Annotated in this window: 49 protein-coding genes and 1 pseudogene (1 of these 50 running past the window's edge); 21 read left to right on the top strand and 29 right to left on the bottom strand. The window is 63.7% G+C overall.

The features are described 5' to 3' along the window. Together ACEN8I_RS02085 and ACEN8I_RS02080 are read left to right on the top strand one after the other, a co-directional pair. On the top strand, positions 1-1,805 hold the 3' portion of the coding sequence (locus ACEN8I_RS02085; protein ID WP_413325782.1) for a GH36-type glycosyl hydrolase domain-containing protein. Its footprint begins 6,343 nt before the window's first position; only the last 1,805 of its 8,148 coding nucleotides appear in the window; the start codon falls outside the window, past its left edge; its stop codon occupies positions 1,803-1,805. Positions 1,806-1,991: 186 nt separating this feature from the next. Further along, positions 1,992-2,609 (top strand): ATP-binding cassette domain-containing protein, encoded by a 618-nt coding sequence (locus ACEN8I_RS02080; protein WP_413325780.1) that lies wholly within the window; start codon positions 1,992-1,994, stop codon positions 2,607-2,609. Between the two features lie 154 nt (positions 2,610-2,763). Here the strand turns inward: ACEN8I_RS02080 and ACEN8I_RS02075 are convergent, their stop codons facing one another. From ACEN8I_RS02075 to ACEN8I_RS02050, 6 genes are all read right to left on the bottom strand, one after another. After that, positions 2,764-3,363 (bottom strand): tRNA-uridine aminocarboxypropyltransferase, encoded by a 600-nt coding sequence (locus tag ACEN8I_RS02075; RefSeq protein ID WP_413325777.1) that lies wholly within the window; start codon positions 3,361-3,363, stop codon positions 2,764-2,766. Continuing rightward, entirely contained in the window at positions 3,356-4,138 is a 783-nt protein-coding gene (locus tag ACEN8I_RS02070; RefSeq protein ID WP_413325775.1) for a TerC family protein, read from the bottom strand. Before ACEN8I_RS02070 ends, ACEN8I_RS02075 begins: the two co-directional genes overlap by 8 nt. 58 nt (positions 4,139-4,196) lie before the next feature. Then, positions 4,197-5,360: an AI-2E family transporter gene (locus tag ACEN8I_RS02065; protein WP_413325772.1), complete on the bottom strand. Its 1,164-nt coding sequence runs from the start codon at positions 5,358-5,360 to the stop codon at positions 4,197-4,199. A 17-nt stretch (positions 5,361-5,377) separates the two neighbouring features. After that, complete coding sequence (locus ACEN8I_RS02060) at positions 5,378-6,100, bottom strand: FkbM family methyltransferase (RefSeq protein ID WP_413325770.1); 723 nt, start codon at positions 6,098-6,100, stop codon at positions 5,378-5,380. Between the two features lie 74 nt (positions 6,101-6,174). Then, positions 6,175-6,912: a LytR/AlgR family response regulator transcription factor gene (locus ACEN8I_RS02055; protein ID WP_413325768.1), complete on the bottom strand. Its 738-nt coding sequence runs from the start codon at positions 6,910-6,912 to the stop codon at positions 6,175-6,177. Beyond that, positions 6,909-7,973, bottom strand: a complete 1,065-nt coding sequence (locus ACEN8I_RS02050) for a sensor histidine kinase (protein WP_413325765.1) — start codon at positions 7,971-7,973, stop codon at positions 6,909-6,911. Before ACEN8I_RS02050 ends, ACEN8I_RS02055 begins: the two co-directional genes overlap by 4 nt. 250 nt (positions 7,974-8,223) lie before the next feature. Between ACEN8I_RS02050 and argH the strand changes: the two genes are divergently transcribed. From argH to ACEN8I_RS02030, 4 genes are all read left to right on the top strand, one after another. Next, complete coding sequence (gene argH / locus ACEN8I_RS02045) at positions 8,224-9,633, top strand: argininosuccinate lyase (RefSeq protein WP_413325763.1); 1,410 nt, start codon at positions 8,224-8,226, stop codon at positions 9,631-9,633. Between the two features lie 76 nt (positions 9,634-9,709). Then, complete coding sequence (locus tag ACEN8I_RS02040) at positions 9,710-10,369, top strand: response regulator (RefSeq protein WP_413325761.1); 660 nt, start codon at positions 9,710-9,712, stop codon at positions 10,367-10,369. Next, positions 10,366-11,766: an ATP-binding protein gene (locus ACEN8I_RS02035; RefSeq protein ID WP_413325759.1), complete on the top strand. Its 1,401-nt coding sequence runs from the start codon at positions 10,366-10,368 to the stop codon at positions 11,764-11,766. Before ACEN8I_RS02040 ends, ACEN8I_RS02035 begins: the two co-directional genes overlap by 4 nt. Positions 11,767-11,934: 168 nt before the next feature. Beyond that, entirely contained in the window at positions 11,935-13,449 is a 1,515-nt protein-coding gene (locus ACEN8I_RS02030) for a DegQ family serine endoprotease (protein WP_413325757.1), read from the top strand. Between the two features lie 43 nt (positions 13,450-13,492). Here ACEN8I_RS02030 and ACEN8I_RS02025 read toward each other — a convergent pair whose 3' ends face one another. From ACEN8I_RS02025 to ACEN8I_RS02015, 3 genes are all read right to left on the bottom strand, one after another. Then, the gene (locus ACEN8I_RS02025; protein WP_413325755.1) at positions 13,493-14,116 is read right to left on the bottom strand and encodes a class I SAM-dependent methyltransferase; all 624 of its coding nucleotides are present in this window, start codon (positions 14,114-14,116) and stop codon (positions 13,493-13,495) included. Between the two features lie 46 nt (positions 14,117-14,162). Beyond that, positions 14,163-14,582: a hypothetical protein gene (locus ACEN8I_RS02020; protein ID WP_413325753.1), complete on the bottom strand. Its 420-nt coding sequence runs from the start codon at positions 14,580-14,582 to the stop codon at positions 14,163-14,165. A gap of 129 nt (positions 14,583-14,711) precedes the next feature. Continuing rightward, positions 14,712-15,176, bottom strand: a complete 465-nt coding sequence (locus tag ACEN8I_RS02015) for a hypothetical protein (protein WP_413325751.1) — start codon at positions 15,174-15,176, stop codon at positions 14,712-14,714. On the opposite strand from ACEN8I_RS02015, the gene ACEN8I_RS02010 reads away from it, so the two are divergent. Then, a complete protein-coding gene (locus ACEN8I_RS02010) occupies positions 15,170-15,355 on the top strand; it encodes a hypothetical protein (RefSeq protein ID WP_413325749.1) in 186 nt (61 codons plus the stop codon). The genes ACEN8I_RS02015 and ACEN8I_RS02010 overlap by 7 nt on opposite strands. Positions 15,356-16,265: 910 nt before the next feature. Here ACEN8I_RS02010 and ACEN8I_RS02005 read toward each other — a convergent pair. The 4 genes from ACEN8I_RS02005 to ACEN8I_RS01990 form a co-directional block, all read right to left on the bottom strand. After that, positions 16,266-16,508 (bottom strand): ClpX C4-type zinc finger protein, encoded by a 243-nt coding sequence (locus ACEN8I_RS02005; RefSeq protein ID WP_413325747.1) that lies wholly within the window; start codon positions 16,506-16,508, stop codon positions 16,266-16,268. 128 nt (positions 16,509-16,636) lie between these two features. Continuing rightward, positions 16,637-16,948 (bottom strand): DUF5076 domain-containing protein, encoded by a 312-nt coding sequence (locus ACEN8I_RS02000; RefSeq protein ID WP_413325745.1) that lies wholly within the window; start codon positions 16,946-16,948, stop codon positions 16,637-16,639. A gap of 33 nt (positions 16,949-16,981) precedes the next feature. Further along, positions 16,982-17,260, bottom strand: coding sequence for a hypothetical protein (locus tag ACEN8I_RS01995; protein WP_413325743.1), 279 nt, complete (start codon positions 17,258-17,260; stop codon positions 16,982-16,984). A 60-nt stretch (positions 17,261-17,320) separates the two neighbouring features. Then, positions 17,321-17,956: an SGNH/GDSL hydrolase family protein gene (locus ACEN8I_RS01990; protein ID WP_413325741.1), complete on the bottom strand. Its 636-nt coding sequence runs from the start codon at positions 17,954-17,956 to the stop codon at positions 17,321-17,323. 239 nt (positions 17,957-18,195) lie between these two features. Here ACEN8I_RS01990 and ACEN8I_RS01985 point away from each other — a divergent pair, with 239 nt between their 5' ends. After that, a complete protein-coding gene (locus ACEN8I_RS01985; RefSeq protein WP_413325739.1) occupies positions 18,196-19,056 on the top strand; it encodes a YhjD/YihY/BrkB family envelope integrity protein in 861 nt (286 codons plus the stop codon). Here the strand turns inward: ACEN8I_RS01985 and ACEN8I_RS01980 are convergent. From ACEN8I_RS01980 to ACEN8I_RS01950, 7 genes are all read right to left on the bottom strand, one after another. After that, the gene (locus ACEN8I_RS01980; protein ID WP_413325737.1) at positions 18,995-19,903 is read right to left on the bottom strand and encodes a hypothetical protein; all 909 of its coding nucleotides are present in this window, start codon (positions 19,901-19,903) and stop codon (positions 18,995-18,997) included. The two genes, ACEN8I_RS01985 and ACEN8I_RS01980, sit on opposite strands and share 62 nt — an antisense overlap. A gap of 21 nt (positions 19,904-19,924) precedes the next feature. Continuing rightward, positions 19,925-20,713, bottom strand: a complete 789-nt coding sequence (locus ACEN8I_RS01975) for a DUF899 domain-containing protein (RefSeq protein ID WP_413325735.1) — start codon at positions 20,711-20,713, stop codon at positions 19,925-19,927. Between the two features lie 150 nt (positions 20,714-20,863). Then, the gene (locus tag ACEN8I_RS01970) at positions 20,864-21,532 is read right to left on the bottom strand and encodes a hypothetical protein (protein WP_413325733.1); all 669 of its coding nucleotides are present in this window, start codon (positions 21,530-21,532) and stop codon (positions 20,864-20,866) included. Positions 21,533-21,576: 44 nt separating this feature from the next. Beyond that, entirely contained in the window at positions 21,577-22,797 is a 1,221-nt protein-coding gene (locus ACEN8I_RS01965; RefSeq protein WP_413325731.1) for a helix-turn-helix domain-containing protein, read from the bottom strand. Between the two features lie 56 nt (positions 22,798-22,853). Continuing rightward, complete coding sequence (locus tag ACEN8I_RS01960) at positions 22,854-23,570, bottom strand: SIR2 family NAD-dependent protein deacylase (RefSeq protein WP_413325729.1); 717 nt, start codon at positions 23,568-23,570, stop codon at positions 22,854-22,856. Positions 23,571-23,625: 55 nt separating this feature from the next. Further along, on the bottom strand, positions 23,626-24,114 hold the full coding sequence (locus ACEN8I_RS01955) for a YfbM family protein (protein ID WP_413325727.1): 489 nt from the start codon (positions 24,112-24,114) through the stop codon (positions 23,626-23,628). A gap of 81 nt (positions 24,115-24,195) precedes the next feature. Beyond that, complete coding sequence (locus tag ACEN8I_RS01950) at positions 24,196-25,107, bottom strand: AraC family transcriptional regulator (RefSeq protein ID WP_413325725.1); 912 nt, start codon at positions 25,105-25,107, stop codon at positions 24,196-24,198. Positions 25,108-25,210: 103 nt separating this feature from the next. On the opposite strand from ACEN8I_RS01950, the gene ACEN8I_RS01945 reads away from it, so the two are divergent. Next, complete coding sequence (locus ACEN8I_RS01945) at positions 25,211-25,948, top strand: SDR family oxidoreductase (RefSeq protein ID WP_413325723.1); 738 nt, start codon at positions 25,211-25,213, stop codon at positions 25,946-25,948. A 24-nt stretch (positions 25,949-25,972) separates the two neighbouring features. On the opposite strand, the gene ACEN8I_RS01940 is transcribed toward ACEN8I_RS01945, so the two are convergent. Then, a complete protein-coding gene (locus ACEN8I_RS01940; protein WP_413325721.1) occupies positions 25,973-26,701 on the bottom strand; it encodes a hypothetical protein in 729 nt (242 codons plus the stop codon). A 183-nt stretch (positions 26,702-26,884) separates the two neighbouring features. On the opposite strand from ACEN8I_RS01940, the gene ACEN8I_RS01935 reads away from it, so the two are divergent. From ACEN8I_RS01935 to ACEN8I_RS01920, 4 genes are all read left to right on the top strand, one after another. Continuing rightward, positions 26,885-32,866: an alpha-2-macroglobulin family protein gene (locus ACEN8I_RS01935; protein ID WP_413325719.1), complete on the top strand. Its 5,982-nt coding sequence runs from the start codon at positions 26,885-26,887 to the stop codon at positions 32,864-32,866. Next, complete coding sequence (locus tag ACEN8I_RS01930; RefSeq protein WP_413325717.1) at positions 32,863-34,080, top strand: serine hydrolase domain-containing protein; 1,218 nt, start codon at positions 32,863-32,865, stop codon at positions 34,078-34,080. The genes ACEN8I_RS01935 and ACEN8I_RS01930 overlap by 4 nt, the downstream gene beginning before the upstream one ends. Beyond that, positions 34,077-36,332 (top strand): penicillin-binding protein 1C, encoded by a 2,256-nt coding sequence (gene pbpC / locus ACEN8I_RS01925; protein ID WP_413325715.1) that lies wholly within the window; start codon positions 34,077-34,079, stop codon positions 36,330-36,332. Before ACEN8I_RS01930 ends, pbpC begins: the two co-directional genes overlap by 4 nt. 77 nt (positions 36,333-36,409) lie before the next feature. Next, positions 36,410-37,558: an L-lactate dehydrogenase gene (locus tag ACEN8I_RS01920; protein WP_413325713.1), complete on the top strand. Its 1,149-nt coding sequence runs from the start codon at positions 36,410-36,412 to the stop codon at positions 37,556-37,558. Between the two features lie 286 nt (positions 37,559-37,844). Here ACEN8I_RS01920 and ACEN8I_RS01915 read toward each other — a convergent pair whose 3' ends face one another. The 3 genes from ACEN8I_RS01915 to ACEN8I_RS01905 form a co-directional block, all read right to left on the bottom strand. Beyond that, positions 37,845-38,330, bottom strand: coding sequence for a hypothetical protein (locus ACEN8I_RS01915; RefSeq protein ID WP_413325710.1), 486 nt, complete (start codon positions 38,328-38,330; stop codon positions 37,845-37,847). A gap of 14 nt (positions 38,331-38,344) precedes the next feature. After that, entirely contained in the window at positions 38,345-40,459 is a 2,115-nt protein-coding gene (locus ACEN8I_RS01910) for an RHS repeat-associated core domain-containing protein (RefSeq protein WP_413325708.1), read from the bottom strand. Positions 40,460-41,137: 678 nt separating this feature from the next. After that, the gene (locus tag ACEN8I_RS01905; RefSeq protein WP_413325706.1) at positions 41,138-43,507 is read right to left on the bottom strand and encodes an RHS repeat-associated core domain-containing protein; all 2,370 of its coding nucleotides are present in this window, start codon (positions 43,505-43,507) and stop codon (positions 41,138-41,140) included. Positions 43,508-43,514: 7 nt separating this feature from the next. On the opposite strand from ACEN8I_RS01905, the pseudogene ACEN8I_RS01900 reads away from it, so the two are divergent. After that, a pseudogene (locus tag ACEN8I_RS01900) lies at positions 43,515-43,712 on the top strand (alpha-hydroxy-acid oxidizing protein); the annotation flags it as partial. A gap of 162 nt (positions 43,713-43,874) precedes the next feature. Here the strand turns inward: ACEN8I_RS01900 and ACEN8I_RS01895 are convergent. The 5 genes from ACEN8I_RS01895 to ACEN8I_RS01875 form a co-directional block, all read right to left on the bottom strand. Beyond that, the gene (locus tag ACEN8I_RS01895) at positions 43,875-44,291 is read right to left on the bottom strand and encodes a hypothetical protein (protein WP_413325704.1); all 417 of its coding nucleotides are present in this window, start codon (positions 44,289-44,291) and stop codon (positions 43,875-43,877) included. 473 nt (positions 44,292-44,764) lie between these two features. Then, positions 44,765-44,896, bottom strand: coding sequence for a hypothetical protein (locus ACEN8I_RS01890; RefSeq protein WP_413325702.1), 132 nt, complete (start codon positions 44,894-44,896; stop codon positions 44,765-44,767). Between the two features lie 53 nt (positions 44,897-44,949). Next, positions 44,950-45,225, bottom strand: a complete 276-nt coding sequence (locus ACEN8I_RS01885; protein WP_413325700.1) for a hypothetical protein — start codon at positions 45,223-45,225, stop codon at positions 44,950-44,952. An 8-nt stretch (positions 45,226-45,233) separates the two neighbouring features. Continuing rightward, positions 45,234-47,876, bottom strand: a complete 2,643-nt coding sequence (locus ACEN8I_RS01880; protein ID WP_413325698.1) for an Ig-like domain repeat protein — start codon at positions 47,874-47,876, stop codon at positions 45,234-45,236. Further along, positions 47,873-50,668, bottom strand: a complete 2,796-nt coding sequence (locus ACEN8I_RS01875) for an RHS repeat domain-containing protein (protein WP_413325696.1) — start codon at positions 50,666-50,668, stop codon at positions 47,873-47,875. Before ACEN8I_RS01875 ends, ACEN8I_RS01880 begins: the two co-directional genes overlap by 4 nt. A 925-nt stretch (positions 50,669-51,593) precedes the next feature. On the opposite strand from ACEN8I_RS01875, the gene gspG reads away from it, so the two are divergent. The 7 genes from gspG to ACEN8I_RS01840 form a co-directional block, all read left to right on the top strand. Further along, complete coding sequence (gene gspG, locus ACEN8I_RS01870) at positions 51,594-52,046, top strand: type II secretion system major pseudopilin GspG (protein WP_413325694.1); 453 nt, start codon at positions 51,594-51,596, stop codon at positions 52,044-52,046. Positions 52,047-52,075: 29 nt separating this feature from the next. Continuing rightward, the gene (locus ACEN8I_RS01865) at positions 52,076-53,314 is read left to right on the top strand and encodes a type II secretion system F family protein (protein ID WP_413325692.1); all 1,239 of its coding nucleotides are present in this window, start codon (positions 52,076-52,078) and stop codon (positions 53,312-53,314) included. Positions 53,315-53,333: 19 nt separating this feature from the next. Further along, positions 53,334-55,124: a GspE/PulE family protein gene (locus ACEN8I_RS01860; RefSeq protein WP_413325689.1), complete on the top strand. Its 1,791-nt coding sequence runs from the start codon at positions 53,334-53,336 to the stop codon at positions 55,122-55,124. Beyond that, positions 55,121-55,990: a hypothetical protein gene (locus tag ACEN8I_RS01855; protein WP_413325687.1), complete on the top strand. Its 870-nt coding sequence runs from the start codon at positions 55,121-55,123 to the stop codon at positions 55,988-55,990. The genes ACEN8I_RS01860 and ACEN8I_RS01855 overlap by 4 nt, the downstream gene beginning before the upstream one ends. Further along, positions 55,987-56,679 carry a hypothetical protein gene (locus tag ACEN8I_RS01850; protein ID WP_413325685.1) on the top strand — a complete coding sequence of 231 codons (693 nt, stop codon included), beginning with the start codon at positions 55,987-55,989 and terminating at the stop codon, positions 56,677-56,679. Before ACEN8I_RS01855 ends, ACEN8I_RS01850 begins: the two co-directional genes overlap by 4 nt. After that, on the top strand, positions 56,676-57,329 hold the full coding sequence (locus tag ACEN8I_RS01845; RefSeq protein ID WP_413325683.1) for a hypothetical protein: 654 nt from the start codon (positions 56,676-56,678) through the stop codon (positions 57,327-57,329). Before ACEN8I_RS01850 ends, ACEN8I_RS01845 begins: the two co-directional genes overlap by 4 nt. Continuing rightward, on the top strand, positions 57,326-57,671 hold a 346-nt coding region (locus ACEN8I_RS01840; protein ID WP_413325681.1), incomplete at its 3' end, for a hypothetical protein. The genes ACEN8I_RS01845 and ACEN8I_RS01840, both read left to right, overlap by 4 nt.

Below are 57,671 nucleotides of genomic sequence, written 5' to 3'. Positions count from 1 at the left end.
GCGGCAGCACCGCCTTCCTGGCGCTGGCCGGCCTGCCGGGCGCGCCGCAATGGACCTGCGACCGCGGCGAGTTTTTTGACGCGGCCGGTCGGTTCGCGCCGCCCGCCAACCTGGGCCGCAACGCCGCTGGCGGCATAGACCCCTGCGCCGCGCTGGCCGGCGATGTCACCCTGCAGCCCGGCCAAAGCCTCACGCTCAGCTTCGTGCTGGGCCACGCCGGCGATGCGGCACAGGCCGGGGAGCTGGCCCGCGCCTGGCAAGGCCGCGACACAGCCGCGGCGCTGGAGCAGGTCAAGGCTTACTGGACCGGCCTGCTGGGCAAGGTGCGGGTGCGCACGCCCGACCCGTTGTTCGACGCGCTGGTCAACCGCTGGCTGCTGTACCAGACGCTGGCGTCCCGGCTGTGGTCCAAGGCCGGTTTCTACCAGGCCGGCGGCGCCTTCGGTTTCCGCGACCAGTTGCAGGACGCCATGGCCTTTGCCCTGATCGAGCCTGGGCGACTGCGCCGGCAGATTCTGCTCAACGCCTCGCGCCAGTTCCCCGAGGGCGATGTACAGCACTGGTGGCACGCGCCCGGCGGCGAAGGCGTGCGCACGCATTTTTCCGACGACCTGCTGTGGTTGCCTTATGCCTGCGCCTGGTATGTCGCGGTGACAGGCGACACGGCCATCCTCGACGAAGAGCTCGCCTTCATCGACGGCCCGGCGATTCCCGAAGGTGCGGAAGACGCCTACTACGCACCGCAAACCAGCGCGCAAAGCGCCACGCTGTTTGAGCACTGCGCGCGCACGCTGGACCGCAGCCTGCCCACCGGCGCGCACGGCCTGCCCTTGATGGGCACAGGCGACTGGAACGACGGCATGAACCGCGTGGGCCATGAAGGCCGCGGCGAATCGGTATGGCTGGCCTGGTTTTTGTGCCGCGTGGCGCAGGACTTTGAGCCCCTGGCCCGTGCGCGCGGCGACACCCGCCGCGCCGACAGCTGGCTGGCCGCGCGCCAGGGCTGGATCAGCGCGCTGCACAAAGACGGCTGGGACGGCGCCTGGTTCCGCCGCGCGTTTTTCGACAACGGCGCGCCGCTGGGCTCCGCCGCCAACAGCGAATGCCGCATAGACCTGATCGCCCAGGCCTGGGCCGTGCTCTCCGGCGCCTCCCGCGACGAGTTCACCGTGCCCGCCATGCAGGCCATGAACGAGCAGCTCGTCGACCCCGAAGCCGGACTTTTGCGCCTGCTCACGCCGCCGCTGCAGCACTCGGCCAACAACCCCGGCTACATCCAGGCCTACCCGCCCGGCGTGCGCGAGAACGGTGGCCAGTATTCACACGCCGCCGTCTGGGCCATGATGGCCCAGGCCGCCACCGGCGACGCCGAGGCCGCGTGGGAGAGCTTCCAGGCCCTGAGCCCCGCGCACCGCAGCGAACACCCGCTGCGCGGCCCGGCCTACGAGCTCGAGCCCTATGTGATGGCCGGCGACATCTACGGCACAGCGCCCTACGTGGGCCGCGGCGGCTGGAGCTGGTACACCGGCTCGGCCGCCTGGCTGCACCGCGCCGCGCTGGAAAACATCCTGGGCCTGCGCGTGCAGCAGGGCGAACTCTCGCTGTCGCCCTGCGTGCCGGCGCACTGGCCCTCGTTTGAGATCGCCGTGGATGTGCAGGGCCATGCGCTGACGGTTCGCTGGCGGCGCGAAGGCGCGGCGGCTGAAGACGGCTTTCAGGCTGACCGCGTGATCGCGCCCGGACAGGTGGTCCTGCTCGCCGAATTGCCGGAAGCCGCGCGCCTGCTTGTGCAGGCTACAGGCTGACCGCCTCGGTAAACCTCGGTAAGCGTCAGCCGAGATACGGGCCCTTGACCTCGCCCCAGCCCCAGCGCGGCATGGGTGCATCGGGATCCACGGTGGCACCCGACTGCGAATTGATGACGGCCAGCCGCGAATTAACATTAGCGCCTGCATCCACCTCCTCAGGTAACTTCCACCCAACACCCCGCCGTGCTCATCATTAAAAACCTCAGCTTTCACTACCCCAATCCCAAGGTGGAACTCTTTGCCAACCTGTCCGCCGCCCTCCCGCCGGGCGTCACGCTGGTGCAGGGCGGCGACGGGCGCGGCAAGAGCACCCTGCTTCGCTTGATGGCGGGCGCCTTGGCTTCCGATGCGGGGCAGTTGCAGCTGAACGGCGTATCGCTGAAAGAGCAGCCCGAGGCCTATCGCCGGCAGCTGTTCTGGGTGGAGCCGCGCAGCACCGACTTCGACCAGCTCACGCCGCTGCAATATTTCGAAACCGTTGGTCGCCGCTACCCAGGTTTTGATGCGGATTCGATCGACTCGCTGGTCGAAGGACTGGGGCTGGAGCCGCATAAGGGCAAGCAACTCTTCATGCTGTCCACCGGATCAAAACGCAAGGTCTGGCTGGCTGCGGCGTTTGCTTCGGGTGCAGCGCTCTTGCTGCTTGACGAACCTTTCGCCGCGCTCGATGCGCCTTCGATTGCCTTTGTCAAAGAACAGCTTCAGGCTATTTCGACACAAGCCGGCCGCGCGGCGGTGGTCGCGGACTATGCGGCCCCAAGCGGGGTGACGCTGGCCGGTGTAGTGGATCTGGGCGATTAAGCAACCTAGCCTGAAAGCCTGGATCACGTTCCCGATTTAGCTCCTTCTCCCTTTGGGAGAAGGTTGGGATGAGGGCCGGCAGCGCATGATGCTGCTCCTTGCATAGTGGAAAGCCGTCGGCCCTCACCCCACCCTCTCCCAGGGGGAGAGGGAGTCAAGGCAGAAATGCCTGTTGCTGCGCCACAAAGCCGTCAAGGGCCTGGAGCAGCGGCTGGTACCTGCCGGCATCCCCTTCAAGCTGCGCGAGCGCCACGCAAGCCGCCTCCAGCGTGGACAGCTGTCCCGGCTTGTGGGCCTTGCGGATCAGGTAAGCCGACGCGCGCACGTCCTCCAGCGACAGGCGCGGCAGCCGCCGCAGCAACGGGTTGAGGTGCAGCATCTTGCGGCTCTTGCGCCAGGTCGCGTCCAGCACCACCAGGCGCACACGCGACGGGTCTTTGAGTCGCTCAAGGTCCAGGGCGGGCACTTCATCGTCCTGCGATGTGGGCGGGTATAGCAGCACCGTATAGGCAGGCGTTTCGGCCATCGCCGCGCGCAGCTCAGCCTCTTCAAATATTTCACCTGTCAGCATGCGGCTGCGCGGCAGACTCATATGCAGCAGGCGGCCGGTATTTTTGGCGTGGCCCGCTTCCAGGGGATGCTGCAGGATCAACACCTCGGCTTCATGCGCCACCGGCCTGATCCACTGGCAGATGCAGGCGCTTTGCGGCCGCAGGCAGGTGCCGCAGCGCGCGCGCCCGGCCGGCTCAGTCACGGGGACGAGGGCTGTCCGCCGCCTTGTCGCCTTCCGCCGAATAGGCGTTCCTCAGGTGCACGGGCTGGGCCGTCTTGCGCCGCATGCGGATGTTGAGCATTTCCACCGCCACCGAGAAGGCCATGGCGAAGTAGACATAACCCTTGGGCACATGGTGGTCCAGGCCTTCGGCAATCAGCACCACGCCCACCACCACCAGGAAGGACAAAGCCAGCATCTTGATGGTCGGGTGGGTGGAAACAAAGCGGCCTATGGCCGGCGCGAACAGCATCATGAGGCCGACCGAGGCGATGACCGCGGCGATCATGACCGCCAGGCTGTCGACCATGCCAACCGCGGTGATGATGGAGTCCAGCGAAAAGATCATGTCGACAATCATGATCTGCACGATCACGGCCGCGAAGGTGGCTTTGACGGTGCTGGAGGCGTGGCCTTCTTCACCTTCCATGGACTGGTGTATTTCACCTGTGCTCTTCCAGATCAGGAACAGGCCGCCCGCAATCAGGATCAGGTCGCGCCCCGAGATCTCCTGCCTGAACACGGTGAACAGCGGCTCCACCAGCCCGATGATCCACGACAGCACCAGCAGCAGGCCTATGCGCATGAACATGGCCATGAACAGGCCGATCTTGCGCGCCATTTCCTGCTTATCCCTGGGCAGCTTGTCGACCAGGATGGAAATGAAAATGATGTTGTCTATGCCCAGCACCAGCTCCAGCGCGGTCAGGGTGGCAAAGGCAATCCAGGCTTGCGGGTCTGTGAGCAGTTCCATCATGGGCATCTTTCCTGGCACCAGGCCATCAGCGGGTCCATCCCGCGCGCAGTTTATTCGGTCAAGACCCTAAAAATTCACCGATGGGTTTCAGGTCATCCACCCGGTCGCAAATCGCCTTGACAATCATCAGGATGGGAATGCCCAGCAGCAGGCCCCACACACCCCACAGCCAGCCCCAGGCCAGCAGCCCGACAAAGACCGCCACCGGATTCATGCGGCTGGCGCGGCTGGTCAGCCAGGGCGTGAGCAAATTGCCGACCAGGGTATGGATGAGCAGCGAGGCACCGCCCACGGCCAGCGCCATGTTGAGCGAACCGAACTGCAAAAACCCGACCAGCGCCGAGCCGGCCGCCGTGACCAGCGAACCGACATAGGGCACCATGTTCAGCACGGCCGCCGCGACACCCCAGACGGCGGCGTTGTCCAGGCCCAGGGCCAGCAGGGCCAGCCAGGTCAAAAGGCCCACCAGCGCGCTGGTCAGCAACTGCACCTGCAGGTAGCGCTGGATCTGGCCGGTGATTTCATTGAGCGCCTGCAGCGTGATCTTCTTGCTGCTCAGGCTGTCGCCCGCCAGCTTGAGCAGCTTGCGCCTGAAGGTGTCGCCCGAAATCATCAGGAAGTAAGTGAGGAAGACCACCACCGTGGCCTGGCCTATCAGTGCGATCAGCCCGACGGTACCCGACCACAGGTAGTGCCTGATGTCAAAGCGCGCGGGCTCGACCACCACACGCATGGCGCCGCGCGTGCTGCCGGGTGCCGAGCTCTCCTGCGCGGCCTGCTCTATTTGCGATGCGGCTTTCTGCACGGTTTCCAGCGCACTGTCGGATCGGCCGCTGCGCGCCTTCACGGCCTGGCGGAACTTCTGCGCCGCCGCCGGCAGCGCCTCCACCAGCTGCGTGGCCTCGTCGCCGAGCGACCAGGCGCCGCCGCCTATGGTGCCCAGAATCGCCAGCAGCAGCACGGCCGCGCTCAGCCAGCGCGGCACCCGCCTGGCTTCAAGCCAATTGACCACCGGCGAAAAAGCGTAGCTGAACAGCACGCCCAGCATCACCGGGATAAAAACGGCCTTGGCCCAGTGCAGCACGAACAGCAATGCCAGGCCGGCCAACACCACCAGCGACATGTTGCGGATGTCGACCGGCATGTGAAGAAGCACGCGCTGCGTTTCAGCGGCCAGCGCCGCATCGGCCGGCGGCGGCGAGTCGGCTTCTTCTTGTGTCATGTGTCCCCCGTGTCCGTTCAAGTCGCCTGGCGCGAATAGCGAAACTTCCGCGATGGAAGCCCCAGGTAGTACTTACGCAGATATTCAAACCGGGCCGCCCAGGAAAACGTGTAGGACGCTTTCGCCGGAACGTACCAGCTGTTGAGGCCGGTTCGCAGCAGCAGCTGGTAGCCGTTGCGCCGCATCAGCGCATGTTTGTGATGGTGGGTGACATGGTCTTCGATCAGCACCAGCCGGGGTTGCCAGTGCGCGAAGTCGAAGCCCGAAAGGGCAACCAGCTCATGCCCCTCGATGTCGATGGACAGCAAATCAAAACCCACGGGCGCGCCGTGCTCGCGCAGCATGGTGTCCAGGGTTTCGCAGCGCACCGCCACGGTGGAGCGCACCACCGCGCCCAGCGCGATGGGCCGCTCTTCCAGCGTCGAATGTGGGCCCGCGCGGTTCAGCTGCAGCAGTTTGCCGGCGTTTTCCGGGCTGGAGCAGGCCATTTCGATCACCGTGCCCTTGCGGCTTTGGCGCAGCAGCGCGCAGCAATCCGGATCGGGCTCGACCAGCAGGCCCGTCCAGCCCAGCGCCTCCAGGTGCTGGGACTGGGAGTCCAGCACCGGGTCGTTGGCGCCCACATCCACATAAAAGCCGGGTTTGCCGGCAAAAAAATCGCGCACCATCTGCTGCTCGACGGCGGGCTGGTTGCTGAAGCGGTGGATGTGGCGCTGGGTGAAATCGGCGTATGGGGGCATGTGGATTGGGAAAACAGGAAACGGGGAACGGGAGAAATGAGGCGGTGGATGCCGGGGGGCGATTACAGGGCGCGTCAGGTCGTGATGGCCTCGCGCACCGCGCTGAGCTGGCGGCGCGAGACCGCCAGCAGCTCGTCGATGCCGTTGAGCCGCACCGCCCAGCCCTCGCCCTCCTCGGGGTCGAAATGTTTTTCGAGCGCGCGCACCGCATGGCGCGCGATCAGCGCGTTGCGGTGTATGCGCATGAACCGCGCCGCGTGGCGCTCCTCCAGCTCGCTGAGCGAGCCGTCCAGGATGTAGCTGCGGCTGGCCGTGCGCACGGTGACGTACTTGAGCTCGGCCTTGAAATAAATCACCTCAGCCAGCGGCACGCGCTCGGTGCGTCCCCGGTCCTGGATGATGAGCATTTCCTCGACGGGCGGCTGGCCGGGGCGCGCGGCCTGCGCCAGGCGCTCCACCTTCTGCAGCGCCTGCTGCAGGCGTTCCAGGCGCACCGGTTTGGTCAGGTAGTCGATGGCCTCCAGCTCGAAGGCCTGCACCGCATGCTCGGAATGGGCCGTGACAAACACCACGGCGGGCCTGCGCGCCAGCGTGGCAATCATCTGGGCCAGCGCGATGCCGTCGGCGCCCGGCATGCGGATGTCCAGCAGCACCGCGTCAAAGGCTTCGCGCTGCAGGGCCCCCATGGCCTCCGCGGCATCGGCCGCCTCCGCGCCCACGACCGCGCCCGGCGCCGTGCAATCGCCCAGCAGCGTCCGCAGGCGCGACCGGGCCAGCGCTTCGTCGTCCACCACCAGTACCTTGAGTTTCATGCGGGAATCTCCATGCGTACCTGAAACATGCCGTCCTTGAACACGGTCCTGAATTTCGCCTCGACATCATGCAGCAAGGCCAGCCGCTCCCGCACATTGGCCAGCGCCAGGCCGTGGCCGCGCTCGCCGACGCCCGCCGGGGTCGAGTTGGTGACCTTGATCACCACCGTGCCGCCGCGCTTGAGCGTGGAAATCCTGAGCTGCGCGCCGGTGGCGCTGGGCTCCACGCCGTGCTTGACGGCATTCTCCACCAGCGGCTGCAGCAGCAGCGGCGGCAGCTTGGCCTGGTCCGCCTCGGCGTCCAGGCTCCACTGCACCTGCAGGCGCTCGCCGAAGCGCACCTGCTCTATGGCCAGGTAGCGCTGGGCCAGCGCGATTTCCTGGCCCAGGGTGACCGATTCCGCCGGGTCGGCCAGCGCGTGGCGGAACAGCTCGCTCAAGTCCTCCAGCACCGCTTCTGCCTTGGCCGGCTCGGCGCGCACCAGCGCGATGGCGCTATTGAGGGTGTTGAACAGGAAGTGCGGGCGTATGCGTGACTGCAGCTCGGCCAGGCGCGCCGCCGTGGCCGCCGGCGTGCGCGCCTTGGCGCGCCAGTACAGGCCTGCCAGCAGCATGGCCGACAGCAGCGTGCCCGCCGCCGCGCTGGCCCACCAGGGCGCCGGGTTCAGGACTCCCATCAGGGCCAGCGCGCCGCAGCCATAGAGGCCGGCGGCGGTGCCCAGCAGTGCGCCGGCCAGCCACTGAAGCGGCAACCGCAGCCTGCCCAGGCGGTCCTTGAGGGCACAGGCGGCGATCAGCCAGGCCAGCGTGGCCGGCAGGACGCCGCCGGTCAGCAAGGCAAAGCGCAGCAGCCACCCCGTGAAATGGTCGGCGACGAACATGGCGGCCACGGCCGCCACAGCCTCGACGAACAGCACAGCCCGCAGCACCACGCCGACCTGGCAGGCGTCAAACATGCTGCCGCGCGCGCCGCCGCGGCGCACCGGTTCCTCATAGCCGGAGCTCACGCTGCCCAGCAAGGTCGATTCCCCAAAGGTCTGCGGATCAGGCGAAGGCTTCATGGCGTGCATACGTGGATGTCGAGGATTAGAACCTGTTTGCGGCCTAAACGGGGCCGCAAACAGGTTCTTAGGCACATGGATAAAATCACCGTGATGCCGAGTATTGCACCGGTCGCGCCCCCGCGGCGGCGGCCTGGAAGACAATTAAGGCCGTCGCCGGCCCGTGGCTGCCCAGAATAGCGCATCCGGCGCCCTGAATCCACGGCCCGCCGCGGCCGGCACCCTGACCGCCATCCAAAGAAAGCCCGACGTGAACCAATTCGACAAAAAGTCCCAAGCCTGGTCTGCCCTCTTTTCCGAGCCCATGAGCGACCTGGTCAAGCGCTACACGTCCAGCGTGTTCTTCGACAAGCGCCTGTGGCAGGCCGACATCGCCGGCTCGCTGGCCCACGCCGAGATGCTGGCCGCCCAGAAAATCATCCCCGCGGCCGACTATGCCGACATCCAGAAGGGCATGGCGCAGATCACCAGCGAGATCGAATCGGGCGCTTTTGAGTGGAAGCTGGACCTGGAAGACGTGCACTTCAACATCGAGGCGCGCCTGACCCAGCTGGTCGGCGACGCCGGCAAGCGCCTGCACACCGGCCGCAGCCGCAACGACCAGGTCGCCACCGACGTGCGCTTGTGGCTGCGCGGCGAAATCGACCTGATAGGCGGGCTGCTCACCGACCTGCAAAAAGCCCTGGTCGACATCGCCGAGAAAAACGCCGAGGTCATACTGCCCGGCTTCACCCACCTGCAGGTGGCCCAGCCCGTGAGCTTCGGCCACCACATGCTGGCCTACGTCGAGATGTTCAGCCGCGACGCCGAGCGCATGCGCGAGATCAGGAAACGCGTGAACCGCCTGCCGCTGGGCGCCGCCGCGCTGGCCGGCACCAGCTACCCGCTGGACCGCGAACGCGCCGCCAAAACCCTGGGCATGGTCGACGAGGACGGCAAGCCCCAGGTGTGCCAGAACAGCCTGGACGCGGTCAGCGACCGCGACTTCGCCATCGAGTTCACGGCGGCTGCCTCGCTGTCCATGGTGCACATCAGCCGCATGAGCGAGGAACTGATCTTGTGGATGAGCCAGAACTTCGGCTTTATCCACATCCCCGACCGCTTCACCACCGGCTCGTCCATCATGCCGCAGAAGAAAAACCCCGACGTGCCCGAACTCGCGCGCGGCAAGACCGGCCGCGTGGTCGGCCACCTGATGGGCCTGATTACCCTCATGAAGGGCCAGCCCCTGGCCTACAACAAGGACAACCAGGAAGACAAGGAGCCGCTGTTCGACACCGTCGACACGCTGAAAGACACGCTGCGCATCTTCGCCGAAATGGTGGCCGGCATCACCGTCAAGCCCGAGGCCATGGAGCAGGCCGCGCTGCGCGGCTATGCCACCGCCACCGACCTGGCCGACTACCTGGTGAAAAAAGGCATTCCCTTCCGCGACGCCCACGAAACCGTGGCCCATGCCGTGAAGGCCGCCACCACCCATGCGGTGGACCTGTCCGAGCTGCCGCTGGCCGTGCTGCAGGAATTCAACCCAAAAATTGAAAAAGACGTCTACGATTGCCTGAGCCTGCGCGGCTCGCTCAACGCCCGCAACATCCTGGGCGGCACGGCCCCAGCCCAGGTCAAGGCGCAGATCGCGCGCCACCGCGCGCGGCTGGCCTAAGCTGAACGGCAGCCGGCCAGCCTAAGTTCCGGCTAAGGTGTGCTTTGTAGACTGAAACGCTGCGAAGGACACAACAATGCGCCTATTACTGGTCGAAGACGACGCCATGATCGGCGAAACCGTTTTGCAGGTGCTGCGCGCCGAGCATTACGCGGTCGACTGGGTGCGCGACGGCCGCATGGCCGATGAAGTCCTGCGCAGCGAACATTACGACCTGGTGCTGCTGGACCTGGGCCTGCCCCAGCGCGACGGTCTGGAGGTGCTGCGCGCCCTGCGCGCACGCCGCGACACCACGCCGGTGCTGGTGGCCACCGCGCGCGACGCGGTCGGCGACCGCATCGCCGGGCTGGACGCCGGCGCCGACGACTACGTCGTCAAACCCTATGACACCGACGAAATGCTGGCGCGCATACGCGCACTGCTGCGCCGCAGCGCCGGCCGCGCCGAGCCGGCCTTCGAGCACAAGGGCGTGAGCCTGAACCCGGCCACGCGCGAAGCCAGCCTCAACGGCCAGCCCGTGACCCTGTCGGCACGCGAATGGGCAGTGCTGGAACCCCTGCTGGCCCGACCCGGCGTGGTGCTCTCTCGCGCCCAGCTCGAGGAAAAACTCTTCAGCTGGAAGGACGACGTCAGCAGCAATGCCGTCGAGGTCTATATCCACGGCGTGCGCAAAAAGCTGGGCAACGACGTGATTCAAACCGTGCGCGGGCTTGGTTACCTGGTGCCTAAACAATGAGGAAGCCCGTCACTCATTCCCTGAGGAAAAGATTGCTCTGGTTTGTGCTGGCCGCGATCTTCCTCGCCGCCCTGCTGCAGGCGGCCACCGCCTACCGCGGCGCGCTGCAGCAGGCCGATTCGATGTTCGACGAGCACCTGCGGCAGATGGCGCGCTCGCTGCGCAGCGGCGTGCCCTTTAACCTGCCGCTGGACGAGGCCGACGTCGACGACCGCTTCGAGGTCTATGTGCAGATCTGGGGCCAGGACGGCACGCAGATCTTTCGCTCCACGCGCTCGGCCCTGCCGCCGCGCGCGGTGCTGGGGTTTTCCGACGTGGAGGCCCACGGCAACCGCTACCGCGTCTACACCCTGCAGACCGCGCTGCAGACCGTGCAGATCGCCCAGGACCTGGATGCGCGTTCGGCCCGCGCGCGCGCGCTGGCGGTGCGTGCCGTTCTGCCTTTTGTGTTCCTGACGCCGCTGCTGATGCTGGCCGTCTGGTGGGTCATCAGCCGCTCGCTGGCGCCCATAGAACGCGCCCGGCGCCAGGTGGCCGGCCGGCGCGCCGACGATCTGTCGCCGCTGGCCGCCGAAGGCCTGCCCGACGAGGTGCGCCCGCTGGTCGACGAACTCAACCTGCTGTTCGGCCGCGTGCGCGGCGCTTTCGAGGTGCAAAAACATTTTGTGGCCGACGCGGCGCACGAGCTGCGCTCGCCGCTGACCGCGCTCAAGCTGCAGGCCCAGGCCCTGCGCCGCAATGGCGGCACGCCCGCCGAACACGAGGCCGGCATCGCCCGGCTCAACCAGGGCATAGACCGGGCGATACGCCTGGTCGAGCAGTTGCTGGTGCTGGCCCGCGAGGAAGCCGGCGAAACTGTCGGGACAGCCGGCGCGGCCCAGGCCGCAGCCCCCACGCCCGTGGACCTGCAGGAAGTCATCAAGCTCGCCGTGGCCGATGTGCTGCCGCACGCCCTGCACAAGCAGATAGACCTGGGCATGGTGGCGGGCACCTCCTTGCCGCAGCCGCCGCAGGTCACGGGCCAGGCCGAGGCCCTGCGCGTGCTGCTGCGCAACCTGCTGGACAACGCCGTCAAATACACACCGGCCGGCGGCCGGGTCGACGTGTCGCTGGCCCCGCAGGATGATGAAACCGTGCTCACGGTGGAAGACAGCGGCCCCGGCATCGCCGACCAGGACCGCGAGCGCGTGTTCGACCGCTTCTTCCGCGCGGCCCAGGAAGGGGACGGCGCCGATGCGGCCCTGCCGGCCGGCAGCGGCCTGGGTCTGGCCATCGTCAAGGCGATTGCCGGGCGGCACGGCGCCACGCTGGAGCTGGGCCGTTCCGAACGCCTGGGCGGGCTCAGGGTGGACGTGCGCTTTCCGGCAGAACCGCCTGTTTCCGGCTCTGCTGCCTAGAGCCCGCCTAAAGCCGCTCACAAAACCCAGCGAAGCGGTCCTGGCAAGGCGGCGCAACAACGCCAGGAGGGTTTTGTGAGCGGCTCCGCTTAAGCCCCGTCTAAGGCTGCGTCTCCATAGTTAGGTCTATCGGCACCAGGGAGTGCCATTAACCCAAGGAAGCACGCCATGTCATCCACTGCATTGAAGAACACCCGGCTTGTCGCCGCATTGCTGGCCGCGGGCGCCATTGGCGGCGCCGGCGTCGGCGCCATCAACATCCTGCATTCCGCCGCCACGGCCGCCACGCCGCCGGCCATCACGGCGCCCGCCGCGGCAAGCGCCACGGCCTCCGTCCCCATGGCCCTGCCCGACTTCTCGCAGATCACTGAACGTTACGGCCCGGCCGTGGTCAACATCAGCGTGACCGGCACCACCAAGGTCCGCAATGAAGTCGCCCAGGGTGACGATGATGAGGATTCGCCTTTCTCCGGCGACCCCTTCTTCGAGTTCTTCAAGCGCTTCCAGCAGGGCCAGGGCCGCCAGGGCGGGCGCAGCGCACCCCAGCAGGAAATGCCCACACGCGGCCAGGGCTCGGGCTTCATCGTCAGCGCCGACGGCATCATCCTGACCAACGCCCACGTCGTGCGCGATGCGAAAGAAGTCACCGTCAAGCTCACCGACCGCCGCGAATACCGCGCCAAGGTGCTGGGCGCCGACCCCAAGACCGATGTCGCCGTGCTGCGCATAGACGCCAAAAACCTGCCCGTGGTCACCCTGGGCAAGGTCAGCGAGCTCAAGGTCGGTGAGTGGGTGCTGGCCATAGGCTCGCCCTTCGGCTTTGAGAACACCGTCACCGCCGGCGTCGTGAGCGCCAAGGGCCGCTCGCTGCCCGACGACAGCGCCGTGCCCTTTATCCAGACCGACGTGGCCGTCAACCCCGGCAACTCCGGCGGGCCGCTGTTCAACACGCGCGGCGAGGTGGTGGGCATCAACTCGCAGATCTACACCCGCAGCGGCGGCTACCAGGGCGTGTCCTTCGCGATTCCCATCGACGTCGCGGCCAAGATCAAGAACCAGCTCGTGGCCACCGGCAAGGTCGAGCATGCGCGCCTGGGCGTGGCCGTGCAGGAGGTCAACCAGACTTTCGCCGACTCCTTCAAGCTCGACAAGCCCGAAGGCGCGCTGGTCTCCAGCGTTGAAAAAGGCGGCCCCGCCGACAAGGCCGGCCTGCAAAGCGGCGACGTGATCCGCCGCGTCAACGGCCAGCCCATCGTCTCCTCCGGCGACCTGCCCGCCCTCATCAGCCTGGCTGCGCCCGGCGACAGCATCAAGCTCGACGTCTGGCGCCAGGGATCGGCCAAGGAGATCAGCGCCAAACTCGGCAGCGCCGACGACAAAACCGGCCAGGTCGTGGCCAAGAAGGACAGCCCCAACCACGGCAAGCTGGGCCTGGCACTGCGTCCGCTGCAGCCTGATGAAAAGAAGGAAGCCGGTGTCGACAACGGCCTGGTCGTCGAACAGGCTAGCGGCCCCTCGGCCCTGGCCGGCGTGCAGCCCGGCGACGTGCTGCTGTCCATCAACGGCGTGCCCGTGAAAAACATAGACCAGGTACGCGCCACCGTGGCCAAGTCCGAAAAATCCGTGGCCCTGCTGATACAGCGCGGCGACAGCAAGATTTTTGTGCCGGTCAACCTGGGTTAAGCAAACCCTGAAGCGCGCGGCCCCTGGTATGACGCCGGGGCCGCTAGCTTTCCTGCCTGAAGCCGAGCCGGGTCCATGTGACGTCGGCGGCGACATTTCCCGGCTGCAATGACCCGGTTTGTGTGTTCAGCACAGCCTTGAGTCCATGCTGCCGCGCAAGCTCCATCGTCTCCTCACCCGACACCTCAAACATGCGCCGCCCGGCCGGGACGGGCCCGTGCCTGAGCGACAGCAGGATCAGCCCGCCAGGCGCCAGCAGCGACACCAGCCTGGGCATGCCGGCGCGGCGTTCCGCTTCGTCAAGGTGCATCCACACGGCGCTCAGCATGATGACGTCAAAGCGCTGCCCGCGCGACAGCACGCCATCCAGCCCCGGCAAGACATCGTCCAGCCATTCGATCAAAGGCGAGGGGTGAAGGCGCATAGCCGCCGTCCGAAACTCCGCAGTCGGCTCCACGGCCACAACGCTATGCCCCTGCTCCGCAAACCAGGCCGCGTCGACGCCGGTCCCCGCCCCTATGTCCAGGATGCGGCTTGGGGCCTTGGGCAAAAGATGCAGCTCGGCCTCGTGGCGTTTGACAAAGGGAATGGCTTCGTACTGGGGGATTAGCACCTCGGCTTGCTCGGCATAGCCTTGGGTGCTTGGGGGATTGGGTTTGTCTTGCATGGAAGTAGGAGAACTCTTGTCACGAGATGAAGCTCAGCCAGGGGTGCTAGCTCCCAGCAGTTTCATCCTGGATTTCCTGGAAGACTTGCCTCGCAACTGCTTCGAACTTGGGCCACTCCTCCAGCAGCCATTTCTTTCCCTCTAAAGTCAGTTCAACTTCGGGGTCGGGCTTGCCGGCTAAGGCAAGTCCCTGAGTGACTACCGCACCCGGGTCCTCCAGCCCGCCATAAACCATGGCTCGAATTGGCTCCTCGATGAGAAGCTTGGTCAAATGAGGACGCATCGCACAAGCAGGAGAGATGATGGCAAACGCGGCCTCGACAAAGCTCCAGCAGTTCGCCGACCAAAACGTGCTCCGGATCATCTGGACTACCTGCTCGTCCGTAATTGCTCCAGGCGTTTCCCGCAGCTTGGCGTAGAACAGTGACAGCTCACGCAGCTTTGAAGATTCAGACCAGCGCAACATAAATTTGGGGGTTGACGTTGAAACACATCCCGCAAAACGGCGGAACGGAATACAGGCTACCAGATAGGATTTCGCCGTTCCTGTTCTTGCCCCCTTCCCTGCCAAGGGCCAACCAGAAAATCCCAATAGCTAGTCACGGACTTCATATGTCCCGACCAAGGCATAGAGCTTCCCTAAAGCCTCAGGCAACTCAGGCTCGCTCTCCAGAACATCTATCCTGTGCCTCACGAGATGGAACTCGGCCTCGGTCCTGATTTTTCCCCGAGCCACAACCTTCCCGAGACGCGCAGCTTCAAGCAGCAGAAATTCGGGATACTCCGCCGCCACCGCATCGTGCAGCGCCTTTGAAACAGCCCCACGCCACTGGCTATCCACCTCGCCAATCAGGTCGAGCATGTCCCTCAATCCCTGCTCCAGGCCGGAGACGACCTGCGAACTTGTGGGCTTGGCACCCTGTGGACGGGCCTCGGCAACAAAGGTTGGAACCCCGGTGGCGACCAGCGCGAGTTCCCAGGCCTTTTCATCCGGGATGGCGGAAATGGCCTGGGCGAAGCGCGCATAAACGGCCAGGAGTTTTTCTGATTTTGATGCCAAGTATTTCCTTGCACGGCTTCGCCGTTTTAGTAGAAGTTAAACAGGCCCAAAAAGATCGGAAAACAGAGCGTCATCAAGGTCAGCAGCAGCGCCGCAGCGCAAACCGCACCATGGCGATCCTTGCATCTTTCAGTATTGAGCAGAACAGCCTGGACAAGCGGCATCTGAAACATGAATAAACAAGCACCTACGAGCGACAGAAACAAGAAGCCCGGGGCCCCCGCGGCCAAGAACGGCAAAAGCGACCAGGGCGATTGCGAGAAAAGGCCCCCGCCAACCAGTAAAGCCTGCGAGTAGCTATGGGCGCAGCCTGTGACGCTTGTGTATCTTTATCGCTATCTCGCGTTTCCATGGATTCCTGTCTGACTCACGTATTTGAGCCCACTTACGAATGGGCGCGCGCTTGAAGTGGGGCGACAAGTGGGGCGCCGTTCACCGGAGCAAGAAAGGCCTCCCGAGAAGCACTGCTTGTTGCGACAGGGTTGAACCGCAACTCCTCGGCGTTGAATCTACTGCTATAGAGTCGCCGAAGAAGCATGTCCTCGGCGCCGAACCAGGCAGTCACCCTTCCTCCCCGAGGATGCAAGCCAGACACGCACACACATTGAACGCCCTGCATAACACGGCTCTGGCGAAAGCGAATGCGCTTGAGATCCATAAGCGTGAACCCACCAACCTCTTCAAACAGCAGGGCCCCAATCGTGTGAGCCGTACCGCTGGAAATTCCGGTGGCGCCTGCGATTGCCAATTCGAAGGACTCGGGATGGTCAAGCTCCGGCTCACCTGAGTAGTACTTTGAGAAAAAGTAAGGTGCGGCTCCGTCGCTCCCTACGACGCACCTGGAGACCAGGTGCTTTCGCCGCGGACTGGGGTGCGGACTTTCAAAGGCAAAACGAAAAAGATTCGGGCGCTGGAACTGCGTTTCAAAACGGCAGATTCGCGGAAATCGGCGCCCGAGCGACCTGGAAATTCCGGTATCACCATAACCCTGCAGGGATCGGTATCGCGCGTACACGGCCTCTACATAGGATCGGGCATTAACGTAAAGCGGCATATTCTGAGTTTAAGGTTTGACGCAGGCGGCAGCGCTCAGTCTCCTCTTCCCTGGAGCTTGCGAAAGGCCGCATAGGCACACGCCTCACAGATATAAACGCCGATGCCTTCGACCAGCATCCCCGCCTCGGCCTCACTTCTGGCGCAGAAACCGCAACGCATCTGCGCCGGAAGGGACTGCAAGGGAGCTTCGCCACGCATGGCACGCAGCATGTTCTCCATCGCGAGAAGTTCCCGGCGTGCGTTCGCGATATCCTGGTTGGCGCGTTCTTTGTCCATTTTGGGCCTATCGCTGGAAATACCTGGGCCCAAAGCTATGCAGGCCAGACATCACCGCAGAACGTCCATTGACATTTGCATTGATTGAGCAGCTGGCATTCATATAGAGGAGCATTGGAGTGATGCTTTCAATTCGCGCCGGCATGAAAACCCCCTTGCGCATCCGTTGTTGGCTCGCCCAGTTCATCCAGAAAGGAGCGAACGATTGAATCAACAACAGCCACAGCATTGGCTCCTGTTTGCTCCTTCAGTGCAGCTCCAATATGGCGGGCGACATCAGCAAGAAGTTTTCCCCAGGCGGCGGGTTCGTCGATCCCTGTCTCGCGCCACATGCCAACGTTCAGCGTGCAATGCAGGCCATTCTCTGCGATCCAGGCGCTGAGCATCTGGATCGATTCTTCATCGCGCTGCGCAGCTGGGGGGATAACTAGTACACGCATAATTTTGAGGGCTCACGCCGTAGGAGTGATGTCTTATACGTCATGCTGCCTCCGCACATAGAAGCTGTCCTTGAAAACAGCGGGATCCACCGAATAAGTGCCGCCCAGTTCGCTGGGCTTCAAATGCGGGTGCTGGGCATACAGGGTTTCGGCGATCCCATGCAGTGCGCCCATGACTTCGGCGGCCTGCAAGCGGTACGCGGTGAACTCCTCGGGCGTGCCCTTCTCTTTCATGAACCGCACGCTGTCATTCATTCTGGCGTTCAGTTGCAACATCAGGAGGCTGAGAGCTTCCGCATCGGCGCTATTCATTGATCTCCTTTGTACTTTGGCTTAAGCAAACGCGATGGCCAGGCTCGTTTAAAGAAATGGTCAGCCAGCAAGCACATAAGCTCCACGCAGGGAATGGGCTGGCTCCATGACGGCGCGGACAATCGCCTGCGCAATCTTTTCCCCGCCGGAGGCAGATGGTTCAATGGGGTTCGCGTAGTCGTCCGCAGACGTGCAAACGAGCCGGAGATCTATGACTTTGAGACGATTTTCTATGGCAACCCTAATGATCACGTCATTGAACACTGTTAACGCCACTGCGACCCGTTGCTGGTAGTTCGCGTCCGGAAAATTGCCGTGGTAGACGGTGCAAACGACGAGCGGAAGATGGAAGCCAAGGCAGGCAGTCACAGCCTGTCGATACGTCAGCTCAAACTCGCGAACGACTTCGGACAGCAGGAGCAGCGCCTCACCGCTCGACGAAACGGGCGTTTCCAGGACATCGGCGCGAAGCAAGGCATTGTTGCCCCCAACGCTGAGCAAAAGGTGCGTGGCGTCCGGTGCAAGCGCCTTCAGTTGGGAATGGATATCGTCGGTAGTCGAACCATCCACCGCACTCAAGGAAGCACACCAGCCCTCAGGAAGCTGTCGCTGGACATGCGTGATGACAGCCGGGCCGCCGGCGGTGTAAGCACCGTTATCGAGAATGGAGTCGCCGAGCAGGACCAGATGGTTCATTGCATGTTGCCTGAGGTTTGAGATAGCCGGCATGGCCTGGCCTGCGTGCGCCTGTCCGGTGGAGTGAGATTTGCACTATAGCTGCCAAACAAAAAATCCCGTGTGTACGGGGGCCACATTTTTGTCCAGCACCACACCCAACCCAGCTTTGTCGCGCAGACGCCGCGTTTACACGCGCAAACCCCGGTATTTCCCGGCGTACCGACGGAAACCCCCACAGCCCCCGCTATATTCCCCGCATGGCAACGACGAGCACAAGCAGCAGCAGAAACCAGGGCGGCCTGATCAGCCGGCTGCTGCGGCGTGGCCGGGAGGAGCGCTTGCCCCAGGCGGCGGGCGGGCTGACCTTCACCATGGTGATGTCCATGGTGCCGCTGCTGGCGCTGAGTTTTGCGCTGTTCGCGCGCATACCGGCCCTGCATGCGGCCGGGGATGCGATACGTGAGCACTTGCTGCGCGGCTTGCTGCCGGACGGCATCGCGCGTACGGTGCTCAAGCACCTGGCGCAGTTCGCGGGCAATACCGGCGGGCTGACGCAGGTGGGTTTTGCGCTGCTGCTGGTATCGGCGCTGGCACTGCTCATGAGTGTGGAGACGACGCTGAACCGCATATGGCAGGTCAAAAAACCGCGCCCGCTGCTGCGCCGGCTGGGCCTGTACCTCGGCATGCTGCTGACCGGCCCGGTGCTCATAGGCGCCAGCCTGTGGGCCGCGTCTTATCTGGCGACGGCCTCCAGCGGGCTGCCGGTGGCGCGGCCCGGCTGGCTGCCGCATGCGCTGAACATCGGGCCCATGGTGCTGAGCGCCGCGGGCTTTGCCTGTTTGTTCCGTTTTGTGCCGCACACCGTGGTGCGCTGGCGCGATGCGATCGCGGGGGGCATGCTGGCCGGCATCGCGTTTGAGCTCGGCAAGCAGGGCTTCGCGATCTACCTGGCCAATGTGCCGACCTACCGCACGATTTACGGCGCCTTCGCGCCGCTGCTGGCCTTCTTGCTGTGGGTGTACTACTCGTGGCTGGTCACGCTGGCCGCGGCGCTGTTCAGCGCCAGCCTGCCGCGCGGTGGCTCGCAGCCTGCGCGGCGGCTTTCGCGGGCTTATTGAGATTTTCATAAATCAGGACAGACACATGACTACCGTTCGCCCTGAGCTTGTCGAAGGGCTTCGACAAGCTCAGCCCGAACGGCGGGGTGTCATAAGTTACGGACACATCAATAGAACCCGGCAAAGCATTACCATCAAGCCCATGAAAACAACTTACATCCTCGGCGCCATCCTGGCCTGCAGCGTGATCGGAACTTTGGTCGGTGGCCGCGGCGTCAAGACCGGCATGCTGGTGTTGACGGCCCTGCTGTCGCTTTACGGCCTGTTTCGCCTGCTCGGCTAAATCCCTGAGGCGGCCCAGCCAAGGGACGCCGGCCTCCACGCCCCGACACACCCCGCTGGCCACCAGGCCGGTCACAACCAGCATGGCCGAGGTATGAACCACCAAGGCCGCGAACGCCAGTGCCAGCGGGCCCAAGCCGTCCATCCCGGCCAGCGATGCCTCCCCCGCGCACAGCGGAACCAGCGCAGGCACCAGCATCAGGCCCGCGCCCTGCGCGCCGGCCATCATGAAAGACCACAGCGCCAGGCCGACATGGCCCGCGGGCGCGCGTGCCGCCCTGGGCGCGCGGCCCCACAGGTGAAGCACGGCGCAGCCGGCCAGCAGGCCGCCCGCGAAGACTTGCAGCGCGAAGCGGTCCATGGCCACGCCCCACACCACGGCGCCCGCCACCAACGCAATCGAGGCGACATGCCCCACAGCGACAGGCAACAGCGCGCGCAAGGCCTGCGCACGGTTGCCTGAGCGCAAGCCCCAGGCGGCGGCGCAAGCCCAGCCGTTGGCGGGGTTCAGCCCATGCAGGGCGCCTACGCCCGCCACCGCCAGCCAGAGCCAAAGGCTTGCCATGGTCGCGTTACTCCCGTCCGCTCAGGCTTTCGTGCTGCAGCACGCATCGACTTCGGGCGCGGGCGTGAACACAGCCTGCGATTCGTAGCGGTCATGGTGGCGCACCCAGTCCATCTTGTAGAAGCCGTCGGTCTCATCACGGCCCTTGGGCGTGAGGTCCAGCATGTTGTAGGTGCCCATCATTACTTCCACGCCGCGGCCGTAGGTCGAATAGGTGTGAAAGACCCGGCCCTCGCCGTCCTTGTAAAACAGGCTGATGCCGGGCGCCTCTTCGGCCGGAAACTCCACCATGCCGTAGTTGTAGTTGACGGTGCCGTCGACGCGGTCCTGCGGCCTGAAGCTCACATGGAAGTCGTAGTTGAAGTCGCTGCCGTTGGACGACACCCAGGCGAACTGCCAGCCCATGCGCCGGCGAAAGCGCTCAATCTCGGGCAGGGTCGCGCGCGAGACGGCCACAAACGTCACGTCACGATGTTCCAGGTGCACCTGCATGCCGGCCGTGTGGTCGGCCATGTAGGAGCAGCTCGGGCAGCCCTGCTCCCAGCCCGGGCCGAACATAAAGTGCTGCACCATCAGCTGGCGCCGGCCTTCAAACAGCTCGGCCAGCGAGCGTTTGCCTTGAGGCGTGTCGAAGACATAGTTCTTCTCGATCTGGACCCAGGGCAGCGCGCGGCGCTCGCGGGCGACCTGGTCGCGCAGGCGCGTCAGTTCTTTCTCCTGCGCGAGCAGGGTTTTGCGCTCGGCCAGCCATTGGTCTCTGGGCACAATGGCGTGGTTCGCGGTGCTGGTTTGTGTGTTGGGTGTGTTCATGGTGCTCTCCTTGGCTCGATGAGCCGTTCGCGTGGGTCAATGCGCTGCCCGACCCGTGCTGGTTCCGGGTGCGCTCGTTGTGGCCTGAAGGCCGGGGAAACTCTCAGCGCAAGGGCTCTGCCTGCCTTGCGCGCTGCGTTCTATACGGCTTTACGCAGCCTTGGGCCGCCGCACGGCGCGGACCTTGCCGCTCTTGCCGCCGCCCGCGTAAAACAGGTCGGCGCCGTCGGACTCCAGCCCGCTGACGCCCACGCCCTGCGGCATTTCAAGCCGCGTGATCACGGCGCCGCTCTGGGGGTCTATGCGGCGTATCTCGCTATCGTCGCCCTCCCAGGTGCCGTGCCAGAGTTCGCCGTCCACCCAGGTCACGCCGGTGACAAAGCGGTTCGATTCAATCGTGCGCTGGATGGCACCCGTCTTGGGGTCTATCTGGTGGATTTTGCGATCGCGGTACTGGCCCACCCACAGGCTGCCTTCGGCCCAGGTCAGGCCCGAGTCGCCGCCGCCGCCGGGCGCGGGGATGGTGGCCAGCACCTTGCCGCTGGCCGGGTCTATCTTGGCGATGCGCGACTCTGCGATCTGGTACAGGTACTTGCCGTCAAAGGCAGTGCCGGCGTCGCCCGCGCAGTCCAGCGTGCGTATCTGCTCACCGCTGGTCGGGTCAAACGCAATCAGCTGGCTGCCCGCGGCGGCCCAGACGCGCTGGCCGTCATGGGTCACGCCGGCGATGTCGTTGATGCCGGGGAAGCCGTATTCGCGCACGATCTCGGCGGGTCGCGCCTTGGGCTCGGGTGTCTTGCTGAGGGTCTTGCTTGTCATCGTGCTTCCTTGTCGCGCCGTTCATCGACGCCATGGAGACAACTCTATCCAATCGGCAGCGCAGCGGGGAGTAACAAGATCGTCGTGAATCCGGCCAGCGGCGGCGCCAGCCAGCGCTGGGCCCGCGCCCGGCCTATGGAGCGCACCCGCCCCTCGCCTTCCAGCTCGGCCAGGGCGCGCTGCACCGTGCGCTGGCTGGCCCCCAGCGCCAGCGCCAGGGCCGAGGTGGACCAGGCCGCGCCGTCGGACAGCAGCGCCAGCAGCGAGGCCTGCTCGCCGTCCAGCGGCGGCGCCAGCACGGCCACGTCGCGTCCGCCCAGCGGCTTCAGGATAAAACCCCTCTCGGTCGCTTCAATCGCCGCGAGCGGCTTGACCAATGCGCGCAACCGGCCTATCTCGACCCGCAGGCGCGCCCTGTGTGTCTCGTCAGGGTGCCTAGTGCGAAACACCTGCGCAATCAAGGCCTCGCGCTCCACATCACCGGGCCAGGCCTGGGCCAGCGCGCGGGCCAGGGCAAACAGCACGGGCCGGCGCGCCAGCGGCCGCCACTGCCCGCCGGCGCCAACCCCATGCCGGCAGGCATCGACCACCAGCGCGTCGGACGCCAGCAGCGCCGACACCTCGTCCAGGCGCAGCACCTGCTCGCCGACGGGTGTGAGCCGCCGGGCGGCCGGCCTGTCGAGCGCGGCCCGCGCCTCCGCCACCTCGGCCTGCAAGGCAGGCACCTGCGCGCGCTCGGCCGCCGCCTGTGCGCGCGCCAGTGCCAGGCGCGCCTCACCGACCTGCAGCGAGCGCAGCGCCAGCTCGGCCGCGGTCAATTCGGCCACCGCCCTCAGCGAGGGCCGCAGGCCGCGCGCATCAAGCCGCGCCAGCGCAGCCCTGGCCTCCTCGAGCCGGCCCAGCAGCAAAAAACGGCGCGCCGTGACCAGCCAGGCCTGCAGCGCATTGGCATGGTCGGCGTGGGCGTCCAGCGTGGCGGAGGCCGCCGCCAGCGCGCGCGGCGAGCCCGTGAAGTCGCGCATGGCCAGCGCCACCTCGGCCTCGGCCACCACACAGCGGGCACGCGACAAGGCCTCATGCGCGCCGAAGCCGCGCGCCGCGCGCCGCAGCAGCTCGCGCGCACGCGGGTGCTCACCGAGCTGGGCCATGGCAATGCCGCGCAAGGCCAGCGCCGGCGGGTCGTCGCGCAGCGCCACCCGTTTAAGCGCGCCCAGCGCATCACCGGCGGCCAGCGCGCGCGAAGAGGCGGTGATCAGGGAATCCATGGGCGTAGGCTACACCGTATGGCAAGGCGGCACCGCGCTTGCGGCTTTGCACTGCTTCAGCCTGCAGGCTGGGCCGCTTCCTTGAGCCAGGTGGTGGCAAGGGCAGGGACGATCTCGGTCGCCTTGCCCCGCATGAAAGTAAATCCGTAGGGCGGTTTGTTGACCTCGAATGCGACAAGCACTTTTTTCGCCCTGCCCCGCGCCGCTTTCACCAACGAAGCGGCGGGATAGACCGAAAGTGAGGTACCCACCACCAGCACCCTGGCGGCGGTGGCGACGTGCATGCGCGCTTCCTCGAAAAACCGCATCTCCTCTCCGAACCAGACGATATCGGGCCGCAGCTGGGTGCCGTCTTCGCAAAGCTGCCCCATGGAAATCGGGTTTCCATCAATCCGGTAGCGTTTGGGCGTTTCGGAGGTACCCCGCGCATAGGCCAGTTCGCCGTGCACATGGATGACCTTGCTGGAGCCGGCCCGCTCATGCAGCTCATCGACGTTTTGGGTGATGACCACCACCTCATAAGCCGCTTCCAGCGAAGCGATTGCCGTGTGCGCCGCATTGGGCCTGGCCTGCCAGGCCAGCAGCCTGCGCTCGTTGTAGAAGGCCAGCACCGATTCGGGACGCAGCTTCCAGCCTTCAGGGCTTGCCACTTCCTGCCACGAGAAAGTTCTCCACAGGCCGCCCGAGTCCCGGAAGGTCGGCAGGCCGCTCTCCGCACTGACCCCGGAGCCGGACAGGACGACAATTTTGTTGGGCTGGACTTCGGGTTTCATGGCTTGCGTGGTTGGGTTTTCGGCCTGGAACGACCCGCGGCCGCAAGGGCCAGCGTCACGATATGTATAGCAGCATTGCGGCACCCTGCTTCGCGGCTTCTGCAAAGTATTCGCGCAGCGCCTCGTAGTTTTGCCTGATGTACCTTCGTTCCGTCTCATCGCCCACCCAGGCCTCAGGGTAGATTTCGGCGTCCCTTACCTTTTGCCTGTCGAAACCACGCCACAAATCATCGGCCGAGACCTGCGCCAGTGCCAATGACGAATCGCGAACTTCGGAAGCGACCAGGTACCGGAACGGCCCATAACCGGCGTCGGTTTCCGCCAATTCCGTGCCGCCCAGAATGACGTTGCCCAGTGGCGGCTCCCCACCCCACGTCTCGCCGTTCAGCAGGAAGTGAACCAGATGCCACGATTTATCCAGGTCCAGCGCGCGCGGAAGCTGATCGTCCTCCGGGTAAGCGAGGGCTATCGCCTTCTCCGGATCTTCGATGACGGCAGCCAATTGGGCTTCTGACAACATCAGGCAGTTTCCGGTCATTGACATGGTGCTTCCTTGTACTCTTTCAGCCGGTGGTTTTCTAGCATGCCCGAATCTATCAGGCTTGCATTTTCACGCGACGCCGTCCTAAGACAGGACAGTCTCTTGCCGTCGCGCATAGCGACCCGGCGCCTGTCCCACATGGCGGCTGAACGCGGTGCTGAAGGTGCTGGCCGAGCTGTAGCCCACGCGCTCGGCCACCTCGGCCAGCGCGACGTCCCCGCGGCTGAGCAGGTCTTTCGCGATGGCCATGCGCCAGGCCAGCAGGTACTCCATGGGCGGCAGGCCCACGGCGCGCGAGAAGCGCTCAAAGAAAGCCGACCGCGACAGCGCCGCCTTCTTCGCGAGCTCCACCACTGTCCATGCGCGCGCGGGCTCGCCGTGCATGTGCCGCATCGCGGCGGCCAGCCGGGTGTCGGCCAGGGCGCGCAGCAGCCCCGGCGGTGCGCCGTCGGTGGGCGCGCCACGCAGCGCTTCGATGAGCAGCACTTCGATGAGCCGCCCGAGCACCAGCTCACGGCCGGGCCGCTGCGCCGTGGACTCCTCCCTCACAAGCTGCACCAGCAGAGGCAACCGCCCTATGCCGCGCACATGCAGCACGGCCGGCAGCAGCGAGACCATCAGGGCCGCATCGGGTGAATCAAAAGCGAAATAGCCGCCCAACATGCGCACGTCGGGCGGGCCTTCAGGATGGCCATGGCGAATTTCACCCTCGGGTGCGGGTCCTGCCTTGGGATCCATCCACACGGGAGCCGCCGGCGCCACCGCGGACATCGTGAACCCGGGAGTGGCCGGCATCAGCAAAAAATCGCCGGCCACCAGCGTGATGGGCTGCTGCCCGTCCACGGCCAGGACGCATTCGCCCTCCAGCATGGTGCAGAAGCTCGGCTGGCCGAATTCCGCATAGCGCACGGCCCAGGCACCAGCGCCGCTGATCACCTTGGAATACACGGCGCGCGGCCTGAGCAGCGCGATGACTTCGGCGAGAGGGTCGACCATATCCGGACTTTTGCGAATTAATTACGGACTCTGAATTGTAGTAAGTCCTGTCTCTGGGCGATATCGTTACGCCACCTCAAACCCACACCCAAGGAAACACAGCATGAAAACCATTCTGATCACCGGTTGCTCCTCCGGCTACGGCCTGGAAACCGCGCGCCACTTCCACGCCCAGGGCTGGAGAGTCATTGCCACCATGCGGACGCCGCGAACGGAGGTGCTGCCGCCTTCGGAACACTTGCGCGTGCTGCCGCTGGACGTGACCCGGCCCGCGAGCATCGCCGCGGCGATCGAGGCCGCCGGGCCCATCGACGTTCTCGTGAACAACGCCGGCCTGGGCCTCTTCGGTGCCTTTGAGGCGACGCCCATGGCCACGGTGCGCGAGATCTTCGAAACCAACACTTTCGGCATGATGGCCATGGCCCAGGCCGTGTTGCCGCAGTTCCGCGCCCGCCAGGCCGGCCTGGTGGTCAACGTGACATCCACCGTGACGCTGGCGCCTATGCCGCTGGTGGCAGCCTATACCGCGAGCAAGACGGCGATCACCGGTTTTACCGAATCGCTCGCATTGGAGCTGGCGCCCTTCAATATCGGCGTGAAGCTGGTCGAGCCGGGTTACGGGCCGGGCACGCGCTTCACCGCGAACGGGGCCGAACGCATGCAGGGCCTGATTCCCGAGGCTTATGCGCCATTCGCGCAAAGCATTTTTGCCTCGCTGGGAACGATGACGGCCGTGACCACCGCGGCGGACGTGGCCCAAGCGGTGTGGCGTGCCGTGAACGATGCGGACGGCACGCTGCACTACCCGGCGGGTGCCGATGCGGTCGCGCTTGCGCGGTAGCCCTGTAATAAATCTGCGTAAATCCTAGCCGCAGCCGCTTCCCGCCTGGGTCTTGCTGCGATCCACGACCACCACACCCTTGTCCAGCAAGGGCTTGACCTTTGCCATGAAGAGCGCGAGATCCTGCGGCGTGTCACTCCCCGGCATGGAGACTTCCAGAAGCCGGCCCTGGGGAAGCTGCCACTCCTCCACCTTGAACGCGCCGACGGCAACGCGTTTCATGCGGTTCTTGCAGCCCATGGCCTTCGCACGCATGGCTTCGGGAAAATCAAGCACCTTCTTTGCTTCGCGCTCGCAGGAAATCGAATAGGCCCGGCCGGGCTCCAGCGTCTGCAGCACTGATATGTCGGTCTCTTGCTTGACGCTGGTGTTTTTCCCCAGGGCGCAGGCCGCCTCCGTGTCAAAGCCGCTGCCGAAGGGCTGGGGGCTGCGGTACTTCAGCGTCAGCTCGACCTTGCCGTCGGACCGGGTTCGCCTGCGGCCTATCGCCGGCGGCTCGGTGGCCACCGGCGGCGCCGACACCGTGAAGTACTCCACCTCATATTCCGTGACCTTGCGGCTGCCCTCCAGGCCCATCACCGCCACGGCCTCCTCGGCGGACACCGGCCCGCCGCTGCTCCAGCGCAACGCGAATTCCGCACCGCCGGCCCATGAGAGCATGGGCATCAGCAGCCATGCCAGGTGGGCCCAGGCCTTATAGGTGGACAGGGACTTGAGGGATGAAAGGCCTGGTGAGGGGTTTGTGTTTGGCATTTGGATGCTTCCATTCGATGTCGACAGCTTACATATCCGCTTTGGGCCGCACCGACGACAGCGGTTTTGCCACCGGGTACGCCGCGGTGACCCGCAGTGAATGCCCCGGCAATTTTCCCCTCGCCGTACATACCTTGTTACATATAAATCGGCTACGCTTGCCCTTCCGAAAGAGGAGGAAACGTGAGCCCAACCATAAAAAAAGCCGCCCTGGCACTGATCGCGGCGGCCTCGCTGCATGCCCATGCCCTGCAGGTCACCAGTCTCTCACCCCAGGGCGAGGTCGCGCGTGTGCGGCAGATCGTCGCCAAGTTCGATGAAGGGGCCGTCAATTTCGGCGACCCGAAAGCGCCCGCCCCGCTGTCGCTGAGCTGCAGCGACGCCCAGGCCACCAAGGGTTCGGGCCGCTGGATCAACGAGCGCGAATGGGCGTTTGAATTCGAGAACGACCTGCCGCCCGGCGTGAGCTGCACAGTCAACCTGGTCGGCACCTTCAAGTCGCCCAAGGGCCAGCCGGTGGCGGGCCCCTCTTCCTACAAGTTCAACACCGGCGGTCCGTTCATCCAGAACCTGCGCCCCGGCACCTACCAGCGCATCGACGAAGAGCAGTACTTCCTGCTGCAGCTCAACGGCCCTGCCACCTTGCAAAGCGTTCGCGAAAACGTCTGGTGCGCGGTCGAAGGCCTGGGCGAGCGCGTGCCCGTCAAGCTGATCGAGGGCAAGGAGCGCGAGGAGCTGCTCAAGTCCCAGGGCCTGGAAAAGGCCGCGGCAAGCGAGCCGCTGCGCTACGTCACCCTGGCCTGCAACCGGCGCCTGAGCTCGGCCAGCAAGCTGCAGCTGGTCTACGGCAAGGGCGTGAGCACGCCCAGCGGCGTGCCCAATTCGGTCGAAAAACGCTACAACTTCCAGGTGCGCGAGCCCTTCTCCGCCAGCTTCAGCTGCGAGCGCGAAAACGCCCAGTCGGCCTGCCTGCCGATGCGGCCCATGAGCCTGTCTTTCAATGCGCCCGTGCCGCGCAAGCTGGCCGAGGGAATACGCCTCAAAGGCGACAAGGACACGCTCAAGCCCTCTTTTGAAGAAGGCAACAGCGACGGCGACAACGTGGTCACCAACATCACTTTCAAGCCGCTGTTTCCGGAACAGGCCCAGTTCTCGCTGGAGCTGCCGCGGGATTTCAAGGACGCCTCGGGCCGCACGCTGCGCAATGCCGACAGCTTTCCGCTGAAGGTGGCCACCGGCGCAATGCCGCCGCTGGCGAAATTCGCCGCCTCGCCCTTCGGCATCGTCGAGCGTTTTGCCGAACCCAATACCAAGCCCGGCGACCCGGCCCTGCTGCCGGTGACGCTGCGCAACGTGGAAGCGGCCCTGCAGGTCAAAGGTCTCGCCCCGGGCGCCGGCAAGGTCAGCGACCTGCAGCCGCGCACCGACGCCGACATCATTGCCTGGTTCCGCAAGGTGCAGCGCTATGACGAATACGAAGTCTCGCGCAAGGCGGCGGCCGCCGACGTCAAGGGCCCGCTGCCCAAGCCGCTGGAAGCGCGCGACAAGGACCATGTTCAGTCGCGCATGCTGTCTTTGCTGGGCGGCCAGGCCGGCGTGAAGACGCTGGACCTGCCCAAGCCCGTGGGCAACGACCCGCGCCCCTTTGAAGTCGTGGGCATCCCTCTGGCGCCCGGTTTCCATGTGGTCGAGATCGCCTCGCAAAAACTCGGTACCTCGCTGCTGGACGAGCGCCACGGTGCGAGCCGGACCATGTATGTGCGCACCTCGGCCCTGGTGACCAACCTGGGCGTGCATTTCAAGCTGGGCCGCGAAAACTCGCTGGCCTGGGTCACCACACTCGACAAGGGCACACCGGTGGCGGGTGCCACGGTGCGCGTCTCGGGCTGCAACGGCACCGAAGTCGCCAAGGCGGTCACTAACGCGCAGGGTATCGCGAATTTCAGCGAACTGTCGTCCGAGCCGCCGCGCTGCTCGGGCAGCAACAACGACGACTACCGCAATGCCTATTTCGTCAGCGCGCGCAGCAAAGTAGCCGGTGTCGAAGACCTGGCCTTTACCTGGAGCGACTGGCACAAGGGCATAGAGCCCTGGCGCTTCAATGTGCCGACCAGCCGCGACCCTCTGCCCGACGAGCGGGCCCACACGATTTTTGATCGCACCTTGCTGCGGGCCGGCGAGACCGTGTCCATGAAGCATGTGCTGCGCACCGAAACCAGCAAGGGCTTCGGCCTGCCCGAGGGCACGCCGGCCACCCTGGTCGTCACCCATGTGGGCAGCGGCCAGCAATACACCCAGCCCATCAGCTGGCGCAAGACGGCCACCGGCGGCCTGAGCGCCGAGAACACTTTTGCGATCCCGCCGGCCGCCAAGCTGGGGATTTACGAAGTCCAGCTCAAGGCCCCGAACGACAGCGGTAAGGGCCGGGGCAACCGCGCCCGCAGCTTCAGCAGCGGGCAGTTCCGTGTCGAAGAGTTCCGCCTGCCGGTGCTCGAAGGCCGCATCAACCCTTCCGAGAAGAAGGCGCTCATCAACGTGAAGTCCGTGCCAACCGACGTGCAGATCAACTACGTCTCGGGCGGCGGCGCCGTCAACCTGCCGGTGCGTGTATCGGCGCTGGTGCGCGCCAAGAGTTTGAGCTACAGCGACTATGAAGAATTCAACTTCATGCCGCCGCGCAACAACCGCGACAGCAGCGGCAACCAGGACAACGAAGAACGCACAGCCTCGCAAGACCAGCGCGTGATCGCCGACAAGCTGCCGCTCACGCTGGACCGCAACGGCGCGGGCAAGCTCACCATCAACGACATCCCCGCGCACAGGCAGCCGCAGGAGCTGCTGATGGAAGCCAGCTATGCCGACCCCAATGGCGAAGTGCAGACGATACGCAGCGTCTCCACCGTCTGGCCCGCCGCCGTGGTGGCCGGTATCAAGACCGAAGGCTGGGTTTCCTCCAGCCAGAAAATCAAATTCCAGGCGCTGGCGTTGGACCTCACAGGCAAGGTCGCCCCAGGCGTATCGCTCGAGGTGAAAGCCGTGGCGCGCATCACCACCACCAGCCGCAAGCGCATGGTGGGCGGCTTCTACACCTATGACAACAAGACCGAGACCAAGGACCTCGGCAGCGTCTGCAGCGGCAAGAGCGACTCGCGCGGCCTGCTGCTGTGCGAGACCAAGCTCGGCGAGCCGGGCGAGGTGGAACTCATCGTGACCGCCAAGGACAAGGACGGCAACACCATTCAGGCGGCCAGCAATGTCTATGTCACGCGCCAGGGCGAGCTCTGGTTCGGCGGCGAAGACCACGACCGCATGGACGTGTTGCCCGAAAAGAAAAGCTACCAGCCCGGCGAGATGGCCAAGTTCCAGGTGCGCATGCCTTTCCGCTTCGCCACGGCACTGGTCGCGATTGAACGCGAAGGCGTGATCGAAACCCAGGTGGTGCAGCTCAACGGCCAGGACCCGACCGTCAACCTGCAGATCAAGGAGGGCTGGGGCCCGAATGTGTACGTCAGCGTGCTGGCCCTGCGCGGCCGGCTGCGCGAAGTGCCCTGGTACAGCTTCTTCACCTGGGGCTACAAGGCGCCGCGCGAGTGGTGGACTTCCTTCTGGTACGAAGGCCGCGAATACGTCGCGCCCACCGCGCTGGTTGATTTGAGCAAGCCGGCCTTCCGTCTGGGCGTGGCGGAAATCCGCGTGGGCACCAAAGCCCACCAGCTCGACGTGAGCGTGAAAGCCGACAAGGAAAGCTACGCGGTGCGCGGCCAGGCGAAAGTCACCATCACGGCCAAGCTGCCCAACGGCCAGCCGGCCGCCAACGCCGAAGTGGCGCTGGCCGCGGTGGACCAGGCGCTGCTGGAGCTGATGCCCAACGACAGCTGGGATTTGCTGGGTGCCATGCTGCAGCGCCGCGCCTGGGGCGTGGAGACCTCGACCGCGCAGATGGAAATCATTGGCCGCAGGCACTACGGGCGCAAGGCCGTGGCGGCCGGCGGCGGCGGCGGGCGCAGCAACACACGCGAGCTGCTGGAAACCCTGCTGCTGTGGAACCCCAGCGTGGTGCTGGACGCCAAGGGCCAGGCCGTGGTGACGGTGCCGCTCAATGACGCGCTGACCACCTTCAAGATCGTCGCTGTGGCCGATGCCGGCACCGGCCTCTTCGGCACCGGCCAGACCTCGATACGCGCCACGCAGGACTTGCAGATCATCAGCGGCCTGCCGCCGCTGGTGCGTGAGGACGACCAGTTCCGCGCGCAGCTGACCTTGCGCAACACCACCAAGGCCGCGATGAAGGTCGAAGTGAGCCCGCGCGCCACGCTGCTCGACCTGAAGCCGCAGACCGTGGACATCCCCGCCGGCGAGGCACGCGAAGTGGCCTGGATGGTCACCGCGCCCGCGCAACTAGCTCTCACACGCGCCGAAGCCATCCTGTGGGAGATCGAAGCCAAGGACACCATCAGCGGTGCGCGCGATGGCCTCAAGGCGCGCCAGCGCATCATTCCGGCCGTGCCGCTGACGGTGCAGCAGGCCACGCTGGTGCAGGTCGACGGAAGCTTCACGCTGGACGTGAACCCGCCGGCCGACGCCCTGCCGGGCCGCGGTGGCCTCAAGATGTCGCTGCAGCCAAAATTAGCCGAAGGCATGGACGGCGTGCGCGATTACTTCGCGATGTACCCCTTCATCTGCCTGGAGCAAAAAACCAGCAAGGCCGTGGGCCTGCGCGACGGCAAGCTCTGGCAGACCGTGCTGGCGCAGTTGCCCACCTACCTCGACAGCGACGGCCTGGCCAACTACTTCCCGCCGCGCGACGGCGAAGCCAACCGCGGCAGCGACGCGCTGACGGCCTACCTGCTGGCAGCCACACACGAGGCCTCCGGCCTCAACCCGGCTTTTGCCCTGCCCGACGAGGCCAGAGCGCCCATGGAGCGCGGCCTGATCGCCTTTGTCGAAGGCCGGATCCAGCGCGACTTCTGGAGCCCCCGCAAGGACCTCGACGTGCGCAAGCTGGCCGCGCTGGAGGCGCTGTCGCGCTACGGCAAGGCCCAGGGCCGCATGCTGGGCAGCATCACCATCGCGCCCAACCAGTGGCCCACGCATGCGGTGATCGACTGGCTCAACATCCTCAAGCGTGTGGCCGACGCGCCCCAGCGCGAGCAGCGCATTGCCGAGGCCAACCAGGTGCTGCGCTCGCGCCTGTCCTTCCAGGGCACCAAGCTGATCTTCAGCACCGAAAAAGACGACTACTGGTGGTGGCTGATGACCAACGGCGACGTCAACACCGCGCGCCTGATGCTGGCCGTGATGGACGACCCGGCCTGGAAGGACGACATGGGTCGCCTGGCCAATGGCTTTATCTCGCGCCAGCAAAAAGGCGCCTGGCACACCACCACGGCCAACCTCTGGGGCGGCCTGGCGCTGGACAAGTTCTCGGCCAAATTCGAAGCCACGCCCGTGGCCGGCGTGACCAAGGCCACGCTGGCCGCTGCCGCCGCGAGTGCGGCCAGCGTGGAGTGGGCCAAGGTCGACCGCGTCAAGACCACGGACGCGGCCGGCGCGCCCAACCAGACCACCTTCTTCGGCGCGCCGGCCTCGCCCGGCAACCTGCGCAACAACAGCATGTTCCTGCCCTGGGGCAGCGCCACGAAAGACACGCTGACCGTGACCCACCAGGGCCCGGGCAAGCCCTGGCTCACGCTGCAGTCCATCGCGGCCATACAGCTCAAGGAACCGTTCAACGCCGGCTACCAGATCAAGAAGACCATCACACCGGTCGAACAAGCCGTCAAGGGCGTCTACACGCGCGGCGACGTGATCCGCATCTCGCTGGAAGTCAACGCGAGTGCCGACATGACCTGGGTCGTCATCAGCGACCCGGTACCCGGCGGCGCGACGATTCTGGGCGGCGGCCTGGGCCGCGATTCCGAGATCGCCACCAGCGGCGAGAAGAAGACCGGCGCCGGCTGGCCTGCGTTTGAGGAGCGCAGCTTCGAGGCTTTCCGCAGTTACTACGAGTACCTGCCCAAGGGCGTGGTCAAGATGGAATACACCGTGCGCCTGAACAACGTCGGCGATTTCGCGCTGCCGCCCAGCCGCGTGGAAGCCATGTATGCGCCCGAGATGTTCGGTGAATTCCCGAATGCGCGGGTCAAGGTGGAAGCCGCGAAATGATCCAGCGCCGCGCCGTCGCCGCTTCGCTCGCAGCCGCACTCGCCGCGGGTATTGCCCTGCCGCGCGCGGCGGCCGCGGCGGCCGCCGACTGGCAGCGCAGCCTGGGCTACCCGACAGGCAGGGGCCCCAACGGCAACTGGACCGACAAGGACTACCGCATCGGCAATTATTCGGGCGGCTTCGAGGCCATGTTCCGCGCGCGCCCCATCGCCGCGCCGGCGCAGGCTTCCCCGCTGGTGGTGGCCTCGGCTGACAACCTCAAGGCCTTTGCACCGGTCGCGGCATCGGCGGCGGACTACCTCAAGGCCTGGCCGGTGACAGGCCTGCTGGTCGCGCGCAAGGGCCAGGTGCTGCTGGAGTCCTACCAGTTCGACCGCAAGCCCGAGATGCGCATGACCAGCTGGTCCATGGCCAAGAGCGTGACTTCGCTGCTGCTGGGTATCTGCCTGGACCGCGGCCTGATCCGCTCCATGGACGACACGCCGCAGATGTATGTCGAGGACCTCAAGGGCACACTGCACGGCGGCATCGCCCTGCGCCATCTGGCGAATATGTCCAGCGGCGCGGCCATACTGCACGACCGCGACAACCCCACGATCTACCCGCGCGCCTTCTCCGGCGGCAACACCGACCTGGAGGCCGTGGTGCGCGGCTGGAACGCCGTGCAGGAGCCGCCCGGCACCCGCTACAACTACAACGAGCTGTGCCCGCTGACCATCGGCATGGTGATACGCCAGATTACCGGCAAGCCCCTTGCCGCCTTTTGCGAGGAAGTCCTGTGGCAGCCCCTGGGCGCCGAGGGCGACGCCAGCTGGCTGTGCGACAGCAAGGGCAAGGAGTTCAACTGCATAGGCTTTGGCGCGCGGCTGCGCGACTGGGCCCGGCTGGGCCAGCTGATCGCGCAGAACGGTGCCATCGAAGGCCGCCAGGTCGTCAGCAAAAAATGGATAGACGAATGTTCCTCCTGGTCGGCCGCCGACGCCCAGGGCCGGCACGGCACGGCCATGCGCTATTTCGGCTACAAGTACTTTTTCTGGCACCCCAAGCCCGACGGCAGCTGGATGATGATGAACGGCCACCACGGCCAGCGCGTGCTGGTGGACCGCGTCACGCAGACCGTGCTGGTGCAGACCGCCGTGGACGCCGAGGGGCTCTGGCAGGCGCAGCTGCTGCAGCTTTTCAGCGCGGCGACCAAGCTGGGGTTGGCGGTATGAGCAGAATCAGACGCCACATCGCGGCTGCGCTGCTGCTGGCGGCGTGCACCACGGGCCCCGCCCACGCCGTCGCCAGCTTCGACGAAGTCAAGCGCGACTTCAAACCCTCCGAAACCCTGGTGCTGGACCGCAACGGCGAGCTGCTGCAGCGCCTGCGCACCGACAAGGCTGTGCGGCGCGGCCAGTGGGTGGCGCTGCCCGATGTGTCGCCCGCCCTGCGCACGGCGCTGGTGCTCAGCGAGGATAAGCGTTTTTACGAGCACAGCGGCGTGGACTGGCGCGCGGTCTCGGCCGCAGCCTGGGGCAATTTGTGGAACACCAAAACACGCGGCGCCTCCACCATCAGCATGCAGTTGGCCGGGCTGCTGGACGAAGACTGGCGCGCCGGCGCGGGCGGGCGCAGCATCACGCAAAAAGTCGGCCAGACCGTCTCGGCCCAGATATTGGAAGCGCGCTGGCGCAAGGACCAGATCCTCGAGGCTTACCTGAATCTTGTGCCCTTTCGTGGCGAAATGGTGGGTATAGACGCGCTGAGCCGCACACTGTTCGGCAAGGCCGCGCATGGGCTGGACGAACGCGAGGCGGCGATCGCGGCGGCACTGGTGCGCGCGCCCAACGCCAAGGCGGCGCAGGTTTCGCAGCGCGCCTGCGGCGTACTCAAGGTCATGCAAGCACCCGCCAAGGTGGACTGCGAGGGGCTCGATCTGTTTGCCGCCGCCGCGCTGCAGCGCAAGGCTTTTGATGCGAGCGAGGGCGTGGCGCCGCATTTGGCGCGCCGGCTGGTGGCCGCCCAGGCCGGCAACGCCCCAGGCCGGGTTAACGCGCCCTGGGCATTGGCCTCCACCCTACGCGCCCCGCTCCAGCGCTTCGCCGTGCAAACCCTGACCCAGCAGCTGCGCGAGCTGCGCGGCCGCCACGTGGAAGACGGCGCCATCGTGGTGCTGGACAACGCCACCGGCGAGGTGCTGGCCTGGGTGGGCTCCTCGGGTGAGTTGAGCGATGCAGCCGAGGTCGACGGCGTGACGGCCTTGCGCCAGCCGGGCTCCACGCTCAAACCATTCTTGTATGCACAGGCGATTGCCGAGAAGCGCATCACGGCGGCCTCGCTGCTCGAAGATTCCTCCTCGCAGATACAGACTTCGGGCGGCCTCTACATCCCGCAAAACTACGACCGTCAGTTCAAGGGCCTGGTGTCGGCGCGCACCGCGCTGGGCGCCTCGCTCAATGTGCCGGCCGTGCGCACGCTGGTCATGGTCTCGCCCGACGCCTTCCACAAACAGCTCAAGGCCGTGGGCCTGCCGCTCAAGGAATCGGGCGACTACTACGGCTACAGCCTGGCGCTGGGCAGCAGCGAGGTTTCGCTGCTGTCGCTCACCAATGCCTATCGCACCCTGGCCAACGGCGGGCGCTACAGCGCGCCCTCACTCGCGAAAAACCCCAAACCTGTCTTTAAACCGGCGCTGGACCCGCGCGCCGCCTTTATCGCGACCGACATCATGGCCGACCCGCTGGCGCGCGCGCGCACCTTCGGCACCGACAGCGTGCTGGCCACCCGCTTCTGGACGGCCGTCAAAACCGGCACCAGCAAGGACATGCGCGACAACTGGGCCATGGGCTTTTCGCAGCGCTACACCGTGGGCGTGTGGGTAGGCAATGCCAGCGGCGCGCCCATGTGGGACGTGAGCGGCACCAGCGGCGCGGCGCCCATCTGGGCGGCGCTCATGAATTACCTGCACAAGACCGAACGCAGCCGCGCGCCGACACCGCCCGCCGGCCTGGTGCAAAGCCGCACGCAGTTCGGCAATCAGGGCGGTACGCCGCTGGAGGCCGCGCGCAGCGAGTGGTTTATCCAGGGCACGGAGCAGGCGATGTTTGCCGCGAATTCCAGCACCGGCGATTTCGGCCCGGCCAAGGCCTCCAGGTCCGGCAAAAAAGCCACGACCGAACCCGACGCCCCGCCCCGCATCACCGCCCCGGCCTCGGGCACCATCATCGCGCTGGACCCGGACATCCCGCCCAAGCACCAGCGCATCAGCTTCAGCGCAGAAGGCCGCGGCACGCGCTGGCTGATAGACGGCAAGGAATTCGCGCGCGGCCCGCAGGCCCAGTGGTTGCCCTGGCCGGGCCGGCATGTGGTGCAGCTGGTCGATGCCGGCGGCAAGGTCGCCGACGAGATTCGCTTTGAAGTGCGCGGCGCCGGCGTGCACGAGGCCAAGGCCGCGGCCGGCGCCAAGGCGCCCGTATTGAAATAATTTGAAGCCCGCCAAAATTTATTCAATCGCCGGGCAGCCCAAACCCTTAGCATTGGGCGACCAAGGAGACTATCGCCGTGCCCGTGATCACCAATATTGAAGACCTGCGCGTCCTGGCCAAAAAACGCGTGCCCCGCATGTTCTACGACTATGCCGATTCCGGCTCGTGGACCGAAAGCACCTACCGCGCCAACGAGAGCGACTTCCAGAAGATCAAGCTGCGCCAGCGCGTCGCCGTCAATATGGAAAACCGCAGCACGGCCACCACCATGATCGGCCAGCCGGTCGCCATGCCCGTCGCCATCGCGCCCACGGGCCTCACGGGCATGCAGCATGCCGACGGTGAAATCCTGGGCGCCCGCGCCGCCAAAAAATTCGGCATCCCCTTCACGCTGTCAACCATGAGCATCTGCTCCATCGAAGACGTGGCCGCCGGCACCGACCGGCACCCCTTCTGGTTCCAGCTCTATGTGATGAAGGACCGCGCCTTTATCGAAAGCCTGATAGACCGCGCCAAAGCCGCCAACTGCTCCGCGCTGGTGCTCACGCTGGACCTGCAAATCCTCGGCCAGCGCCACAAAGACCTCAAGAACGGCCTGAGCGCCCCGCCCAAACCCACACTCTCCACCATCCTCAACCTCATGACCAAGCCGCGCTGGGGTTTGGGCATGCTGGGCACCCAACGCCACGGCTTCGGCAACATCGTGGGCCACGTCAAGGGCGTGGAGAACATGGGCTCGCTCTCGGAATGGACCGCCAAGCAATTCGACCCGGCCCTCAACTGGGGCGACGTGGAGTGGATCAAAAAACGCTGGGGCGGCAAGCTCATCCTCAAGGGCATTCAGGACGTCGAGGACGCGAAACTCGCCGTCAACTCAGGCGCCGATGCCCTCATCGTCTCCAACCACGGCGGCCGCCAGCTTGACGGCGCGATGTCCTCCATCTCCTGCCTGCCCGAGATCATCGCGGCCGTCGGCAGCCAGATTGAAGTGCACATGGACGGCGGCATACGCTCCGGCCAGGACGTGCTCAAGGCGATTGCCCTGGGCGCCAAAGGCACTTATATAGGCCGCGCTTTTCTCTACGGCCTGGGCGCCATGGGCGAACAGGGCGTGACCAAGGCGCTGGAGATCATCCACAAGGAGCTGGACCTGACCATGGCGTTTTGCGGGCGGACGGATATCAAGGCGGTGGATAGCGGGATTTTTGTGCCTGGGACTTACTGACTGTTGAATTCCGCGTCGATGTGCCCGCCTTTTTCGCAGTAACTTGACCCTATCACAACCTGAATTTTGCCCTTCAGTCCTATGCAAAGGGGTGTGACCAATGATTCTTCGTTCGATGGAAAAACGGATCAATCAAGCACGAAAATCCACAAGCTGGCCACCATGACCAATGCTGGTGGCACGGTGAACCCCAGCCTTAGCGACTAAGGAGTTGCAGGCGACCTTCTGTTTTAGGTTAAGAAGGAGATTGGCTGTTTGCTCTGGCAGGACAGACGTGAACAGTTATTTAGTTTGTAGCATTCCGAGCCGCACGCTTAATCTCTTGTCCAAGAATATAGAGGCCTTCATCTGCATAACCCCGCAAATCAGCGGCTTTCTGCAACTCTAGGCGCTTCAACTGTTGCAGCAAGTCAGATGCTTTAAATGACTCCAAATTTCGAGCGACAAAGTCGCAGACAGCAAAGCACAAATCCTTGTCCTGATAAGCCGCAAAGTTATCGATGAAGGCAGTCGTGATGCGTTCGCACTGTGCGCTGGTCAAAGCATCCCTCGAATTATTCACAGCAAGAATAAAATTCCAAACACCTGGCTTGTCGTAGTACTGCTTCTTCGATAGCAAGGCTAAGAAGAAATTTAAATGGGCATCGGGGAATCCATCGTGCTCAAGCAAATCATCCTCGAAGGTGTCAGCAAGCCGGCTGCAGAGAGCAGCACTACGCTCACTCTCTGCGGCAGAAATCTGAGTTAACAAATCGGGAAATTGATCGATCATTCGTGCCCCTCAATTTAACACAGGCACTCATCGCGGTGTTGCTCTTCGAGCTCTCTGAGCCTGCGCAATTGTCGATTCAAGAGTTTTTCGTGGCCTCTAACCGTATCTTTTAGCGCTTCTCCCGGCCCGATCCGTTGAGGCAAATTTTGAGGATTTGCTTGCAGGTCTGGGTAACGTTTGTTGTAAACCTCATCTTGCAAATTTTTTATTCGCTTTTGAAGGTTTTTACATTTTTGATCTTTTTTCGGATCGTAAGGATCCTGCTCTGGAGGAATGCCTGGGGTAACTACGGGATCAATCAATGTCCCAATAGATGGGCGAGCTAGAGAACCTGCTAGCGGCGCAATGACGGGCGCTGGAATTGTTACCTGCAGACCTGTTAGATCGGCATAACTTAACGGATCATTGTCGACGTATGCAAAGGTATTAATGCCCCCCTCAAGCCCAATCGGATCGGACTGCATATAGCGCCCGATTCTCGGGTCGTACTCCCGATTCCAGTTCTGGAACAATCCACTCTCTGCATCAAAAGTTTGACCGGGCAAGCGCTGGTTAAACGTGAAGGTCCCTAGGCTGCTGGGATTTTGATCAGGCGCCGTTGCACCAAAAGCCTCGGCCGAATCCCAGCGCCAAGCAATCGCTTCATCATTCTGGCGGGTGATGACGCGCGGCGCACCAAGCTGATCAGTCGAGACGTTGTAAAGGCTAATCGCAATGTTGCTCGCGCCCGCAGTACCTGTCTGCTTGACTACCCCGACCGGACCTCCCAGGTAAATGGTTTCATAGACCGGAGCTCCGTTCGCATCGTATTCGCCGAGTAGCTTACCTTCTTCGTCATAGACGAAATAAGCCGCACCGGTTGGAATAAGCGCTGTCGGCCCAGTCTTGCCAACCCGCAACTCCAGCGCGTTGTAGCTGTAGCTGACTGTGCCGCCGGCATTCGTCATGGTATCCAGCCGGCCCCGGTCGCTGTAGGTATAAGTATTAGCCCCATCACTCGTGATATTGCCCGCGGCGTCGTGCACGATGGTGGCCGTCCCCCCCACATCCTGGGTCTGGTTCAGCTTGTTGCTGGTGGCCGAGATGGTGTTGGGGTAGTTGGTTCCGCTGACAACTTTGGCCGTACGGTTGCCCGTGGCGTCATAGCTGTACTGGATAGCCGTAGCACCCAGGGTGGCGCTGATCAGGCGATTCAGGTTGTCATAACCAAAGCTCTGGTCCAGCGCGGGGACAGGAGTTCCATTGCTGGTGTGGGTGTAACCCGTGATACGCCCCGCGCTGTCACGAACAATGGTGCGGCGGATACCGGTTGTTGTCGGGTCACCCAGGTTATAGGCACTGATCTGGCCGTTCGCGTCATAGCTGATGGCCTGGGTCTTGGTGCTGGCCCAGGTCCAGCCGGTTATCTTGCTTTCGGCATTGGTGGTGATCCCCGATAGCAGGGGTAGTGTGCTGCCGGTGTTGGTACCCACGCCATTGGCGTTCGGCGGGTTGACCGCGATGCCCGAAACCACACCCTGTGCGTCATAGCTGTAATTGACCCGGGTGCCACTCGGATAGGTAATCGCCGTCAGCTTGTCCAAGGCGCTGCCTGTGTCACCCCAGGTGTAGCCAACAGTGAAAGTACGAGCGCCCGTTACCTGGGTCTTGCTGGTCTTGCGGCCCATGCTGTCGTACGTGTAGACCACCTGGCCGCTGGCATCCGTGATCTTGGTCAGTTCACCCATGACGGCCGGCGTGGGCGTGGTGCCACCGTCATACTCAAAGACACTGTCGGTCCCGGTGGCGTATTGCACACGGGTCAGGCGATCCCCGTTGTCGTAGGTGTACTGCGTAAGCTTGCCTCTGGCGTCGGTCTTGGTCAGCACCTTCCCAACGGCGTCATAGGTGAATTGACTCGTGCCCGTGTCCGGGCTGGTTTGTGCTGTGACGTTACCCAGGCCGTTAGGGCTGTAAGTCGTGGCCAGGTTGCGCGGGTCAGTGACCTGGGTCAGGCCGTCAGCGCCGTTGTAGGCAAAGCCGATGGTGGTTGGCGTAGCGGATCCGATATTGGCCGGCTGCTGGGTCTGTATCGGCCGGCCCAGGCTGTCGTAGTAGGTATAGCTGGCCAAGCCATTGGGGTCGAGCACGGTGGTGGGCCGGCCTGTTGAGTTTCACGTCGACCTGCCCCGCCTATTTCGCAGCCGCTTGATCCCATCACAACCCTGAAATCTGTATTCCGTCCTGCGCTAAGGGATGTCATCTATGGCTCAGCGCTCGATGAAAAAGCGGGTCAAACAAGCGCGAAAATTCACAGCTTTATCTGGTTGCAGCTCTATGCTGTAGCTCTTTCAGTTTCCGGAGAGCGACTGGATCAGCGCCAACATCTACGCTTTTGAATAAGAGATCGCCAAAAGGCGTTGCTTGCTGGTATGGCCGGCAAAACCTCTCTTCGACATTTACGAGCGAATCATTCTCATAAATACAAACGTATTTGCCGTCATTTGAACCGGAAGGATAGGTTACCCACTCGCGTTTTGTATGCCCATCTTCTATGAAGAGCACCATCCACTTTCTTCCGTCTTCATCCCAAGCCACCTGACAACCGGTGTAATTGCTTGGCATCGCCCGTGGATAGATAAAAAGATATGTCCCGTGAACATAGTTACTTCCAGCTCCGTCTGGCGGAGCCTGAAGGCCGCAGTTCTGCTTATTTGTGGGAATGGCTACTTCAGAAAGTCTCGGCGTACCACATCCGTAAATCAGACTAACAAGCATACATAGCCAGATCACGAACATTCTGCACGTACTGACTCGAGTACTAAGTATTAATTGCCACATGAGCACTTCTCCGCAAATTTTCGTATGAGTTGTCGAGTGTTTCTGACCGCTTCAGCCTTTTCATCATCGTCTGGAGCGATATCCCCCTTCAAATGAGCCCATGACACGTGACCGTTCCACGTTTGGCACCCCTTGTGCCCACGAGCAGAGCCATCCTGAATTGCGTGAACTGCAAGAGTCAGTTTCTTCTTGTCACATGACTCAATTGCATCATCAACTATGCGCTGCACGATTATCTGTACCGCCTCCGCTGTTTGCCCCGGCGCGCACATGTTGTGCCAGGGTGAGTGCTCGGCATCCGCTTTTTGGGAATGCCTCCACTTATCAACATCGGCAACCTCCTGCCCAAATTCATCTCCAAGCAATTTCCTTAACCCCTCTTCAGATACAGACTTGTTCGTAAGTTCTCTGTGGTGAACTTCGTCAAACAATCCACGCGGATCAATTCTACTTACGGGATTTCCTCGCACATACGCAAACGTGTTGATGCCTCCCTTCAATCCAATAGGATCGGACTGCATGTACCGTCCAATACGCGGGCTGTATTCACGATTCCAGTTCTGGAACAAACCGCTCTCAGCATCAAAGATTTGGCCTGGTAGGCGCTGGTTGAAGCTGAAGGTTCCCAGGCTACTCGGATTCTGGTCCGGTGCCGTCGCACCAAACGCCTCAGCCGAATCCCAGCGCCAGACGATAGCCTCATCCGACTGTCGCGCGAGGACCCGAGGCGCACCGACCTGATCCGTCGAGACGTTGTACAGGCCAATGGCAATATTGCTTGCACCTGCCGTACCTGTCTGCGTGATCACACCAACCGGAACGCCCAGATAGACGGTTTCGTAAATCGGAGTGCCATTGGCATCGTATTCGCCCAAGAGCTTGCCCGACTCGTCATAGACGTAGTAGGCCGCCCCTGTTGGAACAAGGGCTGTCGGCCCGGTCTTACCAACGCGCAGCTCCAGCGCGTTGTAGCTGTAGGTGACGGTCCCACCCACATTGGTCATCGTTGCCATGCGCCCACGGTCGCTGTAGGTATAGGTATTGGTCCCGTCGCTGGTGATATTGCCCGCCGCGTCATGCACCACGGTCGCCGTGCCACCGACATCCTGGGTCTGGGCCAGCTTGTTGCTGGTGGCCGAGATAGTGTTGAGGTAGCTCGTGCCGCTAATAACCTTGGCCGTACGGTTGCCCGTGGCATCGTAGCTGTACTGGATTGAGGTGGCGCCCAAGGTGGCGCTGATCAGGCGATTCAGGTTGTCATAACCAAAGCTTTGGTCCAGCGCTGGAACCGGGCTTCCATTGCTGACATGCGTGTAACTCGCAATGCGCCCAGCGCTGTCGCGAAGAATGGTGCGGCGAACACCGGTTGTTGAGGGGTCCCCCAGGTTGTAAGCACTGATTTGCCCATTGGCGTCATAGCTGATCGCCTGGGTTTTGGTGCTGGCCCAGGTCCAGCCAGTAAGTTTGCCTTCGGCATTGCGGGTAATTGCGCTAAGCATTGGCAAGGTGCTACCGGTATTAGTGCCTACGCCATTGGCGTTCGGTGGGTTCACGGTAATTCCGGAAACATCACCATAGCTGTCGTAGCTGTAATTGACCCGGGTACCGCTCGGGTAAGTAATCGCGGTCAGCTTGTCCAAGGCGCTTCCGCTGTCACCCCAGGTGTAGCCCACCGTAAATGTCCTGGCCCCCGTGACCTGGGTTTTGCCGGTCTTGCGGCCCATGCTGTCGTAGCTGTAAGTCACCTGGCCGCTGGCGTCGGTGATCTTGGTGAGTTCACCGATGGCACCCGGTGTCGGGGTGGCGCCGCCGTCGTATTCAAAGACGCTGTCGGTGCCTGTCGCATAGTGGGCACGCGTCAGGCGGTTCCCGTTGTCGTAGGTGTACTGGGTCAGTTTGCCTCTGGCATCGGTCTTAGTGAGCAAGTTGCCGACAGCGTCATAGGTGTACTGGCTGGCTCCTGTGTCCGGGCTGGTCTGGGCCGTGACATTACCCAAGCCGTTGGGACTGTAAGTGGTCGCCAGGTTACGCGGGTCTGTGACCTGGGTCAGGCCGTCTGCGGCGTTGTAGGCAAAGCCGGTGGTCGTTGGCGTGGCGCTGCCGATATTGGCCGGCTGCTGGGTCTGGATCGGACGGCCCAGGCTGTCGTAGTAGGTATAGGTCGCCAGGCCGTTGGGGTCCAGCACGGTGGTGGGCCTGCCCATGGCGTCATAGCCGTACTGCCAGGTCAGGGTGCCGGTGTTGATGGCAACAACAACCGCGCCAGAAGTTGAGGGGCTGTTGTTGGTGTCGCCAGCATATTCTGCGCTCAGGGTGTGGCTACCCAAGGCGAGCGAATTGGTGGCAAAGGTGGCCACGCCACCGCTCAAGACCATTGCCCTGGGCGCCAAGGGCACCTACATAGGCCGCGCCTTCCTCTACGGCCTGGGCGCCATGGGTGAACAAGGCGTGACCAAAGCGCTGGAGATCATCCACAAGGAGCTGGACCTGACCATGGCGTTTTGCGGGCGGACGGATATCAAGGCGGTGGATAAAAGTATTTTTGTGCCTGGGACGTATTGAGCGCGTGGGGTAGCGGATTACCGCTCCCTGGAGGTGTGCCAAGCCAATTCCGTTCTCCGGCACCCAGCGTCCTTTAACCGAGTGACGCTCTCACCCGGTGAGGTGCTGCGCTGAGACCTCGCGGGAGAGGCTTCCGATGTGCCGCCTGTTAGTTTGTCGTGCCTAACCCGACGACGTGACCAGTTCTTTGATCAGGCCCTCGACATCTTTGCGGGGCAGCGCATCAAACAGCCATGCTTTCGCCAACGCCCGAACTGCCGCTGACACAGCTATAGACTGCTTGCAATGAACCCTCAGATATTCGACATGCTCATTTGGATAGGCGGGATCGCCGAATGTGCCAATCCAAGCGTCAAATTCTGTACCCTCAGCGTCAGGCAACCATTGCGTGATAAGAATCCCACGACGCGACGTATCCACGATGCAGCTATACACATTAGCGCACACATCGTCAGTTATCACTCGAAATGGGCAATCCAGCCAAGGGCTGACAGAATTTCCGGCCGCTGAAAGGCGCACCTCGTTGGCCCAATGAGTCTTTGCGTCATCGAATAATTTTGGATCAATCAAGAAAGACATAAGCTTGTGGAATTCCGCGTCGATGTACCCGCCTTTTCGCAGTCGCTTGGCCCTATTACATCCCTGAAATGTGGCTCTTCAGTCTTGTGTGAAGGGCTGTTGAGCTCCACGGCGATGTGACCCACTTTTCCACAGCAGCTTGACCCTATCTCAACCCTAAGATATGGATATCCAGCCTTGTGCAAAGGGGCCTCACCAATGGCTCAGCGCTCGATGAAAAAACGGATTAAATAAGCGCGAAAATCCACAGTCGGCATGCTTGCAAGCCTTGCTTCCAATTTTGATCATCCATTTTTAGTGCTCCAAGATAGTTAAGTGTTATTTTGCGGGATCAAATGGAAAAGTAACGGATTTGTCGGAGCGCCGGCATCGAAGAGGTACCAGGTGAGCGAGGGTTGCAGGTGCATGGCATGGAGCGAGGAGTTCGCTCCATGTAGCGACGTGCGCCTGCGCGCCCCCCGGCGCGAGGGCCTTCACTTGTCGTCGAAGTGCTTCGAGACCCGAGGGGCAACCAAGTAGGCGATGACGAACACCGGCACAACCACCAGCGGCGACATCAAGCCCCCTGCCCAGTCCATGCCGAGGAACATGTCGATGATGACCAACAGGAACAGTGCAACGACACTGATGACGGCAGCGACTCGAAGGCGTCGGATACCTACCGCCTTTCAAGAATCGCGCTGCCTATCGCAATGAGCAGGAACACGACCAGAATGACGATGAACGCAACCTTCGGCTGGAACAGACCTAGGAACCGAATCGACTCATCGCGTTCCTCTTTGCCGCACCTCGGGCATCGAACCCATGAGAACTTTTCCAGCGACATCTCGGCACTTCGGAACGGGTACACGATGTAGCCGAGCCTGTTGACGACTCTGTTCTTGCTCGACACCTTGAAGTCGAGCGCGCACTTTGAGCAGTGATGAATTGCCATGGCCAGCCTCACTTCTGCTCGCAAGTGCAGCTCTTGATGTCAACCGAGGTCACGGCAGACCTCCCATAGATTGAAGCTGCAACCGAAGCATCAAAGCCCAGCGACGTACTCGGTGTCTTGTCGGGCGTCGAGAATGCCTGACCAAGCTGGGTGTAGCTGTAGGACGCGACAGGACCAACCCCCAAGCCCGCCGCGAAGAACCGGTACGTGCCTTGGAACACATACGGGTCAATGGCTATGTTGGCGTCGTTGAACTCGACATGCCCACCAGCCCCCGTAGCCTCCGCTCCGTAGCCGGCCACAACAGCCGACGCAAACACGCGAACGTAGGCATATTTTCCGTCAATGCATTGTGACTTCAGGTCGAACCAGGAGAGAGAGCCACCCACAGCTCCCGCTGCAGTGAACTGGTACTGCTCACCGGCCCACTTAATCAATCCCGGTGGGTCAACGTACCGCAATGGGTTGCCACTCACGTATGCGTAGGTATTGACCCCGCCTTTCAGCCCGATGGGGTCACTTTGCATGTATCTACCCAGCCTGAAGTTGTATTCCCGATGCCAATTCTGGAACAGCCCGCTCTCGGCATCAAACACCTGGCCGGGCAATCGTTGGTTAAAACTGAAATTGCCCAGGCCGCTCGGGTTCTGGTCTGGTGCTGTGGATCCAAAGGCCTCGGCCGAATCCCAGCGCCACGTAATCGCCTCATCGCTCTGGCGTGTGATGATGCGCGGGGCACCAAGCTGGTCCGTTGAAACGTTGTAAAGGCTGATCGCAATGTTGCTGGCACCCGCCGTACCCGTCTGCTTGACCACTCCAACCGGACCACCCAGGTAGATGGTTTCATACAGAGGCGTTCCGTTCGCGTCGTATTCACCAAGCAGCTTGCCCGCTTCGTCATAGACATAGTAAGTCACACCGGTAGGCACCAGTGCCGTCGGCCCGGTCTTGCCAACCCGCAGCTCCAGCGCGTTGTAGCTGTAGCTCACGGTGCCACCCGCATTGGTCATCGTTGCCATGCGCCCACGGTCGCCATAAGTAAAAGTATTGATACCGTCGCTCGTAATATTGCCAGCAGCGTCATGCGCCACGGTGGCCGTGCCACCCACATCCTGGGTCTGAGTTAGCTTGTTGCTGGTAGCCGAGATGGTGTTGGCATAGCTCGTTCCGCTAATCACCTTGGCCGTGCGATTACCCGTAGCGTCGTAGCTGTACTGGATCGCCGTGCTACCCAAGGTGGCGCTGATCAGGCGGTTCAGATTGTCATAACCAAAGCTCTGATCCAGCGCGGGAACCGGGCTTCCATTGCTGAGATGCGTGTAACCCGTAATGCGCCCCGCGGTGTCACGAAGAACGGTACGGCGAACCCCGGTTGTTGTTGGGTCACCCAGGTTGTAAGCACTGATCTGGCCATTGGCGTCATACGCAATAGCCTGGCTCTTGGTGCTGGGCCAAGACCAACCGGTCATCTTGCCCTCCGCATTTGTGGTGACTGCGCTCAACATCGGCAGAGTGGATCCAGTATTGGTGCCAACACCGTTGGCATTTGGCGGGTTGACGGTGATGCCAGAAACCACGCCCTGCGCGTCATAGCTGTAATTGACTCGCGTGCCACTCGGATAGGTAATCGCGGTGAGCTTGTCCAAGGCGCCGCCTGCATCGCCCCAGACATAACCAACAGTGAAGGTTTTAGCCCCCGTGACCTGGATTTTACCAGTCTTGCGGCCCATGCTGTCGTAGCTATAGGCCACCTGGCCGCTGGCGTCGGTGATCTTGGTCAGTTCGCCTATGACGGCGGGTGTGGGAGTGGCTCCACCGTCGTACTCAAACGTGGTTCCCGTGCCCGTGGCATAGCTGATGGTTTTAAGCCGATCCAGGTTGTCATAGGTGTACTGGGTCAGCTTGCCTCTGGCGTCTGTCTTCGTGAGCATCTTGCCGAGCGCATCATAGGTGTACTGGCTCGCGCCCGTATCCGGGCTGGTCTGGGCCGTGACAGCACCCAGGCCATTAGGGCTGTAAGTGGTAGCCAGGTTGCGCGGGTCGGTAACCTGGGTCAGGCCGTCTGCGGCGTTGTAGGCAAAGCCGGTGGTCGTTGGCGTGGCGCTGCCGATATTGGCCGGCTGCTGGGTCTGTATGGGGCGGCCCAGGCTGTCGTAATAGGTGTAGGTCGCCAGGCCGTTGGGGTCCAGCACGGTGGTAGGCCTGCCCATGGCGTCGTAACCGTATTGCCAGGTCAGGGTGCCGCTATTGATGGCTACCACTACAGTTCCGGAGGTCGAGGGGCTGTTGTTGGTATCGCCTCCGTATTCAGCGGTCAGGCTGTGGCTGCCCAAGACCAGGGAACTGGTGGCCAGCGTGGCCACGCCGCCGCTCAAGGCGCTGCTGCCTACGGTAGTACCGCCGTCCTTGAAGGTGACGGTGCCCGTAGGGCTGATACCTGTGACGGTAGCCGTCAGCGTGATGCTTTGGCCTACCGGGGCAGCGCCGGTACTGCTCGAAAGCGCCGTGGTGCTGGGACCGGCCAAAGCCAGGGCCGGGACCACGAGGAGCAGCAATGCCAGGCGGCTTAGCCACGCGCTAAAGGTTTTGAAAAGGCTAGGGCCGCTCACGCGGACGCCTGCTTGGATAGGGTTTGTTGTTATGGTGTTCAATTGCCCGCTCCCGTGACTTGCTGCACTCGGTTCAAGGCGTCGTAGACGCGCGTGATATTTCTTTGCAGGTTGCCCGAGGAGTCTTTGACCTGCTCGCCGACCTTGTTACCCATGTTGTCCAGGGTGTAGGTCACCGAGTTACCTTTGGCATCAGTGACGCTGGTCAGCCTGTGCGCGGCGTCATAGCCATAACTCAGCGTTGTACCGTCGGGCAGGGTTGCAGCCGTGAGCTGGCCCACGTTGTCATAGGTGTAGGTGGTCGTTCTGGCCGTGCCGCCTGGCGGGGTGGCCGCCACACTGTTCACCCAGCCTCTTGGCGTGTAGGTGATGTTGGTTACGACACCCTTGGGGTCGGTCATCTGTCGCACGCGCCCTGCCCTGTCATACAGCGTGAACTGCGTGACGTGGCCTGCCGCGTTGGTGATGCTTTGCAGATCGCCGGCCAGGTGTCCTATGGCATTCGGATCATTGACGGGCGCCGTGGGTGGCGTGAAGCTGGCTGTGTAACGGGCCACACCTTTGGTGATGCGGACATCGTCTATATAACCATGCCAGGTCTGGCCGCTCGGGTAGGAGACGTAGGCTTGGGTGACGGAGGTGATGTTGCTGGTGTCAGCCCAGGAAGTCACCGGGCTGCCTCCGAAGTTGTTGTTGCGCACGGTCAGCAAATTGCCGTCCAGAAAAGCCCGGGCGACACCGCTGTTGCGCGTGAGGGCCACATGGTGCCAGGCGCCGACAAGCGTCTCTTGCGAGTGGTCCGCGCTATACAGCGTGGGGAATGTCGAAGAATCGATCCCATACAAAAGCCTGCCGCCAAATCCGCCGTCCCCAAAGCGAATGGCCATGTTTGTCGATCCCCAGGGGATCACCAAAGCACTTCGGTAGCTTGAGCCCGCCGAAGCCAGGTAGAACCACGCTTCGATGGTGAAGTCGCCGGTGCCGAAGCTGAGGTTGTTGCCCGGGCTGGCCGGAACGGTCAGATAGTCCCCGTCCCCCCCAAAAGTCATGGACGAGCCGCCGGATTTTTTCTGCGCGGTGCTGATCTTGGCCCCGCCACCCACGGTGATCGTCTTGGGGGCGGAGGCAGTATCCAGTATGGTTGTTGAATTGTTGGCACCCTCGCCACGCAACAGAACACTTACCGAAGAAAAATACGGATCTGAATTGGCCTCGGAGTCGGAAAAACTCGATGCCGTGGGGTAGTAAGCGCGGGTGGTCACACGATTCAACGGATCGGTGCCGGTGAGCACCCGGCCCATGGCGTCATAAGTAAAGCTGGAAGTACGCGGCGGCACGCTTGTGTCTATCGTCGCGGCAAGGCCCTGGGCGCCGTCAACGTCCGTGGTGGCCTGCTCCACTGTCTTGCACACCACGGGCAGGGCTTTGCCGTTGGGCAAGGCTGGTGCACTGGTGCAGTTGGCCACGGTGTTGCCGTTAAACGGATCAGGCTGGCCGTGGTACACCGTGCTGGTGATCAGCAAAGGCCGGCTCACCTTGACGGGCAGGCGCCAGTCGGCATGCCAGCTTGTTTCGGTCTTGCGGCTTCCAGCAGGCAAGGTTGAAGCACCGGGAAGGACGCCAGCACAGGCCGCCGTGGTGGCTAATCCATCAACCCGCGCGATTTCACGATTGCCTGTGTCATAGGCATAGCAGCTGCGCTGGCCGCTGAAGTCGTCAGTGGACGTCAGGTTGCCGCTGGCGTCAAAGGTGGAGGCGCTGTTGGAGGCCGCACAACCAGAGCCGGCCGGCTGGGAAAGGCCCGTCGGCAGCGGGTAGCCCAGCACGGTGCTGGTGCTGCCGTTGGCGATTTCCCCGTTGGGCCGGGTGAGCTGCACGCCTGCAGGCTCCTGCCAATCGTAGGTGCGGGTGGTGAGCTGCGTGCCGGAGTCGTAAGTCTGCGTCATGGTGACCTGTGGCGGCGCCGTGTAGCTCACCGAGAATTTCTCCACGCCCCCGGCATGTTCGGTCGACAGCGCGCGGCCGGCCGTGTCGTAGGCGAAGGTCGAATAGCGGATGTTTTTTTCGTCGATCACACCAGTCAAGGCCCAAGGCAAGGAGGTGTTCTCGTAAACGAACTGGCGGGTCTTGGTGTCCGGCCAAGTCAGTTGGTTCAGGTTGCCGCTGGTATCGAAGCTGATGCCTATGGTGCGGCCCGTGGAATCGCTGACGCTGGTGATCACCCCGTCGAGGGCGGCGACCCCGCCGGATGGCAAGGTGTAAGCAAAGCTCAGGAAGCGGCCATTGTTGTCGGTGACTTTTTGCAGATACCCGGCTGCCGGAACACCCGCCCCGGCTACGGTGCTGTAGCTAAAGGTCAGCGTGTTGCCGGCGGTATCGGCCCAGTCGGTAAGCTGGCCCGCCATGTTGTAGGTCTCGATGGTGCGCGACTTCGCATCGACATAACGATAGCCTCCGGTTATGGCCGTGAAGCTTCCATTGACATCGGCGTCGGCGACATAAGCGTTGCCTGAAAAGCGAAAGCTGACGGTATGGCCATCGCCGCGGTACAAGATGGCTCCAAAAGCGCCGGTTCCCATGACCAGGTTGCGGTGCAGGCTGCTTTCCCACAAGCCGCCCAAGGCGGGCATGTTGCCGAAAGTCTTGGGGGTTTTGCCAGCTGCGGTCGCGGCGGCCTGCTTGGCACTGTCGTAGGTGAGGACCAGCGGCTGCCCTCCCACGCTCATGCCTGTGACGACGGGCTCAACCTTGGCTCCAGTCAGGGGATAGATGGGGTTGCCCTCTTTCCACGGACAGCTTTGAGGTACTTTGGACGCGCGTTTATTTTCGATCAAGGTGCCAACCGGGGAACATCCGTCATGACTGGAGTTTTCCATATAGCCGGGTTTGCAGGTGCAGGTGGAGCCGGACTGTGTTGCAGTGTCAGGGCAACCGGCCGGTATGGTGCAGTAGGCAGAGCTGAACAGGGCGCTCCCAGCATGCACAACACCGCAAATGATGTATTGCGGCACCGTGATATACGGCTGCGGCACCGCTGCATCCCAGGTAACCGTGTCTTTCAAGATCATGAATGGGGAACCATTGCTCACCCCCTGCGCCTGGCAAGACGATGCCAAATCCGTAGCGCACGGCCCATTGCCTGCGGAGACGCCTTGGCGTGCCGGAGTTGCCGGAAAAGCCTGGACAGCGGAGGAAAGCACAAGGCCCAGGAAAAACGCGCCAATGACACGCCGCATAAATTCTTTCGGCATAAGCACCTTTACAAGTTTCCGGACATACACTTGAGCGGCCCTGCCCGCTTCATGCGACCACAGCAAAGCTATTCGCACCATGCCCGGTGCGGGCCGTTGAAAAGAACCCACGTGAATCCCTCTTTGATTTTTCTTTTTTTCTCTTATTGCGCTTCAGCCAGCAAATGAGCACGGAGGCTAGTAACGAGCCTTGCGCTTGTCACCCTCTATCTGCAGGAGAGAAATCCTAAGTGTGCGTATGGAACAACGAAACCTTCCGTTGTAAATATTTCACTCTTACCAATGCCATGCCCTTCTGGCAGAATCCGACCGGCCTTGGCGTTGGTGCGCGGGGCTTCAATTCAATTTCACATTGAATTGAATACCTTTTGAGTATCAAGCTGCGCGGAATTAAGAAGAACGCAGGTCACGACAAGCGGCACGGCTGCTCAAGTAAAAATAAATTTTTTCGCGGTTGAAAAATGCATCCAAGCATTTCCCTGGGAGGGGAAACTTTTTGAATTTCTTCATGCACCCGATGCAAATCCGGTCCGCACCTGCGGGCGGCAAACGCACGCGCGGCTTCACGCTGCTGGAGCTGCTGGTGGTGGTGGTCATCATCGGCCTGCTGGCGGGACTGGTTGCGCCGCGTTACTTTGACTCGGTCAGCAAGTCCAAATCCAAGATCGCCAAGGCGCAGATCGAATCACTCGACAAGGCGCTGGACCAATACCGTCTCGATGTCGGCAGCTACCCGACGGCCGAGCAGGGACTCAATGCGCTGAATACCCAGCCCTCAGGCGTCAGCAAGTGGCAGGGGCCTTACCTCAAGAAAGCCCTGCCGACCGACCCCTGGGGTAACGACTACGCCTATGTGCTGCTGCCGGGCTCAGGCGGCATCGACATCATTTCCTACGGCGCTGACGGCAAACCCGGCGGCACCGGCGAGGCGCAGGACGTCTCGCTGCATTCGGCCAACTGACGGCGCCCAGCAGCGCCCTCACGTTTCACATGGCCGCGGCTCACGCCACCTACGAGGTCGTCACCCGTGACGGCGCGGGGCGCATCGCGTCGCGCCAGGTGCGCGCGGCCACGGCGGCTGAAGCGCTGGCGCAGACCGCGCGCGGCGGCTTCACGGTGCTGAGCTGCGAGGCCGCCAAAGAATCCGGTGCCGGCCTCGGCGGCCTTGGCGGCCTGGTGCGCGGCAAATCCGCGGCGCCCTCGCGCGCGGGACTGGACACCGCCTCCTTCTCGCAGGACTTCGCGGCACTGATAGACGCGGGCCTCAGCGTCACCGAAGCGCTACAGACCCTGAGCATCAAGGAAAGCGCCGGCGCGCGGCGCGAGCTTATGGAGCAGGTGACGCGCGCGGTATCGGAAGGGCGCACCCTCTCCGCGGCCATGCAGCTGACGGGTGCTTTCCCCGAGCTGCTGGTCGCCACGGTGGAGGCCAGCGAGCGCACGGGCGACCTCGGCAAGGGCCTGGCACGCTATGCCGCCCACCAGCGTGAAATGCAGGCGCTCAAGGACAAGCTCATAGGCGCCTCTGTCTACCCCCTGGTGCTGCTGGTGGTGGGCGGGTTGGTGGTGATGTTCCTCATGGGTGTGGTGATTCCGCGCTTCGCGGGCCTCTTGGACGGCACGCGCACGCAGCTGCCCATGCTGTCCTCCGGCCTGATGGCCTGGGGCCGGCTGGTGGCCGACCGGCCCTGGGTGCTGGCGCTGTTCTTCGGCGGCATCTTCGCGCTGGGGGCCTGGGTGGTCGCGCACTTTCGCGCGCACGGCGTGCGTTCGCGCTGGCTGCAGCGCATTCCTTATATCGCCGGCGTGATCCGCGAGTTCCAGCACCTGCAGCTCTACCGCACCATGTCGATTCTGGTTTCGCGCGGCATTGTGATCCACCGCGCGATGGCGCACGGCGCCAAGCTGCTGGGCGACGCCGACCGCGAACGGCTGGAGCGTGCCACCCTGCTGATGCGCGAAGGCCTGAGCATGAGCGCGGCCCTGTCGGGCGCGGGCTTGTCCGACGCGGTGGCCACCAGCATGCTCAAGGTGGCGGAGCGCACCGGCTCCATGTCGGAAATGCTGGAGCGCATCGCGCAGTTTTACGAGCGCCGGCTGCAGCGCTCCATCGACGTGGCCACGCGCGTCATCGAGCCCGCGCTGATGATCGTGATAGGCACCGTGATTGGCGCCATCGTGGTGCTTATGTATTTGCCGATCTTTGACCTGGCTTCCACTTTGTCCTGATAGCACAAGCGCCTTCCCCATGAACGCCCCCCTCCCCCTTGTTTCCCTTGCGCTGCCGGCCAAAGCGGACAGCGGCCGGGTCGGGCGCGCGCTGATGCAGCAAGCCGTGCAGGCGGCGGCTGTGGGTTCGCGCCTGCAGTGGATGGTGCAGCAAAGCGGGCTGGAGGCCGCGCAGGTGCTGGCCGATGTCGCGGCCGCGCTGGGCCTGCGCGCCATGGCCACACAAGAGTTGCAGGGCATAACGCCAGACTTCGAGCTGATCGCGTTTGCCGACTGCCAGGCGCGCGGCTGCCTGGCCGGCTGGTCCACAGCCCCTTACGGCGACAAGCTGCGCACCGTGGTCGTCAGCGACCCGCTGGACCTCAAGGGCCAGGAATGGATAGACCTGCAACTGGGCGGCGGCGCCGATGAAGTCGTGCGCGGGCTGGCGCTGGCCGAAGACGTGCAAGCCTGGCTCGCGCATGCCGAACGCAACCTGATGGCCATGGGCAGCGCCGACGAGGAAGACGCCGGCGGCCTTGCGCAGGCGGAATCCGTCGATGCCTCCGTCGTGGTCCTGTCCATCGCGGGCATAGAGACCACGGCCAACCCGCTGGTACGCCTGGTCGATTCGATTCTGTACGACGCGCTCAAGATGGGCGCGTCCGACATCCACTTTGAAACCCAGCCGGCCGGCCTGCACGTCAAGTACCGCATCGACGGCGTACTGGAAAACGTCAAGCGCATCGACAGCGCCGAGATGGGGCAACAGGCGATTTCGCGCATCAAGGTGCTGTCCGAGCTCGACATCTCGGAGCGGCGCACGCCGCAGGACGGCCGCTTCAAGGTACGCGTCGAGCGGCGCGAGATCGACTTCCGGGTCTCCATCATGCCCAACCTGTTCGGCGAGGATGCCGTGCTGCGCGTGCTGGACCGCAAGCACCTGACCGGCCAGTTCCAGACCCTGAGCCTGGACACGCTGAGCTTCGCGCAAAGCGCCAAGGACTTTATCCGCCAGGCATCGGGCCTGCCCTATGGCCTGCTGCTGGTGACCGGGCCCACCGGCAGCGGCAAGACGACCACGCTGTACGCGGCGATTTCCGAGATCAACACCGGCCTGGACAAGATCATCACGATTGAAGACCCCATCGAGTACCAGCTCAAGGGCGTGCTGCAGATTCCCGTCAACGAGAAGAAAGGCCTGACCTTCGCGCGCGGGCTGCGCTCGGTGCTGCGCCACGACCCGGACAAGATCATGGTGGGCGAGATACGCGATGCCGAGACGGCGCAGATCGCGGTGCAGGCGGCGCTCACCGGCCATCAGGTGTTCACCACGGTGCATGCCAACAATGTGTTCGACGTGATCGGCCGCTTCAAGAACATGAACGTCGACAGCTACAGCCTGGTGTCGGCGCTCAACGGCATCGTCGCCCAGCGCCTGCTGCGCGCCGTGTGCACGCATTGCGCGGCACCCGCCGATTTGGCCCCCGAGCAGCTGACGCGGCTGGGCATTCCTGCGGATCGCCTGGACCTGGGACAGGCCAAATTCATGCAGGCCGTGGGTTGCGCGCATTGCCGCGGCACCGGCTACAAGGGGCGCCTGGCGATTGCCGAGACGCTGGAGATGGACGACGACATCCGCGACCTGCTGGTGCGGCAGGCGCCCATCTCGCAGATCAAGCAGGTCGCGCGCGGCAAGGGTTTTATGAGCCTGCGCGACTCGGCCGTGGCCCTGGCCATGAACGGGAAGACCACGGTGGAAGAAATCAACCGCGTCACCCCGCGTGAAAACCTGCAGGCCGCGGCGCCGGCGGAGGCCGTTCCATCATGAAGCCCGTGATCGAGCTCGACATCAGCGCCGCCCAGTTGCGGGCGACGCTCAGGCCGGCCGTGGCCGGCTGGGGCAGCCGCGTGCTGCGCAGGCTGCAGCGACAGCGCAAGCCGCTTGAACCGACACCGGCCGCCGCGCTGACCGAGACAGCCGGCTGGGCGCCCGGCGCCACACGCGCCGAAACCCTGGCCGCCCTGTTTGAAGCCGGCGCGCAAGCCCTGCAGGCGCTGCGCGCGCGCCACCCGACATCACTCGACGGCTGCCGCCTGGTGGTGCGCACGGGCGTAAGCGCTTCTTATGTCGGCGTCGCGCCCATGGATCTGTCCTCGCCTTCGGCGCGCTCGGAACAACAGCTGCGGGCCGTGGCGAAAGCGGTGACGCAAGAGGCCATGGGCGCGGAGGCGGCGGCGCACGACGTGCGCTGGCGCATGGAGGCCAGCCAGGCACATCTGTGCGTGATCACGCTCGAATCAGCCCTGGTCGCCGGCCTGCAGGCACTGGCCCAGGCCCAGCGCATGGCACTGGCAAGCTGCCAGCCGGCGATTGTGGAACGGCTGGACAGCGAACTCAAAGCCAGCCGGCGCCGGCGCGATGCGCGCACGCTTGTGTGGACGGAGCTCGATCCCTCGGGCCACCGCCATGCGGCGCTGAGTTTTATCCGCCTGGTGGACGGCAGCGCCGTGAATGCCTGGCGCACCGTCACGCAGGCGCCGTCGGCCGACAGCGACCCCTGGTTGCAACCCGCGCTGCAGCGTTTCCTGATCGCCTCGGGCGCGGGCCTTGAGGAGCAGGTCGTTCCCTGCGCCTGGCCGGCCCACACGACGCAAACGCCAGTACCGGCTGCCCCCGGGGAGCTTGCAGCATGAGCCGGCGCCTGGTCGAAAGCCCTTTTGAGTTCGCGCCGGACGCAGCGCGCTACCGCCCGCTGAGCTGGCTCATCCTGGCCGCGGGGGTTTGCATCGCGCTGGCCGGCCTCTATATCAGCTTGCGCGCCGGCACGCAGCTCGAAGGCGTGCGCTCGCAGCAGGCAAAAATTTCGAAACAGCAAAACGCGCTCAACGAGCAGATGCGGCGGGCCGAGAACAACCCCGCCATGCTCGAGAAGATCAAGGCCAGGCGCCAGCTCGAAGCCTTGCTGCAAACGCCCTGGTCGCTGATGTTTGAAGCCCTGGAGGCCGCGGCCGATACCGTGGAAGGCCGGGTCACCCTGCTGTCCATGGTGCCCAACACCGCCAACCCGGCCGGCCGCAAGATAGAGCTGACCTTGATGGCGTCCAACTACCCCTCCATGCTGGCCTATACCGAGGCGCTCAGCACGGTCAGCGGTTTCTCCGACGTGCGCATCGTGAGCCACCAGCTTGACGAACGCAGCAGCCCAGCCACCTTTCGCTTCCGGCTGACGGCGGGCTGGAACCGCTTGAACGAAGGGGTGTTCCTGGCCAAAGAGCCGCCCGCCGGCGCACTCCTCCCACAGACGCCGCTGACACCGCTGATGCCGGCGCAAGTCTCGACTCCCGCGTTGAAACCCGGCCTCAACAAGGCGCCCTCGCCATGACGCGCGGCCCCGCTTTCATCACCACGGCGCTTGGCCGCCTTGGTCGCCTTGGTCGCCTTGGCGGCGGCGCGGGCCTGGCGCCGCTGCGCGCCCTGGGCTGGCCCGTGCTCTGTGGCATTGGGCTGCTGCTGGTGGGCGCGCTGCTGCTGGGCCTGTCGCAGCAACTGCGCCTGCAAAAAAACAAGCTGCAGTTGGAACTGCGCCAGGCCCAGAAGCCAAGCCCCAAAGCCGCCGCGAGCGCCGTGCGGGGCGTGCCCGTGATCTTTCCGCCTGCCAGCGACTACACGGCCGATCTGGCGCAGATTTTTGACATCGCCAAAAGCCAGGGCATTGTGCTGGCCAGCGGCGACTACCGCGACGCGGACCCGACAGCTCTGGGCCTGGACACCCGCCTGGTGGACCTGCGCATCAACGAAAACTACGGCACGCTCAAGGAATTCCTGGCGAGTGTGCTCAATGCCATGCCGCACGCGGCGGTGCAGGAGTTGCGCATAGAACGCAAGGACGGCACTACCGTGAAACACCAGGTCTTCCTCAAACTCGCGCTGGTGTATTCACCACGCGCGGCCCAGGCCCCGGGCACGCAGCCCATGGCAGGAAGGATTCCGGCGAGTGCCCCGGAACCGTCCGGCACGAAAGGCATGCCGTGAGCCAGGCCTCCTCCCATACTGGCGGCACCACGCGGATCGGCTGGAAGAAAGCCGCTGTATTGATCGCGGCGGGCCTGGGCAGCTTTGTACTGGCGGCTGCCATGCAGGGCAAATTGCAAGCGAGTGATGACGACCTTGACCTGGCAGCCGCGCCGCGCCAGCGAAGCGCGCCGGCAACACCGGCGCAGGTTGCCGATGCACCGCCGCTCCCGGCCGAAGCACCCTCGCAGCGAGTGGAGATCGCGATGAACAGCCCCAGCCTGCGCATGAACAAAATGGTGGTGCGCGATCCCTTCGGCCCGCTGGCGCCCGAGTTTGTGCCCCCGCCCCAGGTGGTGGCAC

Origin of the sequence: Polaromonas sp. CT11-55, assembly GCF_047303325.1 — a bacterium.
Taxonomy (GTDB): domain Bacteria; phylum Pseudomonadota; class Gammaproteobacteria; order Burkholderiales; family Burkholderiaceae_C; genus Polaromonas.
Note: the sequence above shows the minus strand (reverse complement) of the source record. Positions and strands in the feature narration are given on the sequence as shown.

Excerpts from the sequence above, each read along its gene's own strand:
- ACEN8I_RS02020 (WP_413325753.1), bottom strand. The coding sequence starts at position 14,582 with ATGTTGCGCTGGTCTGAATCTTCAAAGCTGCGTGAGCTGTCACTGTTC.
- ACEN8I_RS02000 (WP_413325745.1), bottom strand. The coding sequence starts at position 16,948 with ATGCGTGTACTAGTTATCCCCCCAGCTGCGCAGCGCGATGAAGAATCG.
- ACEN8I_RS01985 (WP_413325739.1), top strand. The coding sequence starts at position 18,196 with ATGGCAACGACGAGCACAAGCAGCAGCAGAAACCAGGGCGGCCTGATC.
- ACEN8I_RS01865 (WP_413325692.1), top strand. The coding sequence starts at position 52,076 with ATGGCCGCGGCTCACGCCACCTACGAGGTCGTCACCCGTGACGGCGCG.
- ACEN8I_RS01885 (WP_413325700.1), bottom strand. The coding sequence starts at position 45,225 with ATGGCAATTCATCACTGCTCAAAGTGCGCGCTCGACTTCAAGGTGTCG.
- ACEN8I_RS01855 (WP_413325687.1), top strand. The coding sequence starts at position 55,121 with ATGAAGCCCGTGATCGAGCTCGACATCAGCGCCGCCCAGTTGCGGGCG.
- gspG (WP_413325694.1), top strand. The coding sequence starts at position 51,594 with ATGCACCCGATGCAAATCCGGTCCGCACCTGCGGGCGGCAAACGCACG.
- ACEN8I_RS02070 (WP_413325775.1), bottom strand. The coding sequence starts at position 4,138 with ATGATGGAACTGCTCACAGACCCGCAAGCCTGGATTGCCTTTGCCACC.
- ACEN8I_RS01860 (WP_413325689.1), top strand. The coding sequence starts at position 53,334 with ATGAACGCCCCCCTCCCCCTTGTTTCCCTTGCGCTGCCGGCCAAAGCG.
- ACEN8I_RS02030 (WP_413325757.1), top strand. The coding sequence starts at position 11,935 with ATGTCATCCACTGCATTGAAGAACACCCGGCTTGTCGCCGCATTGCTG.
- ACEN8I_RS01950 (WP_413325725.1), bottom strand. The coding sequence starts at position 25,107 with ATGGTCGACCCTCTCGCCGAAGTCATCGCGCTGCTCAGGCCGCGCGCC.
- ACEN8I_RS02040 (WP_413325761.1), top strand. The coding sequence starts at position 9,710 with ATGCGCCTATTACTGGTCGAAGACGACGCCATGATCGGCGAAACCGTT.
- ACEN8I_RS01955 (WP_413325727.1), bottom strand. The coding sequence starts at position 24,114 with ATGTCAATGACCGGAAACTGCCTGATGTTGTCAGAAGCCCAATTGGCT.
- ACEN8I_RS02025 (WP_413325755.1), bottom strand. The coding sequence starts at position 14,116 with ATGCAAGACAAACCCAATCCCCCAAGCACCCAAGGCTATGCCGAGCAA.
- ACEN8I_RS02060 (WP_413325770.1), bottom strand. The coding sequence starts at position 6,100 with ATGCCCCCATACGCCGATTTCACCCAGCGCCACATCCACCGCTTCAGC.
- ACEN8I_RS02055 (WP_413325768.1), bottom strand. The coding sequence starts at position 6,912 with ATGAAACTCAAGGTACTGGTGGTGGACGACGAAGCGCTGGCCCGGTCG.
- ACEN8I_RS01945 (WP_413325723.1), top strand. The coding sequence starts at position 25,211 with ATGAAAACCATTCTGATCACCGGTTGCTCCTCCGGCTACGGCCTGGAA.
- ACEN8I_RS01995 (WP_413325743.1), bottom strand. The coding sequence starts at position 17,260 with ATGAATAGCGCCGATGCGGAAGCTCTCAGCCTCCTGATGTTGCAACTG.
- ACEN8I_RS01970 (WP_413325733.1), bottom strand. The coding sequence starts at position 21,532 with ATGACAAGCAAGACCCTCAGCAAGACACCCGAGCCCAAGGCGCGACCC.
- ACEN8I_RS01850 (WP_413325685.1), top strand. The coding sequence starts at position 55,987 with ATGAGCCGGCGCCTGGTCGAAAGCCCTTTTGAGTTCGCGCCGGACGCA.
- ACEN8I_RS01990 (WP_413325741.1), bottom strand. The coding sequence starts at position 17,956 with ATGAACCATCTGGTCCTGCTCGGCGACTCCATTCTCGATAACGGTGCT.
- ACEN8I_RS01845 (WP_413325683.1), top strand. The coding sequence starts at position 56,676 with ATGACGCGCGGCCCCGCTTTCATCACCACGGCGCTTGGCCGCCTTGGT.
- ACEN8I_RS02035 (WP_413325759.1), top strand. The coding sequence starts at position 10,366 with ATGAGGAAGCCCGTCACTCATTCCCTGAGGAAAAGATTGCTCTGGTTT.
- ACEN8I_RS01895 (WP_413325704.1), bottom strand. The coding sequence starts at position 44,291 with ATGTCTTTCTTGATTGATCCAAAATTATTCGATGACGCAAAGACTCAT.
- ACEN8I_RS02010 (WP_413325749.1), top strand. The coding sequence starts at position 15,170 with ATGCCAAGTATTTCCTTGCACGGCTTCGCCGTTTTAGTAGAAGTTAAA.
- ACEN8I_RS01960 (WP_413325729.1), bottom strand. The coding sequence starts at position 23,570 with ATGAAACCCGAAGTCCAGCCCAACAAAATTGTCGTCCTGTCCGGCTCC.
- ACEN8I_RS01975 (WP_413325735.1), bottom strand. The coding sequence starts at position 20,713 with ATGAACACACCCAACACACAAACCAGCACCGCGAACCACGCCATTGTG.
- ACEN8I_RS02050 (WP_413325765.1), bottom strand. The coding sequence starts at position 7,973 with ATGAAGCCTTCGCCTGATCCGCAGACCTTTGGGGAATCGACCTTGCTG.
- ACEN8I_RS01965 (WP_413325731.1), bottom strand. The coding sequence starts at position 22,797 with ATGGATTCCCTGATCACCGCCTCTTCGCGCGCGCTGGCCGCCGGTGAT.
- pbpC (WP_413325715.1), top strand. The coding sequence starts at position 34,077 with ATGAGCAGAATCAGACGCCACATCGCGGCTGCGCTGCTGCTGGCGGCG.
- ACEN8I_RS01915 (WP_413325710.1), bottom strand. The coding sequence starts at position 38,330 with ATGATCGATCAATTTCCCGATTTGTTAACTCAGATTTCTGCCGCAGAG.
- ACEN8I_RS01980 (WP_413325737.1), bottom strand. The coding sequence starts at position 19,903 with ATGGCAAGCCTTTGGCTCTGGCTGGCGGTGGCGGGCGTAGGCGCCCTG.
- ACEN8I_RS01930 (WP_413325717.1), top strand. The coding sequence starts at position 32,863 with ATGATCCAGCGCCGCGCCGTCGCCGCTTCGCTCGCAGCCGCACTCGCC.
- ACEN8I_RS02065 (WP_413325772.1), bottom strand. The coding sequence starts at position 5,360 with ATGACACAAGAAGAAGCCGACTCGCCGCCGCCGGCCGATGCGGCGCTG.
- ACEN8I_RS01940 (WP_413325721.1), bottom strand. The coding sequence starts at position 26,701 with ATGCCAAACACAAACCCCTCACCAGGCCTTTCATCCCTCAAGTCCCTG.
- ACEN8I_RS02005 (WP_413325747.1), bottom strand. The coding sequence starts at position 16,508 with ATGGACAAAGAACGCGCCAACCAGGATATCGCGAACGCACGCCGGGAA.